This is a genomic window from Streptomyces sp. NPDC098781, from assembly GCF_044759995.1.
Lineage (GTDB): Bacteria > Actinomycetota > Actinomycetes > Streptomycetales > Streptomycetaceae > Streptomyces.
This window is the reverse complement of the sequence record NZ_JBIWAK010000004.1, coordinates 112,788-169,980: the sequence shown is the minus strand read 5'-3', so window position 1 is coordinate 169,980 and position 57,193 is coordinate 112,788. Positions and strand designations below refer to the sequence as shown.

55 protein-coding genes (2 of these 55 only partly in view) are annotated in these 57,193 nt (G+C 70.5%); 42 read left to right on the top strand and 13 right to left on the bottom strand.

Features of this window, described 5'->3' with window-relative positions; translation table 11 throughout:
- The 4 genes from leuC to ACIQWG_RS17675 all read left to right on the top strand — a co-directional run.
- On the top strand, positions 1–667 hold the 3' end of the coding sequence (gene leuC, locus ACIQWG_RS17690; RefSeq protein WP_404096241.1) for a 3-isopropylmalate dehydratase large subunit. 764 nt of this gene lie to the left of the window's left edge; only the last 667 of its 1,431 coding nucleotides appear in the window; its start codon lies off the left edge, out of view; its stop codon occupies positions 665–667.
- Positions 668–673: 6 nt separating this feature from the next.
- Positions 674–1,267 (top strand): 3-isopropylmalate dehydratase small subunit, encoded by a 594-nt coding sequence (leuD, locus tag ACIQWG_RS17685; RefSeq protein ID WP_404096238.1) that lies wholly within the window; start codon positions 674–676, stop codon positions 1,265–1,267.
- A 287-nt stretch (positions 1,268–1,554) separates the two neighbouring features.
- Positions 1,555–1,785, top strand: a complete 231-nt coding sequence (locus ACIQWG_RS17680; protein ID WP_393510159.1) for a hypothetical protein — start codon at positions 1,555–1,557, stop codon at positions 1,783–1,785.
- A 137-nt stretch (positions 1,786–1,922) separates the two neighbouring features.
- Positions 1,923–2,564 (top strand): HU family DNA-binding protein, encoded by a 642-nt coding sequence (locus ACIQWG_RS17675; RefSeq protein WP_404096235.1) that lies wholly within the window; start codon positions 1,923–1,925, stop codon positions 2,562–2,564.
- 75 nt (positions 2,565–2,639) lie between these two features.
- Here ACIQWG_RS17675 and ACIQWG_RS17670 read toward each other — a convergent pair whose 3' ends face one another.
- Together ACIQWG_RS17670 and cofC are read right to left on the bottom strand one after the other, a co-directional pair.
- Complete coding sequence (locus ACIQWG_RS17670; protein WP_404096233.1) at positions 2,640–2,843, bottom strand: hypothetical protein; 204 nt, start codon at positions 2,841–2,843, stop codon at positions 2,640–2,642.
- A 10-nt stretch (positions 2,844–2,853) separates the two neighbouring features.
- On the bottom strand, positions 2,854–3,549 hold the full coding sequence (gene cofC / locus ACIQWG_RS17665) for a 2-phospho-L-lactate guanylyltransferase (protein WP_404096230.1): 696 nt from the start codon (positions 3,547–3,549) through the stop codon (positions 2,854–2,856).
- A gap of 169 nt (positions 3,550–3,718) precedes the next feature.
- On the opposite strand from cofC, the gene ACIQWG_RS17660 reads away from it, so the two are divergent.
- From ACIQWG_RS17660 to ACIQWG_RS17650, 3 genes are all read left to right on the top strand, one after another.
- The gene (locus ACIQWG_RS17660) at positions 3,719–4,537 is read left to right on the top strand and encodes a lysophospholipid acyltransferase family protein (protein ID WP_404096227.1); all 819 of its coding nucleotides are present in this window, start codon (positions 3,719–3,721) and stop codon (positions 4,535–4,537) included.
- Positions 4,534–5,544, top strand: coding sequence for an NAD(P)H-dependent glycerol-3-phosphate dehydrogenase (locus ACIQWG_RS17655; protein ID WP_404096224.1), 1,011 nt, complete (start codon positions 4,534–4,536; stop codon positions 5,542–5,544). Before ACIQWG_RS17660 ends, ACIQWG_RS17655 begins: the two co-directional genes overlap by 4 nt.
- 69 nt (positions 5,545–5,613) lie before the next feature.
- Positions 5,614–6,771 (top strand): D-alanine--D-alanine ligase family protein, encoded by a 1,158-nt coding sequence (locus ACIQWG_RS17650; RefSeq protein WP_404096221.1) that lies wholly within the window; start codon positions 5,614–5,616, stop codon positions 6,769–6,771.
- A gap of 12 nt (positions 6,772–6,783) precedes the next feature.
- Here the strand turns inward: ACIQWG_RS17650 and ACIQWG_RS17645 are convergent, their stop codons facing one another.
- Entirely contained in the window at positions 6,784–7,293 is a 510-nt protein-coding gene (locus tag ACIQWG_RS17645) for a DUF3515 domain-containing protein (protein ID WP_404096219.1), read from the bottom strand.
- 20 nt (positions 7,294–7,313) lie between these two features.
- Positions 7,314–7,547, bottom strand: coding sequence for an Lrp/AsnC family transcriptional regulator (locus ACIQWG_RS17640; RefSeq protein ID WP_404096216.1), 234 nt, complete (start codon positions 7,545–7,547; stop codon positions 7,314–7,316).
- A gap of 206 nt (positions 7,548–7,753) precedes the next feature.
- On the opposite strand from ACIQWG_RS17640, the gene ACIQWG_RS17635 reads away from it, so the two are divergent.
- Positions 7,754–8,722: a thiamine-phosphate kinase gene (locus ACIQWG_RS17635; RefSeq protein WP_393510132.1), complete on the top strand. Its 969-nt coding sequence runs from the start codon at positions 7,754–7,756 to the stop codon at positions 8,720–8,722.
- Positions 8,719–9,510, top strand: a complete 792-nt coding sequence (gene thiD / locus ACIQWG_RS17630; protein ID WP_404096213.1) for a bifunctional hydroxymethylpyrimidine kinase/phosphomethylpyrimidine kinase — start codon at positions 8,719–8,721, stop codon at positions 9,508–9,510. Before ACIQWG_RS17635 ends, thiD begins: the two co-directional genes overlap by 4 nt.
- A 102-nt stretch (positions 9,511–9,612) precedes the next feature.
- On the opposite strand, the gene rpmB is transcribed toward thiD, so the two are convergent.
- Positions 9,613–9,798 (bottom strand): 50S ribosomal protein L28, encoded by a 186-nt coding sequence (gene rpmB / locus ACIQWG_RS17625; RefSeq protein ID WP_003993230.1) that lies wholly within the window; start codon positions 9,796–9,798, stop codon positions 9,613–9,615.
- 255 nt (positions 9,799–10,053) lie between these two features.
- On the opposite strand from rpmB, the gene ACIQWG_RS17620 reads away from it, so the two are divergent.
- On the top strand, positions 10,054–11,709 hold the full coding sequence (locus ACIQWG_RS17620; RefSeq protein ID WP_404096210.1) for a DAK2 domain-containing protein: 1,656 nt from the start codon (positions 10,054–10,056) through the stop codon (positions 11,707–11,709).
- A gap of 67 nt (positions 11,710–11,776) precedes the next feature.
- Here ACIQWG_RS17620 and ACIQWG_RS17615 read toward each other — a convergent pair whose 3' ends face one another.
- Together ACIQWG_RS17615 and ACIQWG_RS17610 are read right to left on the bottom strand one after the other, a co-directional pair.
- On the bottom strand, positions 11,777–14,710 hold the full coding sequence (locus ACIQWG_RS17615) for a tetratricopeptide repeat protein (protein ID WP_404096207.1): 2,934 nt from the start codon (positions 14,708–14,710) through the stop codon (positions 11,777–11,779).
- Positions 14,710–16,545, bottom strand: a complete 1,836-nt coding sequence (locus tag ACIQWG_RS17610) for an HSP90 family protein (RefSeq protein WP_404096204.1) — start codon at positions 16,543–16,545, stop codon at positions 14,710–14,712. Before ACIQWG_RS17610 ends, ACIQWG_RS17615 begins: the two co-directional genes overlap by 1 nt.
- A 189-nt stretch (positions 16,546–16,734) precedes the next feature.
- On the opposite strand from ACIQWG_RS17610, the gene recG reads away from it, so the two are divergent.
- The 8 genes from recG (at position 16,735) to mutM (ending at position 23,993) form a co-directional block, all read left to right on the top strand.
- Positions 16,735–18,948, top strand: coding sequence for an ATP-dependent DNA helicase RecG (recG, locus tag ACIQWG_RS17605; RefSeq protein WP_404096201.1), 2,214 nt, complete (start codon positions 16,735–16,737; stop codon positions 18,946–18,948).
- A 106-nt stretch (positions 18,949–19,054) separates the two neighbouring features.
- On the top strand, positions 19,055–19,660 hold the full coding sequence (gene rsmD, locus ACIQWG_RS17600) for a 16S rRNA (guanine(966)-N(2))-methyltransferase RsmD (RefSeq protein WP_404096198.1): 606 nt from the start codon (positions 19,055–19,057) through the stop codon (positions 19,658–19,660).
- A gap of 26 nt (positions 19,661–19,686) precedes the next feature.
- Entirely contained in the window at positions 19,687–20,166 is a 480-nt protein-coding gene (coaD, locus tag ACIQWG_RS17595) for a pantetheine-phosphate adenylyltransferase (protein ID WP_403454712.1), read from the top strand.
- 61 nt (positions 20,167–20,227) lie between these two features.
- Entirely contained in the window at positions 20,228–21,283 is a 1,056-nt protein-coding gene (locus ACIQWG_RS17590) for an ATP synthase F0 subunit B (RefSeq protein ID WP_404096195.1), read from the top strand.
- Positions 21,284–21,403: 120 nt separating this feature from the next.
- A complete protein-coding gene (locus ACIQWG_RS17585) occupies positions 21,404–22,066 on the top strand; it encodes a YceD family protein (protein WP_404097699.1) in 663 nt (220 codons plus the stop codon).
- A 2-nt stretch (positions 22,067–22,068) separates the two neighbouring features.
- Entirely contained in the window at positions 22,069–22,242 is a 174-nt protein-coding gene (gene rpmF / locus ACIQWG_RS17580) for a 50S ribosomal protein L32 (protein ID WP_003951102.1), read from the top strand.
- Between the two features lie 19 nt (positions 22,243–22,261).
- Entirely contained in the window at positions 22,262–23,050 is a 789-nt protein-coding gene (gene rnc, locus ACIQWG_RS17575; RefSeq protein WP_404096192.1) for a ribonuclease III, read from the top strand.
- Positions 23,051–23,132: 82 nt separating this feature from the next.
- Positions 23,133–23,993: a bifunctional DNA-formamidopyrimidine glycosylase/DNA-(apurinic or apyrimidinic site) lyase gene (mutM, locus tag ACIQWG_RS17570; RefSeq protein ID WP_404096190.1), complete on the top strand. Its 861-nt coding sequence runs from the start codon at positions 23,133–23,135 to the stop codon at positions 23,991–23,993.
- On the opposite strand, the gene ACIQWG_RS17565 is transcribed toward mutM, so the two are convergent.
- Positions 23,966–24,367, bottom strand: a complete 402-nt coding sequence (locus tag ACIQWG_RS17565; protein WP_404096188.1) for a winged helix-turn-helix transcriptional regulator — start codon at positions 24,365–24,367, stop codon at positions 23,966–23,968. The genes mutM and ACIQWG_RS17565 overlap by 28 nt on opposite strands.
- A gap of 107 nt (positions 24,368–24,474) precedes the next feature.
- Between ACIQWG_RS17565 and ACIQWG_RS17560 the strand changes: the two genes are divergently transcribed.
- The 4 genes from ACIQWG_RS17560 to ACIQWG_RS17545 all read left to right on the top strand — a co-directional run bounded on the left by ACIQWG_RS17560 (position 24,475) and on the right by ACIQWG_RS17545 (position 27,756).
- Positions 24,475–25,065, top strand: a complete 591-nt coding sequence (locus ACIQWG_RS17560) for a flavodoxin family protein (RefSeq protein WP_404096186.1) — start codon at positions 24,475–24,477, stop codon at positions 25,063–25,065.
- Positions 25,066–25,564: 499 nt separating this feature from the next.
- Positions 25,565–26,353 (top strand): zinc-binding alcohol dehydrogenase family protein, encoded by a 789-nt coding sequence (locus ACIQWG_RS17555; RefSeq protein ID WP_404096185.1) that lies wholly within the window; start codon positions 25,565–25,567, stop codon positions 26,351–26,353.
- A 177-nt stretch (positions 26,354–26,530) separates the two neighbouring features.
- Positions 26,531–26,974: a carboxypeptidase regulatory-like domain-containing protein gene (locus ACIQWG_RS17550; RefSeq protein WP_404096183.1), complete on the top strand. Its 444-nt coding sequence runs from the start codon at positions 26,531–26,533 to the stop codon at positions 26,972–26,974.
- 59 nt (positions 26,975–27,033) lie between these two features.
- Positions 27,034–27,756 carry an N-acetylmuramoyl-L-alanine amidase gene (locus ACIQWG_RS17545; RefSeq protein WP_404096180.1) on the top strand — a complete coding sequence of 241 codons (723 nt, stop codon included), beginning with the start codon at positions 27,034–27,036 and terminating at the stop codon, positions 27,754–27,756.
- 16 nt (positions 27,757–27,772) lie between these two features.
- Here ACIQWG_RS17545 and ACIQWG_RS17540 read toward each other — a convergent pair whose 3' ends face one another.
- Positions 27,773–28,933 (bottom strand): CAP domain-containing protein, encoded by a 1,161-nt coding sequence (locus ACIQWG_RS17540; RefSeq protein WP_404096177.1) that lies wholly within the window; start codon positions 28,931–28,933, stop codon positions 27,773–27,775.
- A gap of 152 nt (positions 28,934–29,085) precedes the next feature.
- Here ACIQWG_RS17540 and ACIQWG_RS17535 point away from each other — a divergent pair, with 152 nt between their 5' ends.
- From ACIQWG_RS17535 to ACIQWG_RS17520, 4 genes are all read left to right on the top strand, one after another.
- Entirely contained in the window at positions 29,086–29,367 is a 282-nt protein-coding gene (locus ACIQWG_RS17535) for an acylphosphatase (RefSeq protein WP_404096175.1), read from the top strand.
- Positions 29,368–29,748: 381 nt separating this feature from the next.
- Complete coding sequence (locus ACIQWG_RS17530; protein ID WP_030048901.1) at positions 29,749–29,952, top strand: hypothetical protein; 204 nt, start codon at positions 29,749–29,751, stop codon at positions 29,950–29,952.
- Positions 29,953–30,203: 251 nt separating this feature from the next.
- The gene (gene smc, locus ACIQWG_RS17525) at positions 30,204–33,821 is read left to right on the top strand and encodes a chromosome segregation protein SMC (protein ID WP_404096171.1); all 3,618 of its coding nucleotides are present in this window, start codon (positions 30,204–30,206) and stop codon (positions 33,819–33,821) included.
- A gap of 229 nt (positions 33,822–34,050) precedes the next feature.
- A complete protein-coding gene (locus ACIQWG_RS17520) occupies positions 34,051–35,466 on the top strand; it encodes a sugar porter family MFS transporter (RefSeq protein ID WP_404096168.1) in 1,416 nt (471 codons plus the stop codon).
- A gap of 125 nt (positions 35,467–35,591) precedes the next feature.
- Here ACIQWG_RS17520 and ACIQWG_RS17515 read toward each other — a convergent pair whose 3' ends face one another.
- Together ACIQWG_RS17515 and ACIQWG_RS17510 are read right to left on the bottom strand one after the other, a co-directional pair.
- The gene (locus ACIQWG_RS17515; RefSeq protein WP_404096165.1) at positions 35,592–35,969 is read right to left on the bottom strand and encodes a hypothetical protein; all 378 of its coding nucleotides are present in this window, start codon (positions 35,967–35,969) and stop codon (positions 35,592–35,594) included.
- A gap of 53 nt (positions 35,970–36,022) precedes the next feature.
- Positions 36,023–36,994 (bottom strand): LLM class flavin-dependent oxidoreductase, encoded by a 972-nt coding sequence (locus tag ACIQWG_RS17510; RefSeq protein ID WP_404096162.1) that lies wholly within the window; start codon positions 36,992–36,994, stop codon positions 36,023–36,025.
- A 104-nt stretch (positions 36,995–37,098) separates the two neighbouring features.
- Between ACIQWG_RS17510 and ftsY the strand changes: the two genes are divergently transcribed.
- Complete coding sequence (gene ftsY / locus ACIQWG_RS17505) at positions 37,099–38,310, top strand: signal recognition particle-docking protein FtsY (protein WP_404096159.1); 1,212 nt, start codon at positions 37,099–37,101, stop codon at positions 38,308–38,310.
- An 85-nt stretch (positions 38,311–38,395) separates the two neighbouring features.
- Here ftsY and ACIQWG_RS17500 read toward each other — a convergent pair whose 3' ends face one another.
- Positions 38,396–39,052 (bottom strand): bifunctional DNA primase/polymerase, encoded by a 657-nt coding sequence (locus ACIQWG_RS17500; protein ID WP_404096156.1) that lies wholly within the window; start codon positions 39,050–39,052, stop codon positions 38,396–38,398.
- Between the two features lie 459 nt (positions 39,053–39,511).
- Between ACIQWG_RS17500 and ACIQWG_RS17495 the strand changes: the two genes are divergently transcribed.
- From ACIQWG_RS17495 to ftsH, 6 genes are all read left to right on the top strand, one after another.
- Entirely contained in the window at positions 39,512–41,005 is a 1,494-nt protein-coding gene (locus ACIQWG_RS17495) for a hypothetical protein (RefSeq protein WP_404096153.1), read from the top strand.
- A gap of 335 nt (positions 41,006–41,340) precedes the next feature.
- On the top strand, positions 41,341–42,687 hold the full coding sequence (locus ACIQWG_RS17490) for an ammonium transporter (RefSeq protein WP_404096150.1): 1,347 nt from the start codon (positions 41,341–41,343) through the stop codon (positions 42,685–42,687).
- The gene (locus ACIQWG_RS17485; RefSeq protein WP_316757905.1) at positions 42,684–43,022 is read left to right on the top strand and encodes a P-II family nitrogen regulator; all 339 of its coding nucleotides are present in this window, start codon (positions 42,684–42,686) and stop codon (positions 43,020–43,022) included. Before ACIQWG_RS17490 ends, ACIQWG_RS17485 begins: the two co-directional genes overlap by 4 nt.
- Positions 43,023–43,050: 28 nt before the next feature.
- The gene (locus ACIQWG_RS17480; RefSeq protein ID WP_404096147.1) at positions 43,051–45,498 is read left to right on the top strand and encodes a [protein-PII] uridylyltransferase; all 2,448 of its coding nucleotides are present in this window, start codon (positions 43,051–43,053) and stop codon (positions 45,496–45,498) included.
- 84 nt (positions 45,499–45,582) lie between these two features.
- A complete protein-coding gene (ffh, locus tag ACIQWG_RS17475) occupies positions 45,583–47,136 on the top strand; it encodes a signal recognition particle protein (protein ID WP_404096145.1) in 1,554 nt (517 codons plus the stop codon).
- A gap of 90 nt (positions 47,137–47,226) precedes the next feature.
- Entirely contained in the window at positions 47,227–49,161 is a 1,935-nt protein-coding gene (gene ftsH / locus ACIQWG_RS17470; protein ID WP_404096143.1) for an ATP-dependent zinc metalloprotease FtsH, read from the top strand.
- A gap of 36 nt (positions 49,162–49,197) precedes the next feature.
- On the opposite strand, the gene ACIQWG_RS17465 is transcribed toward ftsH, so the two are convergent.
- Positions 49,198–50,043 (bottom strand): SAM-dependent methyltransferase, encoded by an 846-nt coding sequence (locus ACIQWG_RS17465; protein ID WP_404096141.1) that lies wholly within the window; start codon positions 50,041–50,043, stop codon positions 49,198–49,200.
- Between the two features lie 198 nt (positions 50,044–50,241).
- Here ACIQWG_RS17465 and proS point away from each other — a divergent pair, with 198 nt between their 5' ends.
- The 9 genes from proS to lepB (ACIQWG_RS17420) form a co-directional block, all read left to right on the top strand.
- Positions 50,242–51,657, top strand: a complete 1,416-nt coding sequence (proS, locus tag ACIQWG_RS17460) for a proline--tRNA ligase (RefSeq protein ID WP_404096139.1) — start codon at positions 50,242–50,244, stop codon at positions 51,655–51,657.
- Between the two features lie 263 nt (positions 51,658–51,920).
- On the top strand, positions 51,921–52,520 hold the full coding sequence (locus tag ACIQWG_RS17455) for a hypothetical protein (RefSeq protein WP_404096136.1): 600 nt from the start codon (positions 51,921–51,923) through the stop codon (positions 52,518–52,520).
- 346 nt (positions 52,521–52,866) lie between these two features.
- Positions 52,867–53,286, top strand: coding sequence for a 30S ribosomal protein S16 (gene rpsP / locus ACIQWG_RS17450; RefSeq protein WP_404096134.1), 420 nt, complete (start codon positions 52,867–52,869; stop codon positions 53,284–53,286).
- 2 nt (positions 53,287–53,288) lie between these two features.
- A complete protein-coding gene (locus ACIQWG_RS17445; protein WP_003973401.1) occupies positions 53,289–53,528 on the top strand; it encodes an RNA-binding protein in 240 nt (79 codons plus the stop codon).
- Between the two features lie 83 nt (positions 53,529–53,611).
- A complete protein-coding gene (rimM, locus tag ACIQWG_RS17440; protein WP_404096132.1) occupies positions 53,612–54,154 on the top strand; it encodes a ribosome maturation factor RimM in 543 nt (180 codons plus the stop codon).
- On the top strand, positions 54,154–54,987 hold the full coding sequence (gene trmD, locus ACIQWG_RS17435) for a tRNA (guanosine(37)-N1)-methyltransferase TrmD (protein WP_404096130.1): 834 nt from the start codon (positions 54,154–54,156) through the stop codon (positions 54,985–54,987). The genes rimM and trmD overlap by 1 nt, the downstream gene beginning before the upstream one ends.
- 133 nt (positions 54,988–55,120) lie before the next feature.
- The gene (gene rplS / locus ACIQWG_RS17430) at positions 55,121–55,471 is read left to right on the top strand and encodes a 50S ribosomal protein L19 (RefSeq protein WP_030048922.1); all 351 of its coding nucleotides are present in this window, start codon (positions 55,121–55,123) and stop codon (positions 55,469–55,471) included.
- A gap of 60 nt (positions 55,472–55,531) precedes the next feature.
- The gene (lepB, locus tag ACIQWG_RS17425; RefSeq protein WP_404096127.1) at positions 55,532–56,260 is read left to right on the top strand and encodes a signal peptidase I; all 729 of its coding nucleotides are present in this window, start codon (positions 55,532–55,534) and stop codon (positions 56,258–56,260) included.
- Positions 56,253–57,193: the 5' portion of a signal peptidase I gene (gene lepB, locus ACIQWG_RS17420; protein WP_404096124.1), read on the top strand. 151 nt of this gene lie beyond the right edge of the window; 941 of the gene's 1,092 nt are visible here — the first part of the coding sequence; its start codon is at positions 56,253–56,255; its stop codon lies beyond the right edge, outside the window. The genes lepB (ACIQWG_RS17425) and lepB (ACIQWG_RS17420) overlap by 8 nt, the downstream gene beginning before the upstream one ends.

Sequence of the window (57,193 nt, the reverse complement as noted above, 5' to 3'; positions counted from 1 at the left end):
GGACGCCGCCGTCGCGTACTGGAAGACGCTGAAGACGGACGAGGACGCCGAGTTCGACGCCGAGGTCGTCATCGAGGCCGCCGAGCTGTCGCCGTTCGTCACCTGGGGCACCAACCCCGGCCAGGGCGCACCGCTTTCGGCGTCCGTCCCCGATCCTGCTTCGTACGAAGACGCTTCGGAGCGCTTCGCCGCCGAAAAGGCCCTGGAGTACATGGGGTTGGAGGCCGGTCAGCCGCTGCGCGCCATCAAGGTGGACACCGTCTTCGTAGGCTCCTGCACCAACGGGCGGATCGAGGACCTGCGCGCCGCCGCCGAACTCGTGAAGGGCCGCAAAGTCGCCGACGGCGTACGGATGCTGGTCGTCCCCGGTTCCGCGCGGGTCGGTCTCCAGGCCGTCTCCGAGGGTCTGGACGTCGTCTTCAAGGAGGCCGGCGCCGAGTGGCGGCACGCCGGCTGCTCGATGTGTCTGGGCATGAACCCGGACCAGCTGGCCCCCGGTGAGCGCTCCGCGTCCACCTCCAACCGCAACTTCGAGGGCCGGCAGGGCAAGGGCGGTCGTACCCACCTGGTGTCCCCGCAGGTCGCGGCGGCCACCGCGGTCCTGGGCCACCTGGCCTCCCCGGCCGATCTGTCCGACGTCGAGACCCGTACGCCCGCTGGAGTCTGATCAGTCATGGAAGCATTCACCAAGCACACCGGCCGGGCCGTCCCGCTGCGCCGCTCCAACGTCGACACCGACCAGATCATCCCTGCTCACTGGCTCAAGAAGGTGACCAGGGACGGGTTCGAGGACGGGCTGTTCGAGGCCTGGCGCAAGGACGAGCAGTTCATCCTCAACCAGCCCGAGCGGCAGGGCGCCACGGTCCTGGTCGCCGGTCCCGACTTCGGCACCGGCTCCTCCCGTGAGCACGCCGTCTGGGCGCTTCAGAACTACGGCTTCAAGGCCGTCATCTCCTCGCGCTTCGCCGACATCTTCCGCGGCAACTCGCTCAAGAACGGCCTGCTCACGGTGGTTCTGGAGCAGAAGATCGTGGACGCGCTGTGGGAGCTCACCGAGCGGGACCCGCAGGCCGAGGTCACGGTCGACCTGGAGAACCGCGAGGTGCGTGCCGAGGGCATCACGGCCGCCTTCGAGCTGGACGAGAACTCCCGCTGGCGGCTGCTGAACGGCCTCGACGACATCTCGATCACCCTCCGGAACGAGGACGACATCGCCGCCTACGAGGCGAAGCGGCCGTCGTTCAAGCCGCGCACGCTCCAGGGCTGAGCCGAAAACCGCTCCAGCCGCCGGCCGGGTCCGCGCGCAAGGCGACTTTCGGACACCGCAACGCCCCTTCAGTACCCCCGATCAGCCCGATCGGGGGTACTGGCATGTCTGCACCCGAACGGCCCTGCGTCGCCGGCGGGCCCGCCCCAACTTCCCACGTTACGGGGGGTGTTGCCGGGGTACGCGAGTGGTGTGTCCGTGGCTTCCGCAAGTGCCCGGAAGGCCATTCGAGGCCGGAGTTGCACCCCTGGCAGGCGACAACTCGCCCCAGATGGCACAATCTGTGCATGGAACACGACGGCCAACTCGAGCTCTATGCGGCGGTCGCGGGCCAACTGAAGGAAGCGCACACAAGAGTGCGCGCACTGCAAGTCCCGGAGGGCGTACGGATGGCGCTGACCCGGAAGCTGCTGGTCATTACGGCCGCGGCCAAGCACGACGTCGCCGAAGCGACAAGGCGTCTGGAGCGGTTCATGGCGGATCTCGACGCGGGGCGATTCCCCGAAGAGGAACGCTGAACACCTTCGAGACGGTCGAGTCTGTTGCGGCACAAGGGTGATTAGCCCGTTTCGTGTTTGATTTGCGGTATATATCTGCCTAACGTGCGAAAAAGCTTGAACACTTTCGTTCTGGCGATGTCTCCGAAGGGGAAGACGTGAACAAGGCGCAGCTCGTAGAAGCGATTGCCGACAAGATGGGCGGCCGCCAGCAGGCCGCCGATGCTGTCGACCACGTACTGGACGCGATCGTCCGCGCGGTCGTCTCGGGTGAGCGGGTTTCCGTCACCGGCTTCGGTTCGTTCGAGAAGGTCGACCGCCCGGCTCGGTACGCCCGCAACCCCCAGACCGGCGAGCGGGTTCGGGTCAAGAAGACCTCAGTTCCGCGCTTCCGCGCCGGTCAGGGCTTCAAGGACCTGGTGAGCGGTTCGAAGAAGCTCCCGCGGGGCGGCGAGGTCGCCGTCAAGAAGGCGCCCAAGGGCAGCCTGACCGGTGGTGCCTCGGCGACGGTCAAGAAGGCCGCCGCGAAGAAGACCACCAAGGCCGCGGCGAAGAAGACCACCGCGAAGAAGACGACGGCCAAGAAGACCACGGCCGCCGCCAAGAAGACCACCGCGAAGAAGGCTCCGGCGAAGAAGACCACGACGGCGGCCAAGAAGGCCACCGCGGCGAAGAAGACCACCGCCAAGAAGGCGACGGCCAAGAAGGCCCCGGCGAAGAAGGCGACCGCCAAGAAGGCGCCCGCCAAGAAGTCGACGGCTCGCAAGTCCACCGCGAAGAGGGCTACGCGCAGCAGGTAGGACCGCACAGGGGCACTCACGCGCCGGGCCGGACTCCATGGGGAGCCCGGCCCGCGGCGTGTTCGGGGGTGCGGTTCAGAGGGTCTGGAGGGTCACCAGCGTGATGCGCAGGGTCCCGCCCTCGCCCTCGGTCTCGATACGGACCCGTTGGCCGGGGCGCAGCAGCCGCAGGCCTCCGGCGTCGAAGGCGGGGGCGTCGAAGTCGACGGGGGTGCCGTCGTCCAGGAGGACGCTGCCGGTGCGGGTTTCGGCGTCGTAGGTGTATGCGGTGGCCTGCATGACTGTCACCCTACGACGGGTTGCTGGTCGGGTGCGGCGCGGTGGGGGCCGGTCGCGCGGATTCCCGTGCCCCTTCGGGACGCCGCAGACGGGCCACCGCCGCCGCCGTTCTTCGGCCCACGCCCAGGGCGAGCGCGGCCCGCAGATCCTCGCCGGTGTCCACGTCCTGGCGTACCGAGTCCACTGCGTCGAGGTGAAGTTCCACCGCGCCCGAGGCGCGGTGGCGAGCCCGGGAATCCTCGCCGAACGCGGGCAGCAATTCATTTCCGGGGGCTGCGGTCAGCAGAGTCGTGCCGATTGTCGCCGCGTCCGCGAGAAAAGCCCGTGGGAATTCCGCCGCCGCATCCAGGACCTTGGCCAATTCCAGTGGCCGCAGGGCCGGGAGGTCCGCGTTCAGGGCCGCCACCGGGCCGTCGGGGCGGGACGCGCGTACGACCGTCGCCGCGTGTGCCAGCGCGGCGTTCAGGCCGCCGGCGGGCTCGTCGGGGACGACGTGCGCGCCAAGTGCGCCCAGCTCACGCCCGGCCAGCGCGTCGTCCGTGACGACTGCCACATCCTTCACGGCGGGGCAGGCCAGGGCCGCCGCCACGGTGTCCTGGGCGAACGCGAGCGCCAGGCCGGGGCGCAGCCCGTCGGCCGCGGTGTCGGAAAGCCTGCTCTTCGCCCGTGCCAAGGGCTTCAGGGGTACGACCAAGGTCCACTGCACCAGTGTTCCGTCCCTCTCTAGTCGCGGTCATTGTCACTCAGCCGTCACCGGGGCCATCTGGCGGTCGGGTCGGCGAGGCGTACGGTGTTCTCGACAGACCGGCGGCCTGGGGCGACACTTGTGCGGCCTCCAGGCCCGACGTCCTTGATCTCTAGAGGAAGGTGCACGCGTGCCCCGCCGCAGAATCGGCTTCTGGTACCGCTTCGCCGCGGTGATCTGCAAACCGCCGCTGGTGGTTCTGATCAAGCGGGACTGGCGTGGAATGGAGCACATTCCGGCCGAGGGCGGATTTATCACCGCGGTGAACCACAATTCGCACATCGATCCCTTCGCTTACGCGCACTTTCAGTACAACACCGGCCGCGTTCCGCGATTCCTCGCCAAGAGCGGGCTTTTCAAGAAGGGATTCGTCGGCGCCGCGATGCGGGGCACCGGGCAGATCCCGGTCTACCGGGAGACCACCGACGCGCTGAGCGCCTTCCGCGCCGCGATCGAGGCCGTGGAACGCGGCGAGTGCGTCGCGTTCTACCCCGAGGGCACCATCACCCGGGACCCGGATCAGTGGCCCATGACCGGCAAGACCGGTGCCGCCCGCGTAGCCCTCCAGACGAAGTGCCCGGTGATCCCCGTCGCGCAGTGGGGCGCCAACGAACTGCTGCCGCCGTACGCCAAGAAGCTCAACCTCCTTCCGCGCAAGACCCACCAGGTCCTGGCGGGCCCGCCCGTGGACCTGGCGCGCTTCTACGACAAGGAGATGTCCCCGGAGCTGCTGAAGGAGGCGACGGAGGTCATCATGGCCGCCATCACCCTCCAGCTGGAGCAGATCCGCGGCGAGAAGGCGCCCACGACGCCGTACGACCCCCGCCAGGAGCGCATCGAGCAGCGTCGCAGGACCGCCGCGCAGAACAACGGGCAGACACAGCCGAAGGCCGGGCACGAAACGGCCGAGCAGGAAAAGGCCGAGCAGGAAGAGGGGCAGGGCACGTGAGCAAGCCCGTCAAGGCGGCAGTCCTGAGTGCCGGTTCGTGGGGCACGGCGTTCGGCATCGTCCTCGCCGACGCCGGCTGCGAGGTCACCCTGTGGGCCCGCCGCCCCGAGGTCGCCGAGGCCATCAACTCGACCCGGACGAACCCCGACTACTTCCCCGGCGTGGAGCTCCCGCAGGGCATGCGGGCGACCACCGACCCCGCCGAGGCCATGGCCGGCGCCGACTTCACCGTGCTGTCCGTCCCCTCCCAGACCCTGCGCGCCAACCTCGCCGAGTGGACGCCGATGCTGGCGCCGGGCACGGTCCTGGTGTCGCTGATGAAGGGCGTCGAACTCGGCACCACCATGCGGATGAGCGAGGTCATCGAGGACGTCGCCAAGGTCGGCCACGACCGCATCGCCGTGGTCACCGGCCCCAACCTGGCCCGTGAGATCGCCTCCCGCATGCCGGCCGCCGCGGTCGTCGCCTGCACCGACGAGGCCGTCGCCCAGCGTCTCCAGGCCGCCTGCCACACGCCGTACTTCCGCCCGTACACCAATACGGACGTGGTGGGTTGCGAACTGGGCGGAGCCGTGAAGAACGTCATCGGCCTCGCCGTAGGCATCGCGGACGGCATGGGCCTCGGCGACAACGCCAAGGGCTCGCTGATCACCCGCGGCCTCGCCGAGACGACCCGGCTCGGGATCGCGCTGGGCGCCGACCCGCTGACGTTCTCCGGGCTGGCCGGCCTCGGCGACCTGGTGGCGACCTGCTCCTCGCCGCTGTCCCGGAACCACACCTTCGGCACCAACCTCGGCAGGGGCATGACCCTCCAGGAGACCATCGCCGTCACCAAGCAGACCGCCGAGGGCGTCAAGTCCTGCGAGTCGGTGGCGGATCTGGCCCGCCGGCACGGCGTGGAGATGCCGATCACCGAGACGGTCGTCGACATCGTCCACGAGGGCAAGCCGCCCGTGGTCGCGCTGAAGGAGCTGATGTCGCGCAGCGCCAAGCCGGAACGACGGTGAGCGACGCCGAGGGAACGCCACCCTCCGGACGCTGACTCGGACCCTACGGGCGGGTACGCTCATCGCGATATGAGCACCGAGAACCTCCCCCAGAGCCCAGACCAGCCGCAGCGCAAGCCGCGTGTGGCCGTCGTGTTCGGCGGCCGCAGCTCCGAGCACGGGATCTCCATGGTCACCGCCGGCGCCGTACTGCGCGCGATCGACCGGACGAAGTACGACGTCCTGCCGATCGGCATCACGCAGAGCGGCCGCTGGGTGCTCACCGCCGACGACCCGGAACGCATGGCGATCACCGACCGCCGTACGCCCAGCGTCGAGCAGCTGGCCGAGTCGAGCGAGGGCGGCGTGGTGCTCCCCGTCGACCCGGCGAACCGCGAAGTCGTCTACGCCGAGCCCGGATCGGTGCCCAAGGCGCTGGGCGAGATCGACGTCGTCTTCCCGGTGCTCCACGGCCCGTACGGCGAGGACGGCACCCTCCAGGGTCTGCTGGAGCTCTCCGGGGTGCCGTACGTGGGTTCCGGTGTGCTCGCCTCGGCCGTCGGCCAGGACAAGGAGTACATGAAGCGGGTGTTCACCTCCTTCGGGCTCAAGGTGGGCCCGTACGTGGTGATCCGGCCGCGCGAGTGGGAGCAGGACGAGCCCGCGGCCCGCAAGAAGATCATCGATCTCGCCGGCGACCACGGCTGGCCGCTCTTCGTGAAGCCCGCACGCGCGGGCTCGTCGATCGGCATCACCAAGGTCGAGGACCTGTCGGGCCTGGACGACGCGATCGCCGAGGCCCAGCGGCACGACCCGAAGATCCTCGTCGAGGCGGCCCTGCGCGGCCGGGAGATCGAGTGCGGGGTGCTGGAGTTCGAGGACGGCCCGCGCGCCTCCGTACCGGCCGAGATCCCGCCGCCGGACGCCCACGCGTACTACGACTTCGAGGCCAAGTACATCGACTCCACGCCCGGTCTCGTGCCGGCGCCCCTGACGCCCGAGGAGACGGCCGAGGTGCAGCGCCTGGCCGTCGACGCCTTCGAGGCGGCCTCCTGCGAGGGGCTGGTGCGGGCGGACTTCTTCCTCACCGAGGACGGGGAGTTCGTGATCAACGAGATCAACACGATGCCCGGTTTCACGCCGATCTCGATGTACCCGCAGATGTGGCAGGCGAGCGGGATCAGCTATCCGGACCTGGTGGACCGTTTGATCCGGGCCGCCTTGAGGCGTTCCACCGGGCTTCGGTAGGAACCGTACGGTTCAGTCGGCGATCCCCGCGGGGATCGCCTTCTTGACGGCCGACGCCAGATCGATCAGCACGCTCGAGCTGTCCCGCCCCTTCGGCACGCTGACCTCGACATACGCGCGGCGCAGCGCGGTGGTGAAGCGGTAACCCCCGTCGCCCTGTTCCTCCATCAGCCACCGGACGCCGTTCACCCCGCCGGCCACCGCGTCCTCGTCCCTGCCCTCGGCCACCTTGGGATCGCTCATCTTGGTCGGCCGTACGACACCGCACCGCAGTATGATCGCCGGGTCTCCCCAGCCCGCGGTCAGCGAGGACGCGGGCGAGGGGTCCCGACGGTCGGCACCGTCAACCTTGGCCGGCAGTGCCTCGTCCAGGTTCCGGCACAGCGCGGCGGTGGTCGCGCCGGGGCTGGGAACCGCCGCCGACGCGCTGCCGTCTGCTGATGAGCAGCCCGTCGCGGCGATCAGCAGGACGAGCACGGGCAGCCCGATGACAGAAATGTGCCGGTGACGGAAAGAGTTCACCGGCCAAGGGTAGACGGGGGCTACAGATGTACGACCGGGCAGGTCAGGGTGCGAGTGATGCCGTCCACCCCCTGGACCTTCGCGACCACCAGGCGACCCAGCTCGTCGACGGTGTCGGCCTGTGCGCGCACGATGACGTCGTAGGGTCCGGTGACGTCCTCGGCCTGGATGACTCCAGGGATCTTGCTGATCGTCTCGGCGACGGTCGACGCTTTGCCGACGTCCGTCTGGATCAGGATGTACGCCTGTACCACGGAACCTCCAGGGCGGCCACGAGGATCATGTGGGGAAAAGGAACGCCACGGTATCGCGTCGCCGCTCGTCACGGGGAGACCCTCGGTGGCCAGGGTCCCCGCGCCGTGGGGCCGGGACGCCGCAAGTTGACGTACACCTCGACGGTATCGGGGACAGTAGGGACGCGCGACCGGGTGCGGACAGGGACAGAAGGGGCGTAAGGGCAATGAAGGGCACTGTTGGTGAGCTCGGTGAGTTCGGGCTCATCAGGGAGCTCACCTCCCGTCTCACCACCACCCCGGCGGTCCGGGTCGGCCCCGGCGACGACGCCGCGGTGGTGGCCGCGCCCGACCGCAGGGTGGTCGCCAGCACCGACATCCTGCTGGAGGGACGGCACTTCCGCCGCGACTGGTCCACGGCCTACGACGTCGGCCGCAAGGCCGCCGCGCAGAACCTCGCGGACATCGCCGCCATGGGCGCGGTGCCGACCGCGCTGCTGCTCGGCCTCGTGGTGCCGGCCGAACTCCCGGTGACCTGGCCGAGCGAGCTGATGGACGGCCTGCGCGACGAGTGCCAGGTGGCCGGTGCCTCGGTGGTCGGCGGGGACGTCGTACGCGGTGACACGATCATGGTGTCGATCACCGCGCTCGGCGATCTGCGCAACCAGGAGCCCGTCACGCGGGCGGGCGCGCAGCCCGGCGATCTCGTCGCCGTGACCGGCTGGCTGGGCTGGTCGGCGGCCGGATACGCCGTGCTGGCCCGGGGTTTCCGCTCGCCGCGCGCCTTCGTGGAGGCACACCGGCGCCCCGAGCCGCCGTATCACGCGGGTCCGGCCGCCGCCGGGCTGGGCGCGACCGCGATGTGCGACGTGAGTGACGGTCTGATCGCCGACCTCGGGCACATCGCGGAGGCCAGCAAGGTCCGGATCGACATCCGCTCGGGCGCGATCGACATCCCGACCCAGATGAACGACATCGGACAGGCCGTCGGCGTCGACCCCATGCAGTGGGTGCTGACCGGGGGAGAGGACCACGCGATCGTGGCGACCTTCCCGCCGGACGTGAAGCTTCCGGCCCGCTGGAAGGTCATCGGCGAGGTCCTCAACCCCTCGGCGCTGCCGCAGGTCACGGTGGACGGGGCGCCCTGGACGAGGAAGGGCGGCTGGGACCACTTCGGAGGGGACATCGAGTCATGATCCCCAATGTCCTCACGGTGGCGGGCTCCGACTCCGGCGGCGGCGCGGGCATCCAGGCCGACCTGAAGACGATGCTCGCGCTCGGCGTGCACGGCATGAGCGTGATCACCGCGGTCACCGCGCAGAACTCCCTCGGCGTGCAGGGTGCTTGGGAACTGCCGGTGGAGGCGGTGCGGGCGCAGTACCGCAGCGTCGTGGACGACATCGGCGTCCAGGCGATCAAGACCGGCATGCTCGCCTCGGCCGAACTCGTCGAGGCGGTGGCCGAGTTGATCGGCGGCACGGACGCGCCCGCCGTGATCGATCCGGTCGGCGTCTCCAAGCACGGCGACTCGCTGCTGGCGTCCTCCGCGCTCGCGTCGGTGCGTACGAAGCTGCTGCCGGTGGCGACCGTGGCGACGCCGAACCTCGACGAGGTGGCGCAGCTGACCGGCGTGCGGGTCACGTCCGAGGAGCAGCTGCCCGAGGCCGCCGCGGCGGTGCTGGCCCACGGGCCGCGCTGGGTGCTGATCAAGGGCGGCCATCTGACCGGGGACGCCGTGGACCTGCTCACCGACGGCTCCACGGAGCACTGGCTGCGGGCTCCCCGGTACGACAACCGGCACACCCACGGCACGGGCTGCACGCTCGCCTCGGCGATCGCCTCAGGACTCGCGAAGGGCCTGTCCGTGCCGGCTGCGGTCACGGCGGCCAAGGAGTACGTCACCGGGGCGATCAAGGCCGGGTTCGCGCTCGGTGGGGGGATCGGGCCGGTGGATCACGGCTGGCGGTTCCGCGCGGGCTCGTAGCCGCTCGGGCCGCCGACCGGGCACAGCAAGAAGCCGGTCCACCCTAGGGTGGACCGGCTCAATGCAGCGAACCAGCAGTGGCCGCGCGCGAAGCTGTGGGCGTCAGCGCGAGACCTTGCCGGCCTTGATGCACGAGGTGCAGGCGTTCACGCGCTTCGGCGTCCCGCCGACCACGGTACGGACGCGCTGGATGTTGGGGTTCCAGCGACGGGACGTACGGCGGTGCGAGTGCGAGATGTTGTTGCCGAAGCCCGGCCCCTTGCCGCAGACGTCGCAGTTGGCAGCCACGGGTCACTCCAAAGACTTCAGATGCTCTTACGGATAATCCCGGCATGCCGGGATCGAGATCTACGATGAGAGATCTGAGTGGCGCTGCCAGGGGACGGCCCGATTTTCATCGGGCAACCGGAGCAGCATACAACGACTGCGCCAGTCCAACGAAACTACCATGGCTGCTCACGAGCCCGCTCCCGGCCCACTTCCGGTGCGCACCGGCCCTGGGTCTACGCTGCGTGCCACGGTCGGCAGCTCAAGGAGGCGCAGGTGGCGCAGGTGCCGCAGACGTTCTTCGATGCTCTCGCGGTGCGCACCTGGTGCGGTCTCGCGCTGGAGTCACTTGGACGGGCGCGCGAGGAGATCGACGCGATCAATGTCTACCCCGTGGCCGACGGGGACACCGGGACCAATCTGTACCTGACCGTGGAGTCGGCGGTCGCGGCCGTGGAGGCCGTGTTCACCGCCTACGAGGTGGGCAAGCCCACCCTGGCGGACGCCGCGCACGCGATGGCCCACGGCGCCCTGATCGGGGCCCGGGGCAACTCCGGGACGATCCTCGCCCAGCTGCTGCGCGGCATGGCCCAGGTGCTCGCCGCCGACAGTGAGACGGTTCACACCGACGGCTCAGGTCTGCGCCTCGCGCTGCGCCGGGCCGCCGACTCCGCGCGCCTGGCCGTGGCCCACCCCGTCGAGGGCACGGTCCTCACGGTCGCCTCGGCCGCCGCCGACGCGGCCGACGGGGCCGAGGGGGACTGCGGCGCGGTCGCGCGGGCCGCCTACGAGGGGGCACGCGCCGCCCTGGCCGCGACGCCGGGACAGCTGGCGGTCCTGGAGCGCGCCGGTGTGGTCGACGCCGGTGGGCGGGGGCTGGTCGCGGTGCTGGGCGCGCTGGTGGAGACGTTCACGGGCGAGACGGTCGCGGGGGTCTCCGCGGTGCACGCGCGCGTGCCCGGCGAAATCGCCGCGGTCGTCGACGAGTGTGCCGACGTCGTGGAGGCGGGCGGCCCCGCCTTCGAGGTGATCTACCTCCTGGAGGCCGAGGACGCGGCAGTGGCACGCCTGCGGGAACGGCTCGACGGTCTCGGGGACTCGCTCGTGGTCGTCGGCGGTGACGGACTGTGGCACGTGCATGTGCATGTCGACGACGCCGGAGCCGCCGTGGAGGCCGGCGTCGAGGCCGGGCGGCCGTACCGGATCCGGATCACCCACTTCGGGGCCGGTGACGCGCACACCACCGGCGAGCGGTCGCGCCGGGAACGGGTCCAGCGGGCCGTCGTCGCCGTCGTACCCGGTGAAGGCCTGGTCGGGCTGTACGGCGAGGCCGGCGCGACGACCGTCCTGGCGCGTCCCGGGGAGCCGCCCGCGAGCGGGGAGCTGGTGGAGGCCGTACGGCGGGCCCACGCGCGCGAGGTCGTGCTGCTGCCGAACGACGCCGAGCTGCGCCACACCGCCGCAGCGGCGGCCGAGCAGGCCCGTGCCGAGGGCATCCGGGTCGCGCTGATCCCCACCCGCTCCGCCGTCCAGGGCATCGCGGCACTCGCCGTGCACGAGCCGGAGCGCCGCTTCGACGAGGACGTCGTGTCGATGACCTCGGCGGCCGGCGCGACCCGCTACGCCGAGGTCGCCGTCGCCGAACGCCAGTCCTGGACCATGGCCGGCATCTGCCAGGCCGGTGACGTCCTCGGCCTCATCGACGGCGACGTGGCCGTGATCGGCACCGATGTCACCGCCACCGCCGAGACCGTCCTGGACCGCATGCTCTCGGCGGGCGGCGAACTGGTCACCCTCGTCCTCGGCGACGAGGCGCCCGAGTCCATCGCCGAGCACCTCGAAGCGCGCGTGCGCGAGTCGTATCTCGCCGTCGACACGGTGGTGTACCGCGGCGGACGGCAAGGGGCGCCGCTGCTCATCGGCGTGGAGTGAGTCCTACGGCGTCGATTGGGCCTACGGCGTCTAGTGAGTCCTGCGGGCCCAGGGTGGGGTGTGAGGCCTACGGCGTCTCCTGCTCCGCCGTCACCTGAAGCATCTGCTCCGCCTCCGCCCGCCGCTCCCGCGCCGTCTCGTCGTCCTCCCCGGCGCCGTCGTACGCCGACAGCACCGCACGCGCGCGTGCCGCCGCCTCGGCAGGGCGGCCCAGGTCGGCCTCCAGCCAGCCCGCGGCGAGTTCCGCGCCGGTGCGGCTGTGCAGGGCCCCGCCGCCCAGCGACGCGAACACCGCGACCGCCCGCGTCACCTGGACGAGGGCGTCCTCCAACGCACCGCGGATCGACTCGTCCTCGGCGTCCTCCGCGGCGGAACGGGCGAGGAGGTCGCCGAACTGCCGATGGGTGTGGCCGAGTTCGACGGTGAGCCGCTCACGGGCCTCCGCGTCGTCGGCCGTCTCCAGCGCGGCCCGGCACTCCTCGACCGCGCTCGCCATGAAGTCGGCCGCTGCCTCGTCCCGGTCCGCCACGCCCAGCGCCAGCCACGCACGGGCCCGCAGCGAGCGGACCAGGCCGTGCACATGGCCCAGGGAGCGCCACAGCGCGCTCGCGCGCGCGTACGCCTGGTCCGCCTCGGCGTGCAGGCCCGCGTGACCGAGCGACTCGGCGGCCAGGTGGGCGAGCGTGGCGTGGTCGTGCTGCTCGGGCCAGTGCCGGGCGATCTCGGCCGCCTGCAACCGGCGTTCGGCCGCGGCGCGGTGCTCGCCGAGCTCGTCCAGGCAGTCGCCGAGCCACCACTGCGTCTGGACGACGACGCCGTCGCCGTGCGTCTCGACGCTCAGGTCGGGCAGCGCCGACTCCAGCACCTCGGCCGCCTCGGCGAACCGCCCCTGCCGCAGCAGGAACCCGCCGAGCTGGTGCCGCGACCAGGCGCCCAGCGTGCGGCTCTCGCCCGCCTCGTCGGCCCAGTGCGCCGCCTGAAGGGCGTGCTCGGCGGCCTCCTCGGACAGCCCACGCCCACCGAGCACCTCGGCCAGCTGAAGGTGCAGTTGGGCCCGTCCCGTGGCCTCCAGGTGCGGCCCGCCGTGCTCCAGGGCCGCCCGCAGCGCCCGCTCGGCCTCCGCGGTGTCGCCGAGATGGTGCGCGAGCCCGGCCAGCCGGGCCTCGTACTCCACCGCGAACCACGGCAGCCCCGCACCGACGAACGCCGCCGCGGCCCGCGCGAACAGCTCCGCGGCCGTCTCCACGTCCCCGGCGACCGCCGCCAGCTCCGCGAGCATCGCCTGCGCCTCAGCGGCCCGCGAGGCCAGCCGTACGTCGTCCCCGGCCCGCCCCTCGACCAGCGCGAGCACCTCACGGGTGGCGGCCTCGGCGTCGGCCGCGACGGACGGCGGCACCGCGTCCTCGGCCTCGTGCACCCGCCGCATCAGGATCCGCGCCCGGCACATCAGGACGGCCGCCGTCTGCCGCACACCGGTGCCGTCCTCGGCATACAGCGCGAGCACCCGGTCGTACAGGGCGGCGACCGCGGTGAGGGCCTCGGAGACCTCGCCCGTGAGCGCGCGTACGTACGCCCCACGCGCGCGTGCCGCCAGCGCCTCCCCGGCGTCGCCCCCCTCCGCGTACAGCCGCGCCGCCTCCTCGAACAGGGGGACGCCCTCGGGGCCCAGGTCCATCGCCCGGTGGTCGGCGATCTCCGCGCGGTCCAGGGCGGCCAGCTCGACCCCCTCGGCGGCCCGGGAGACGGCGGCCCAGGCCTCGACGGCGTCGGGCTGAAGCGTGTCCGACAGCCGCCGTGCCTCGGCGACCAGCACGGACAGGTCGGGCTCGGCGTCGGCCGAGGCGGGCACGGTGGCCGGCGCGGGCATCGTCACCGGCGTCGGCCGTGCCGCCGTACGCACCCCCAGAGGCAGCCGTTCCACGAGCGGCGGCTGCTCCATACGCGCGCGTGCCCGCTCGCTGACGTGTGCCGTGCCGTTGCGGTCGTCGAAGCGCGCGGCCAGCGCGAGGGCCTCCGCGCGCGCGTGGGCGGCGAGTTCACCGGCGCTCCAGGTGCGGCCCGCCGGACCGGACACCCGCTGATCACCCAGCCCGAGCGTGCTCAGGCGATCCATGAGCAGGGCCACCACCGCCATGAACTCCAGCTTGCTGCGCGGATGCCCGTCGTCCGTGAAGTACGCCGGCCGCTCCGCGAGCAGCTCCAGGGCCCGTGCCTCGTTGCCGGTCAGCGTGCAGAACTCCACGTGGTCCGCGTACGCCCCGCGCATGCTCTCCATCGACCGCACCAGCCGGAAGCCCCGCAGATGGTTCGCGCGGGCCTCGTCCTCGCGGCCCAGCCGCAGCAGCGGCAGCAAGGAGGACGCGAGGACCGTGTGCGGCTCGTGGGCGCAGGTGAACTCGCCCTCCAGGACCGGCTCCCACAGCCGGATCGCCTCGGCGTCCCGGCCCAGCTCGGCCTGCCACCACCCCTGCCCGTGCAGCTCGCACGCGTGGCAGTCGGCCATCCCGTCCCGGTCCGCCGCCAGCCAGGCGCCGTACGCCCGCTCCGCCCGCGCCACGTCCCCGACATGCGCGGCCACACTGAACTCGGCGCTGCGCACCGCCCGTTCGGAGTGTCCGGCGAGCCGGTAGCGTTGCTCCATCTCGCCGAGCCACTTCTCGATCGAGGCCAGCGGGACGTGCGGCTGGTCGAGCATGCCGGACGACATCCACTTGAAGACCCAGTGCAGCGAATGCGTCTCGTACTCGTCGAAGTCCTCGGGCCGCTCGTCCCACATGCGCAGCAGACGCGCGAAGGGGACGAACATCTTGTCCTTCTCGGAGCTGTAGTTGTAGACCTTCAGCTGGTGCCCGAGCGCCTCGATCACCGCGAGCGGGATGTTCAGCCGCTCCGCCTCGGCGAGCAGCTGCTCCGCGCGCGCGTTGCGGGCCGGACCCTCCGGCTCCTCGCCGTTGTCCGCCATCGCCCGGCGCAGCGCGTCGAAGTCGGTGATCTCACTCATCAGCGGCCTCCCTCGCCGTTCGTGGCCCACTCCAGCAGACCGATGAAGGACCGGTTCAGCAGCGCCGAGTCGGCAGGCCTGAGCGGGCGCTGCGCCATCAGCAGGGCCTGCCCGTAGAGGGACTCGGTGGCGGTGCCGATCAGCTCCGGATCGCCCAGCGAACTGATCCTGCGGATCAGCGGGTTGAGGTGGTTGAGCACCAGACGCGCGCGCGGCGCGCTGCCGCGCAGCGAGCCCAGGATGCCCGCCCACAGGTCGTCGGCCTGCTCCTCGGCCTGCGCGCGCGCCTGCTCGTGCCGGGCCGCCCGGTCGTCGAGATGCAGCGCGGGCACCGACAGCGGATGGAAGGCGCGCAGGACGACATCACAGCCCAGCGGGTCGAGCTTCGCCCGCGCGGCCGCCAGGAAACCCGCCAGAGCCAGCTCCTCGGCCGGGTCGACCGAGTCCAGATGGGCGGTCACGGTGTCCGCGTCCAGCTCGGCGACGACCGTCCCCGGCCGCACCGACGGCAGCGCCTCGACCAGCTCGCTGTCGTACGTGTAACCGCCGTTGATCACCCCGACGCCCTGCGCGGACGCGATCGGGGCGACCTGCCGGTACTCCTCGACGGTCCGGGTGAAGTGCACCACCGGGTGCCGCTGCGCGAACTCCTCCAGGGACAGCCGTCCGTCGGTGGTCTCGAAGGGCAGCCACGGCAGCATCGTGCGCAGCATCTCCTTGTCGTGCCGCGCCAGGGACTTCACGCCCAGGTGGTGCACGGACAGGAACGCCGCCAGCCGTTCCGGATCACCGGCCGCGAGCCCCGTCAGCCAGGACCGGATCCGTTCGCCGAGCGCCTCCCGCACGGCCGCCAGCGTCTCGTCCTCGTACAGCGACTCGCGCGAGGCGGTGGGCCGCAGGCTGTCCGTGTCGAGCACACAGCGCACGAAGAACGCCCAGTCGGGCAGCAGCTGTTCGGCCCGCTCGGTCAGCAGCATGCCCTTGAGGTGGACGCGATGACCGGCCCGCTGGGCGGGACTGACCGCCGACGGAAGGACGTACGCCACGCCACGGATCCCGGCGAGCGGCACGTCCAGCTCGATCGAGTCCAGCGGGGTGAAGCCGAACAGGTCGTGACAGTGCCGGGCCAGCGCCACCCTGCGGTTGGCGGGGGAGGGGTACGGCCGGTCCCAGGGCGCCGGCAGGTCGGTGACCGCCTCGTCGCCGACGCGGACGTCGTACGGCAGCAGCGAGCCGAAGTCCCGCGCCAGCGCCAGCACCCGGTCCTGCGCGAGCCACTCCCCGGCCCCGGCCCGCGCCACCAGGTGCACGGTGGTGCCCGGTTCGGCGCGGGCGTCGTCCGGCAGGGTCCGCACGGTGTACGAACCGTCGTCCGTCGCCGTCCACTCCACCGGTGCCGCTCCCGGCGTACGCGCGCTGCGGCTGACCACCCGGATCCGTTCGGCCACCACGAAACAGGCCAGCAGACCGATGCCGAACTGCCCGAGGAAGTCCGACCGGGCTTCCTGAAGCCCTTCGGCCTGCTTGGAGCTGCGGCCGATGGTGGCCAGGAGGCTGTGCACGTCCGCCTCGGTCAGCCCGATCCCGGAGTCCTCGATCCGCAGGGCGCCCTCGCCGGCGTACAGCCGCACCTTGGCCGGCGCGTCCGGCTCCTCGGCGCGTCTGGCCGTGATGGCGTCGACCGCGTTCTGGAGCAGCTCGCGCAGGTAGACCTTGGGGCTGGAGTAGAGATGGTGGGACAGCAGGTCCACCAGACCACGCAGGTCGACCTGGAACGTATGAGGTGGCTGGGGCGGCTGAGATGCCTGGGATGACTGTGAGGTCTGGGAGTCCATCGTCACAGCGCCGTTGGGGGGACTGGCGACGGCGCGGGGTCGGGCGGTCCCGGTGAGGCGGTGACCGCGAAAGGATGGCCGGAGCGCGCCATCCTAGGGCCGAAACGAGCGGTCTGACCAGGGCTTTCCGGGACGTTTACCGGGACGGGCGCCGCGGGCTCTACGACGATGTCAGTGCCGTGGTGTGGAATGGATCTCGTGCCCGCACTGGAAGAACCACTGAAGAAGGTGCTCGGCCCCGCCACCGCGAAGGTGATGGCCGAGCACCTCGGCCTGCACACCGTCGGCGACCTGCTGCACCACTACCCGCGCAGATACGAGGAGCGGGGCCAGCTCACCCACCTCGCCGACCTCCCCATGGACGAGCACGTCACCGTGGTCGCCATGGTCGCCGACGCCCGCCTGCACAGCTTCGCCTCCGCCAAGGCGCCGCGCGGCAAGGGCCAGCGCCTCGAAGTCACGATCACCGACGGCAGCGGCCGCCTCCAACTGGTCTTCTTCGGCAACGGCGTTCACAAGCCCCACAAGGAGCTCCTGCCGGGCACACGCGCGATGTTCGCGGGCAAGGTCTCCGTCTTCAACCGCCGCCTCCAACTGGCGCACCCGGCGTACGAACTGCTGCGCGGCGACTCCGAGGAGGCGGTCGAGACCTGGGCGGGCGCCCTGATCCCGATCTACCCCGCCACGGCGAAACTGGAGTCCTGGAAGGTCGGCAAGGCGATCCAGACGGTCCTGCCCAGCGCCCAGGAAGCGCTCGACCCGCTCCCGGACACCCTCCGCGAGGGCCGCGGCCTGGTCCCCCTCCCCGAGGCCCTCCTCAAGATCCACCGCCCGCACACCAAGGCGGACATCGACGACGCCCGCTCCCGCCTCAAGTGGGACGAGGCCTTCGTCCTCCAGGTGGCCCTCGCCCGCCGCCGCTTCGCCGACGCCCAACTCCCCGCCCTCGCCCGCAAACCCAAGCCGGACGGCCTCCTCGCGGCCTTCGACGACCGCCTTCCCTTCACGCTCACCGAGGGCCAGCGGAAGGTCTCGAAGGAGATCTTCGACGATCTGGCCACCGAGCACCCGATGCACCGGCTGCTCCAGGGAGAAGTCGGATCGGGAAAGACGATGGTGGCGCTGCGCGCCATGCTCGCCGTCGTGGACGCCGGTGGTCAGGCCGCCATGCTCGCGCCCACCGAAGTGCTCGCCCAGCAGCATCACCGGTCGATCGTGGAGATGATGGGCGAGCTGGCCGAGGGCGGGATGCTGGGCGGGGCCGAGCAGGCCACGAAGGTGGTCCTGCTGACCGGGTCCATGGGAGCCGCCGCCCGCCGGCAGGCGCTGCTGGACCTGGTCACCGGCGAGGCCGGGATCGTCATCGGCACGCACGCGCTGATCGAGGACAAGGTGCAGTTCCACGACCTCGGCCTGGTCGTCGTCGACGAACAGCACCGCTTCGGCGTGGAACAGCGCGACGCCCTGCGCGGCAAGGGCAAGCAGCCGCCCCATCTGCTCGTGATGACCGCCACGCCCATCCCGCGCACGGTCGCGATGACCGTCTTCGGCGACCTGGAGACCTCCGTCCTCGACCAGCTCCCGGCCGGCCGCTCGCCCATCGCCTCCCATGTCGTCCCGGCAGCCGACAAACCCCACTTCCTGGCCCGCACCTGGGAGCGGGTGCGCGAGGAGGTCGGCAACGGCCATCAGGCCTACGTCGTCTGCCCCCGCATCGGCGACGAGGAGGACGACCCGAAGAAGGCCGGCAAGAAGACCCCGGAGTCCCCCGAGGACGCGGCCGAGAAGCGTCCGCCGCTGGCCGTCCTCGACGTGGCCGACCACCTCGCCAAGGGGCCGCTCCAGGGCCTGAGGGTCGAGGTGCTGCACGGTCGTATGCACCCCGACGACAAGGACGCCGTCATGCGCCGCTTCGCCGCCGGGGAGACGGACGTCCTGGTCGCCACGACGGTCATCGAGGTCGGTGTGAACGTCCCCAACGCCACCGCCATGGTGATCATGGACGCCGACCGCTTCGGCGTCTCCCAGCTCCACCAGCTGCGCGGACGCGTCGGACGCGGTTCGGCGGCGGGCCTGTGTCTCCTGGTCACCGAGATGCCGGAGGCGAGTCCGGCCCGCCAGCGTCTGAACTCGGTCGCCGCCACCCTCGACGGCTTCGAGCTCTCCCGCATCGACCTCGAACAGCGCCGCGAGGGCGACGTCCTGGGCCAGGCCCAGTCCGGCGCCCGGACCAGTCTGCGGATGCTGGCGGTCATCGAGGACGAGGAGATCATCGCGGAGGCCCGGCAGGAGGCGGCGGGTGTGGTGGCGGCCGACCCGGAGCTGGAGCGTCTGCCCGGCCTGCGGACCGCCCTGGACGCCCTCTTGGACAACGAGAGGGAGCAGTACCTGGAAAAGGGATGAGGGAGACTCCCCCAGAGGCGCGGGGCTGGATGGACCATGCGGCTACCGCCGTGGGGGCGCGACCAGCCACACTGAACCCAAAGCCGCTCACAACCAAGGACCCAAGATGACCCGCGTGATCGCCGGCGCAGCCGGCGGACGTCGCCTGACCGTCCCGCCGGGCACCGGCACCCGCCCCACCTCCGACCGCGCACGCGAAGGTCTCTTCTCCACCTGGCAGTCCCTCCTGGGCGGCCCCCTGGAGGGGGAGCGGGTCCTCGACCTCTACGCCGGTTCGGGCGCCGTCGGCCTGGAGGCCCTCTCCCGCGGCGCCGGCCACACCCTCCTGGTCGAGGCCGACGCGAGAGCGGCCCGCGTCGTCCGGGAGAACGTCAGGAACCTCGGCCTGCCCGGCGCCGAGGTGAGGGCGGGCAAAGCGGAACAGATCATCCAGACACCGGCACCGACCGAGCCGTACGACCTCGTCTTCCTCGACCCGCCCTACAGCGTCACAGATCACGATCTTCGCGAGATTCTGCTCACACTCCGCTCAGGGGGCTGGCTCGCGCCGGATGCCCTCGTCACCGTGGAGCGCAGCACCAGAGGCGGGGAGTTCCGATGGCCGGACGGCTTCGAAGCGATCCGGGCCCGTCGTTACGGCGAGGGAACGTTTTGGTACGGTCGCGCCGCCGCCATCGGCGACAACGCCTCTACGTGCGAAGACGCACGATGACCGGACCGGAGAGCGAGGGATCACAAGTGCGCCGCGCCGTCTGTCCCGGGTCGTTCGACCCGATCACCAACGGACACCTCGACATCATTTCCCGAGCCTCCAGGCTGTATGACGAGGTCTATGTCGCCGTCATGATCAACAAGGCCAAGAAGGGCCTGTTCGAGGTCGACGAGCGACTCGACCTGATCCGCGAGGTCACCGCCGAGTACGGGAACGTCCGCGTCGAGGCCTTCCACGGCCTCCTCGTCGACTTCTGCAAGCAGCGCGACATCCCGGCCATCGTCAAGGGCCTGCGTGCCGTCAGCGACTTCGACTACGAGCTCCAGATGGCGCAGATGAACAACGGTCTGTCCGGTGTGGAGACGCTCTTCGTGCCGACCAACCCGACCTACAGCTTCCTGTCCTCCTCGCTGGTGAAGGAGGTCGCCACATGGGGCGGCGACGTCTCCCACCTGGTGCCGCCGCTTGTCCTGGAAGCCCTCAACAAGCGTCTGCGCCAGGGCTGAACGGGCGGCTACAGTCGTCCCGTCCGTCTCCATCACAGCTGTAGAGAGTGGCGAGCACACGGTGGACGTACAGAAGAAGCTCGACGAGATCGTCGCGGCGGTCTCAGGTGCCCGGTCGATGCCCATGTCGGCCTCGTGCGTGGTCAACCGCGCCGAACTGCTCTCGTTGCTCGAAGAGGTCCGCGAGGCCCTGCCCGGCTCCCTCGCGCACGCCCAGGAGCTGATCGGCGGCCGCGAGCAGATGGTCGAGCAGGCCCGCCAGGAGGCCGAGCGGATCATCGGGCAGGCGCACGCCGAGCGCGGCTCGCTGATCTCCGACACCGAGGTCGCCCGCCGCTCCCAGGCCGAGGGAGACCGGATCGTCGCCGAGGCCCGCAAGGACGCCGAGGACATCCGCGCGGAGGCCGACGACTACGTCGACTCCAAGCTCGCCAACTTCGAGGTCGTCCTCACCAAGACCCTCGGCTCGGTCGGCCGGGGCCGCGAGAAGCTCCTCGGCACCGGTCCGGGCACCGACGAGAACGGCTACGAGGACGAGGACGCCCCCGAGCGCAGCCACGACCCCGAGACCCTGCGCCGCAACGCCGACGAATACGTCGACGTCAAGCTCGGCGCCTTCGAGGCGGTCCTGGCCAAGACCCTGGAGGCGGTCGGCCGCGGCCGGCAGAAGCTGCACGGCCGCATCGCCAGCGACGACCTCGGGGCGCTCGCCGACGACAACAGCACCGTCCGGCACTCCAGCGACGCCGACTACCTCGCCGACCTCGCCGCGCTCGCCGAGCAGGACGCCCCGGCGGCCCCCGCCGAGCCCCCCGCGGCCGTACCGGCCCAGCCGCAGTACGACCCGCAGCCCGTGCAGCCGGCGTACGGCTACCAGCAGACCGACGCCTACGCCGGCTACCAGCAGGCCTACGGCGGCCAGCAGGACCCGTACGGCTACCAGCAGGCCGATCCCTATGCCTACCAGGGCTACGACGCCCAGCAGGCGGCCTACGACCAGCAGCAGCCCCAGCAGGCCGCCCACCAGTCCTACGCCCTGGACGAGACCAGCCTCTTCGACACCGGCATGATCACTCCGGAGCAGCTGAGGGCGTACGAGCAGGGTCGCGGCCAGTAGGGAGCCACCGGATTGGGCCGTGAGCGAAAGGTCCAGTATCCTGGCTCTTCGGTCGCGCGTACGTCCGCGATCAAAGCTGCCCAGGGAAACCGAGGGGCAGTGACCCTCTGAGCTCAGCAGATCGAAAGCAGGAATGGCGTGACAGCCCGCCTCGACCACCGCAACCCTCTCGTGTTCGACACACACGAGCTGGGTCGGCGGCCCGGTGCGTTGCAGCGCCTGACCCGCGAGGTCAACGCTCCCAAGGATCTCGGTATCCAGGGAGTCGTCGGAGTGCCGGAAGGCGCCCCGGTCGAGCTCGAACTCCGGCTCGAGTCGGTCATGGAAGGGGTGCTTGTCACAGGCACCGCCCGTGCACAGGCCGAGGGGGAGTGCGTAAGGTGTCTGGAGCCGCTTCAGCTGGACGTCGAAGCGGACTTCCAGGAGATGTTCTCGTACCCTGACGCCGACGACCGGGGCCGCGTCCACGCGGAACCCGGCGACGACGCCGAGGACGACGAGGACAGGCTCTTTCTCGAGGACGGCCTGTTCGACCTCGAACCAGTGCTGCGCGATGCGGTGGTGCTCGCACTGCCGATGCAGCCGGTGTGCCAGGAAGACTGCCCTGGACTGTGTGCCGAGTGCGGTGCACGTCTCGCGGACGACCCGGACCACCACCATGACGCCGTCGACATCCGTTGGGCGGCACTGAAGGGACTCGCCGGTTCACTCGGAGACGGCGAGAAGGACGAGATGAGCGGCGCCGAAGCGGAAGCGGGCGTCGACGAGAAGCAGGAGAAGTAGCCGTGGCTGTTCCGAAGCGGAAGATGTCGCGCAGCAACACGCGCCACCGCCGGTCGCAGTGGAAGGCTGCGGTCCCCACCCTGGTTGCGTGCGAGCGCTGCCACGAGCCCAAGCAGCAGCACATCGCGTGCCCGTCTTGCGGCACTTACAACAAGCGCCAGGTCCTCGAGGTCTGAGCGGCTGGTGAGAGGCACTGTGTCCACGCCTAAGAAGAACGCTGCGGACAACACAGCCTCGTCCCACACGCTGTTGGAAGGGCGGCTCGGGTACAAGCTCGAGTCCGCCCTTCTGGTGCGTGCGCTGACCCACCGTTCCTACGCGTACGAGAACGGCGGTCTGCCGACCAACGAGCGCCTGGAGTTCCTCGGGGACTCCGTGCTGGGCCTCGTGGTCACGGACACGCTGTACCGAACCCACCCCGACCTGCCCGAAGGCCAGCTGGCCAAGTTGCGGGCCGCGGTGGTCAACTCGCGTGCGCTGGCGGAGGTCAGCCGTGGGCTCGACCTGGGCTCCTTCATCCGGCTGGGCCGCGGTGAAGAGGGCACGGGCGGCCGGGACAAGGCGTCCATCCTCGCCGACACCCTGGAAGCGGTGATCGGCGCGGTCTATCTCGACCAGGGACTGGAATCGGCGGCGGAGCTGGTGCACCGTCTGTTCGACCCCCTGATCGAGAAGTCCTCGAACCTCGGAGCCGGCCTGGACTGGAAGACCAGTCTCCAGGAGCTCACCGCGACCGAAGGACTCGGCGTGCCCGAGTACCTGGTCACGGAGACCGGCCCCGACCACGAGAAGACCTTCACTGCTGCCGCCCGCGTCGGAGGCGTCTCGTACGGCACCGGCACCGGCCGCAGCAAGAAGGAGGCGGAGCAGCAGGCAGCTGAGTCCGCGTGGCGGTCCATCAAGGACGCCGCGGACGAGCGCGCCCGCAAGTCGGCGGCCGATGCCGCTGAGCCCGACGCCGATGCGTCGTCGGCCTCCGCCTGACCGAACAGCGCGATCCGAGCGCCCGTCCCGGCCCTGGGGCGGGCGCTCGGTCCATACCCGCAAGGTGTGTACGGGGGATCCCATGCCCGAGTTGCCCGAGGTCGAGGTCGTCCGGCGCGGTCTGGAGCGGTGGGTCGCCCATCGCACGGTCACCGACGCCGAGGTCCTGCACCCGCGTGCGGTACGCCGTCACATCGCCGGCCCGGACGACTTCGCGCACCGCCTCAAGGGCCACCGGGTCGGCGTTCCGAGCCGCCGCGGCAAGTATCTGTGGCTGCCCCTGGAGGACACCGGCCAGTCGATCCTGGCCCACCTCGGCATGAGCGGCCAGCTGCTGGTGCAGCCGCACACCGCGCCGGACGAGAAGCACCTCAGGATCCGGGTGCGGTTCGCGGACGCGCTCGGCACCGAACTGCGCTTCGTCGACCAACGCACCTTCGGCGGGCTCTCGTTGCACGACAACACGCCCGACGGTCTGCCCGATGTCATCGCGCACATCGCCCGCGACCCACTGGACCCGCTCTTCGACGACGAGGCCTTCCACCAGGCGCTGCGCCGCAAGCGCACGACCGTCAAACGGGCCCTGCTGGACCAGTCGTTGATCAGCGGCGTCGGCAACATCTACGCGGACGAGGCCCTTTGGCGCGCCCGCCTCCACTACGACCGCCCGACCGGCACCTTCACCCGCCCGCGCAGCCTCGAACTCCTGGGCCACGTAAGGGACGTGATGAACGCAGCCCTCGCGGTCGGCGGCACGAGCTTCGACAGCCTCTATGTCAACGTCAACGGCGAGTCGGGCTACTTCGACCGCTCACTCGACGCGTACGGCCGTGAGGGGCTGCCCTGCAAGCGGTGCGGTACGCCGATGCGCAGGCGGCCCTGGATGAACCGGTCCAGCTACTTCTGCCCGAAGTGTCAGAGGGCGCCGCGCGTCTCGTCGTAGCGCTCACGTGCCTCGAGCACGTCGTCCATCTGCCCCTCCACGAAGTGGATGAGGTTCAGCAGCCGCTCGGCGATCCCGCGTCCCAGCGGCGTCAGCTCGTAGTCGACCCGCGGTGGGTTGGTCGGCTGGGCCTCGCGGTGCACCAGGCCGTCCCGCTCCAGGGCGTGCAGCGTCTGGGACAGCATCTTCTCGCTGACGCCGTCGACCCGGCGGCGCAGCTCATTGAAGCGCAGCGAGCCCTCGTACAGGGCGCCGAGCGTCAGCCCGCCCCAGCGGCCCGTGACGTGCTCCAGCGTGCCGCGCGAGGGACACGCCTTGGCGAAGACGTTGTACGGGAGGTCCTGCGCCGCCGTGCGCTCCTGCGTGGTGTCCATGACTAAAGCGTACTCGAACGCAGCGCTAACCGGCAGCTTGCACTTTCCAGAAGTTAGTGCTTCCCTTTCGTCATCGCCAGTGAGCTGCCCATTTCAGGAGTACCCACGTGACCACCCCTGTCGTATCCATCGCCTACCACTCCGGCTACGGCCACACCGCCGTCATCGCCGAGGCCGTCCGCTCCGGTGCCGTCGAGGCCGGTGCGGAGGTGCATCTGATCAAGGTGGACGAGATCACCGAGGAGCAGTGGGCGATCCTCGACGGCTCGGACGCCATCGTGTTCGGCTCGCCGACCTACATGGGCACCGCGTCCGGCGCCTTCCACGTCTTCGCGGAGGCCACCTCCAAGCGCTGGGCCGAGCATGCCTGGACCGACAAGCTGGCCGCCGGCTTCACCAACTCCGCCTCCAAGAGCGGCGACAAGCTGCACACCCTTCAGTTCTTCCAGATCCTTGCCGGTCAGCTCGGCATGCACTGGATCAACCTCGGCCTGCTGCCCGGCTGGAACAGCAGCGCCGGCTCCGAGAACGACCTCAACCGCCTCGGCTTCTTCACCGGAGCCGCCGCGCAGACCAACGCCGACGAGGGCCCGGAGGCCGTGCACAAGGCCGACGTCGCGACCGCCGAGCACCTCGGGCGCCGGGTGACCGAGACAGCGAGGGTGTTCGGTCGCGGCCGCGCCGCGGTCGCCGCGTAATCGTGTACGAGGGGCTCCCTGCCGGTCGCCGGGATCGGAAGGGAGCCCCTGGTCGTGCGCCTCGGGGAGCTGCGCCGGGCTCGCGGCCCCCGTAGGGGCGGCGATCCAGGCGCGCGATGCCGGTGGCCTGAATACCCTCGTACGAAAGAGCGCCGCAGCCGCCCCCTGGATGCGTGCACGCGCCCCTCGGCCGCAGCGCCGCCGGGCGCCAGTCGTGCTCGGAGCCTGGCGGCCCACCGAGATCCACTGCCCTTGCGGCGATCGTCCCGCCAAGATCCGCAGGTACGAACGGCACGACCATGCGAGCGATCCAGTACGACCGGTTCGGTGACTACGACGTGCTGAACCTGACCGACATCCCCAGGCCGGTGGCGCCCAGTGGCCAGGCGCTGGTGCGGATGACGGTCGCGGGTACCACCCGCTGGACAACACGGTGCGCTGGGGATAGCTGCCCCCCGGTGCGGTCAAGTCCTTCCCCGTCACGCCGGGAACCCTCGGTGTGGGCGTGGTCGAGGAGCCGGGGGAGTCGGGGCCGGCGCAGGGCAGCCGGGTCATGATCAGCGGTGGACGCTACGGCATCGGCGTCGACGGCACCTGGGCCGACTACCTCGTGGCCGACCCCGCCCATCTGCTCCCCCTGCCCGACGAAGTGGACGACACCGCCGCCGCGGCGCTGTTGGCCGGCGCCGGCTGCCTCACCGCGTACCTCGCACTCACCGAGCTGGCGGAATTTCGGTCGGGCGGAAGCGTGCTCGCCCCCGGAAGCGGTGGCGCGGTGGGACAGGGCGGTGTCGAGATCGCCCGGCATCTCGGAGCGTCCCTCGCCGTCACCACCGCCACCAGCCCGGCCAAGGCCGAACTGAGTCGGGCGGCGGGATACGAGGTCATCGACCTCACGAAGGAGTCACTGGGGGACGGTGTCGCACGGCTCACCGGAGGCAAGGGCGTCGACGTCGTCCTGGACGGTGTGGCCGGGCCGATCACCGGCCAGGCGCTGGGCGCACTCGCCAGAGGCGGAACCCTGATCAGCATCGGTTACTCGGCCGGCATGCAGGCCGACATCAACGTCACCGACCTGATCTGGAAGGCGGCCCACGTACACGGCTTCACCTTCCCCCTGTTCTCGCAGGAGCAGATCAACAGCGCCAACGCCAAACTGCTGGACCTGCTCGTCAGCAAGGACATCAAGCCCCTCGTCGACCGCGTCTTCCCCCTCGAGCAAGCCGCGGAGGCACAGCGTCACCTCATTGAGGGCAGCCCCTTCGGCCGCGTGCTCCTCAGCCTGTAGAGCATGGCGGACGATGGCCCCGAGGCGGCCAGAGGGGCTGACCGAATTGACACGTTTTGCACACAGGGCGAACCTGGAATCAGACGCCCTGAACGGCCCATCAGAAGTCTGTACTGCAACCAGACGTGCGTTCGTCGACTCCGGCCGCTCCCGAGAGGAGACTCGCATGCCGGGCATGTGCGAACCATCGCCGGGGACAAGCCGATCTCCATGATCAAGGTCAGCGTCTACCGCCCCGACTTCACGCTCATCGATCACGCCTTCACCGACGACGACGGTTCGTACGGCGTCGACGTGCCCGCCGGTGAGACGGTCACCGTCCGGTTCGACACCCACCATTCGCTCAACAACGCGGACAGGTGGCAGCCGTCGCTGGTCACCGAGGTGATCGCCGACGACGCCGTCCCGCTCGACCGCCATCTGGTCCCCGTGGGCCAGTTCGCGGATACGGCGCGCGGCATCGACGTGATCGCCGCCAACCTCCTGGCCTCGGCCGTGGAAGGGCCGGAGTACGCCGCCCACGCCACGACCCGGCTGTCCCAGATCAAGCAGAACACGCTGTTCCTCCAGCGCATCCAGGCATCCCTCCTGGAGCACTTCACGGAGCAGGCCGACGCCTGATGGGCCGTACCCGACCCGGCTCATGGCCATCGCGCCGCATCTCCTGAAAGGACGGCGTCATGCTCGAGAAGAACTTCGACCACGAGGACGTGAAGGCGGCCGTCGAAAGGCTCGACACCGGCGACGGACCCGGCACCGACAACCTTGCCGACCTTCCGGAGAGCGACTTCGTCGGTTTCGCCGAGGACGACGCGGAGGGCGACCTCCCAGCGGGAGCCACCATCCCTTACGACCGTCCAGTCGTGGACTTCATCGACCAGCTCAGCGCGACGGGCCACGTCACCCACACGTCGTACACGAAGACGTCGGTCACTCTGCACCACAACGCCGGCCGGCTCTCGCACCAGGGTGTGCTCGACGTCTGGAAGGTGCGTCCGGCATCAGCCCACTTCGACGTGGACGCCGACGGCGCCGTCGCTCAGTACGTCAAGGTGAACGAGTACGCCTGGGCCGTCGGCAACACGGTCGGCAACCAGAGCTCGATCAGCATCGAGATGGCGAACGAAACGCTCGACCCCAACTGGAGGGTCGGCCAGGCCACATGGAAGAACGCCGCCCGTCTCGCCGGCTGGCTCTTCGCGAAGGTGATCGGCGAACGCCCCAGTGGAAGCAACCTCTTCTACCACCACCACTGGTCCTCGACCCTCTGCGCCGGCCCGTCCATGGACCGGATCTACGACGAGGTCCTCGCCGCGGCACAGGTGGCGTACGACCACTTCGAGAACGCGGACCCCACCCCCCGGCCGGACACCGAGCCGGTACCGGTCGAGCGCCGGCGCTGAGCGCCGGCCGGCTGTCTCAGTAGCCGAAGTCCTGCGTCCACCAAGGCCCACCGGCCCCGAAGTGCACGCCGACGCCGAGGGTCTTGAAGTCGCAGTTCAGGATGTTGGCCTTGTGGCCCGGACTGTTCATCCAGGCCTCCATCACGGCGGCCGCGTCGGCCTGGCCGCGGGCTATGTTCTCGCCGCCGAGGTCGGTTATCCCGGTCTTCGCGGCACGGTCCCACGGGGAGGCGCCGTCGGGGTCGGTGTGGTCGAAGAAGCCGCGCTCGGCCATGTCCTCGCTGAAGTCCTGGGCGAGTTCGGTGAGCGAGGAGTTGGCGGCGACCGCGCTACAGCCCACCTGGGCGCGCTCCTCGTTCACCAGCCTGAGCACCTCGGCCGCGGCGGCGGCCTCCGCGGAGACCTGGACGGGGGCGCCGGCCTGCTCGTTGCCCCGGTCGGGCGCCGTCTCCTTCTGCTGCGGCGGGGCCTTGGTCGCCGTACGCGAAGGAGTCTCCTTCGGCTTCTTGCTGGGCGTGGCCGACGGCTTCTTCGACGGGGTCTTCGTCGGCGCGGCCGACGAGGTCGACGGAGCGGGCGAGCTCGGCGAGGCGGGCCGCTCGACGTCACGGCTGGTCGAGCCGCCGCTGTCGTCCCGGTCGGCGCTGCCGGAGGTGCCGCCCTGCTCGGCGGGGGAGTTGGTCGGGGTGTCGGCGGCCTGCACCCGGTCGGTGCCGCTTCCGCCGCCCAGCTTGTAGTTGTCCATGCCGGGCACCACACCCGTGGCGACCGCGACCGTGCCGAGCGCCACCGCGGCGGAGACGCCGAGCAGCCCGGTCTTCACCGGTGCCGCGGCCTTCTTCTTGCGGCGGCGGTGCGAGCCGCCGGGACGCCGGGCTCCGGAGTCGGGCGTGAAGCCCTCACTGCGGAAGGCCATGGCGTCGTCGTCCGGGAAGGTCGTGGTGTCGGTGATCCGGGTGTAGTCGTCGTCCTGGGCGAAGAGGTAGGCGTCACTCCTCGCGTAGGACTCGGCGTACGCCTCCGGGTTCAGATAGGGCGCGATGCCCCTCACCGGCCGGTCACTCGTGTACGAGTCCCGGGAGTCGTGGCCCTCCGTGAAGGAGCCGTCCGTATGTGTGACCCCCGTGGCGCGGCCGTTGGCGGCGCGTCCGGCGTCGGAGCGTCGGTGGCGTCCCATGTACTGGCCTTCCTCGTCCCTGCGGTCTCAACGTCCTCACCGAACTCACACGATCGGGTGAGTTTCATATGAGATTCATTGGGTGGGGACGGTACCGCATGGCGCCAGGGGAGGAAGTGCCCGGAGAGACATTGGCCCGTTAGGTTGCACTCATGAGCGAGGATGTACGGCTGGTCGCCTGGGTGCGAGGACGCGTCCAAGGTGTGGGTTTCCGCTGGTTCACGCGGGCCAAGGCCCTGGAGATCGGCGGCCTGAGTGGTTTTGCTCTCAATTTGGACGACGGCCGGGTCCAGGTGGTCGCGGAGGGCCCGCGGCGGGGATGTGAGGGACTTCTGGACTGGCTCCAGGGCGACGACACGCCCGGGCGGGTGGAAGGCGTCACCGAGATCTGGGACACACCTCGCGGGGGTTACGACGGATTCGCCATCCGCTGAGCCGGATCTGTAAAGCGGCCCTGGCGCAAGCGGAGGGACCTGCCACCGGCAACTGCCCCGAGCAGAAATGAGCAGGTGGTTGCCAAGAACGGCTCGCGGTGGCAGGCTCCCCACCTAAGGATGATCGTCACTCCCCGAGGGCCCCGCAGGAGTCGCAGCACCGCCGTTTTCGGCCGTGTGCCCCGGGTCTGCCCGCCAATACGGGGTGTGATCGTGTTGACCGTCAAACTTTTTGGTGAGACGCTGAAAGCCCCGCGCACCTTCGCTGTTTGGCGTGGCTGAACGGCAGTACAACTCCAGGCCTGCCAACCAACCGCGGGTGCGAATCCCTCACGACCCACACCGATTCGGTCGGTCACTCAGTGTGGAGGACCATCCATCATGGCAAAGGCGCTTCTCGGTTACGTCGGCGGCTCCGACCCGCGACTCCTCGCCGAGATGCGACGGCTCCAGCAGCGTGTCCAGGACCTGGAATCCGAGCTCGGACGGATCCAGGCCGAGAACGACGCGCTGACGGCTGCCGCTTCTCACGACAGGATCATGGAGAGCATCGACGCACACCAGGCGGAGCCTGCGCTCACCTGATCACTGCATCGCTCCACAACAGCAGGCAGTGGTTGGGCGGCCCGTATCCAACCGCTAAGTAGTTGTCAGACGACCGGCTCGCCGGCCGTCAGAAGTTGCAAGGGACGCTTCGGCGTCCCTTCTTTCTTTCCCCCGACTTAATGCCCCGCGCATCCTTTCACCCTCTTTAACGTCTGGTGTGCCCTGCACGTTCATCGGTGAAACCGTGCGTTCATGGAGTGACACTTCCCCGGAAGGTAGAGTCCACCGGCGTGCACCTCAAGGCCCTGACCCTCCGAGGGTTCAAGTCGTTCGCGTCGGCGACCACGCTCCGGTTCGAGCCGGGCATCACCTGTGTGGTCGGTCCGAACGGCTCGGGCAAGTCCAACGTCGTGGACGCGCTCAGCTGGGTCATGGGGGAGCAGGGCGCCAAGTCGCTGCGCGGCGGCAAGATGGAGGACGTCATCTTCGCCGGCACCACCGGCCGCCCGCCGCTGGGCCGCGCCGAGGTGTCGCTGACCATCGACAACTCCGACGGGGCACTGCCCATCGAGTACTCCGAGGTCACCATCACGCGGATCATGTTCCGCAACGGCGGCAGCGAGTACCAGATCAATGGCGACACGTGTCGCCTGCTCGACATCCAGGACCTGCTGTCCGACTCCGGCATCGGCCGCGAGATGCACGTGATCGTCGGCCAGGGCCAGCTCGACTCCGTCCTGCACGCCGACCCGATGGGCCGCCGCGCCTTCATCGAGGAGGCCGCGGGCGTCCTCAAGCACCGCAAGCGCAAGGAGAAGGCGCTGCGCAAGCTGGACGCGATGCAGGCCAATCTTGCGCGCGTGCAGGACCTGACGGACGAACTGCGCCGGCAGCTCAAGCCCCTGGGCCGCCAGGCCGCCGTAGCGCGCAGAGCCGCCGTCATCCAGGCCGACCTGCGCGACGCCCGGCTCCGCCTCCTCGCCGACGATCTCGTACGACTGCGGGAGGCGCTCCAGGTAGAGGTCGCCGACGAGGCCGCGCTCAAGGAGCGCAAGGAGGCCGCCGAGGAGGAGCTGCGGAAGGCCCTCCAGCGCGAGGCCCTCCTGGAGGACGAGGTCCGGCGGCTCACACCGCGCCTCCAGCGGGCCCAGCAGACCTGGTACGAGCTGTCCCAGCTGGCCGAGCGGGTGCGCGGCACGATCTCGCTGGCCGACGCGCGCGTGAAGAGCGCGACGTCCGCGCCGCCGGAGGAGCGCCGGGGCCGCGACCCCGAGGACATGGAACGCGAGGCCGCCCGCATCCGCGAGCAGGAGGCCGAGCTGGAAGCCGCCCTTGAGGCGGCCGAGCGGGCCCTTGAGGACACGGTCGCCCACCGGGCCGAACTGGAGCGGGAGCTCACCCTCGAAGAGCGCCGACTGAAGGACGTCGCCCGTGCCATCGCCGACCGGCGCGAGGGGCTCGCCCGGCTGAACGGCCAGGTCAACGCGGCCCGTTCGCGTGCCGCCGCCGCCCAGTCGGAGATAGAGCGACTGGCGGCCGCGCGGGACGAGGCCCAGGAGCGGGCCTTCGCCGCGCAGGAGGAGTACGAGGCACTGAAGGCCGAGGTCGACGGCCTGGACGCCGGCGATGTGGAACTCGGCGAGCAGCACGAGGCGGCGAAGCGGCGGCTCGCCGAGGCGGAGGCGGCCCTGACGGCGGCCCGCGAGGCGGCCACGGCGGCGGAACGGGGACGCGCGGCGACGCAGGCCCGGCATGAGGCGCTGGCGCTCGGCCTGCGGCGAAAGGACGGCAGCGGGGCGCTGCTCGGGGCGAAGGACCGGCTCACGGGAGTGCTGGGTCCGGCGGCGGAGCTGCTGACGGTCACGCCGGGCTACGAGGTCCCGCTGGCGGCGGCCTTCGGAGCGGCGGCGGATGCGATCGCGGTGACGTCGCCGTCGGCAGCGGCGGAGGCGATCCGGCTGCTGCGGAAGCAGGACGGCGGGCGGGCGGCCCTTCTGCTCGCCAGTGACGAAGTGTCCCCAAGGGGCGCGGGGCCGGTTCAATATGCGACTCCGCCGCGGGACGCGACCGGCCAGGACGGACTCGCGGACGCCCGACTCCGGGAATCGGCACCACCCGCGGCGAACTTCGTCCGCGGCCCCGCCGACCTCATGCCCGCCGTACACCGCCTCCTCCGCGACATCGTCGTCGTCAACACCCTGGAGGACGCCGAAGACCTGGTCTACGCCCACCCTCACCTGACGGCCGTGACCGCCGAAGGCGACCTCCTCGGCGCACACTTCGCGCACGGCGGGTCCGCCGGGGCGCCGAGCCTGCTCGAAGTCCAGGCCTCCGTGGACGAGGCCGCGGCCGAGCTGGAGGAGCTGGCCCTGCGATGCGAGGAGCTCGCCGAGGCACAGCAGGCGGCGACCGAGCTGCGCAAGGAGTGTGCCGCGCACGTCGAGGAGCTGGGGGAGCGGCGCCGGGCCGCCGACCGGGAGAAGTCGTCCGTGGCCCAGCAGCTCGGCCGGCTCGCGGGCCAGGCAAGGGGCGCGGCGGGCGAAGCGGAGCGTTCCGTCGCCGCCGCCTCGCGGGCGCAGGAAGCGCTCGACAAGGCCCTGATGGAGGTCGAGGAACTGGTGGAGCGGCTGGCCGTCGCCGAGGAGATGCCGGTCGAGGAGGAGCCCGACACCTCGGTACGGGACCGACTCGCCGCCGACGGTGCCAACGCGCGCCAGACCGAGATGGAGGCCCGCCTCCAGGTCCGTACGCACGAGGAGCGGGTCAAGGGACTGGCCGGACGCGCCGACTCCCTCGACCGCGCCGCCCGCGCGGAGCGCGACGCACGCGCGCGTGCCGAGCAGCGGCGGGCCCGGCTGCGACACGAGGCGGCCGTCGCGGAAGCCGTCGCCTCCGGTGCCCGGCAACTGCTCGCGCACGTCGAGGTGTCCGTGGCCCGCGCGGAGCAGGAGCGTGGCGCGGCCGAGGCCGCCAAGGCCCTGCGGGAACAGGAGCTGACCGCCGCTCGCAACGCCGGACGCGACCTGAAGGCCGAGCTCGACAAGCTGACCGACTCCGTGCACCGCGGCGAGGTGCTCGGCGCCGAGAAGCGGATGCGGATCGAGCAGCTGGAGACCAAGGCGCTGGAGGAACTGGGCGTCGAACCCGCCGGGCTCGTCAGCGAGTACGGCCCCCACCAGCTCGTACCGCCCTCCCTGGCCGCCGAGGGCGAGCAGCTTCCCGAGGACCCCGAGCACCCCCGCAACCAGCCCAAGCCCTTCGCGCGGGCGGAGCAGGAGAAGCGGCTCAAGGCCGCCGAGCGTGCCTATCAGCAGCTCGGCAAGGTCAACCCGCTCGCCCTGGAGGAGTTCGCGGCGCTGGAGGAACGGCACAAGTTCCTCAGCGAGCAGCTTGAGGACCTGAAGAAGACCCGGGCCGATCTGCTCCAGGTCGTCAAGGAGGTCGACGAACGCGTCGAGCAGGTCTTCACCGAGGCCTTCCGGGACACCGCCCGGGAGTTCGAGGGCGTCTTCAGCCGGCTGTTCCCCGGTGGTGAGGGGCGGCTGATCCTCACCGATCCCGACAACATGCTCACCACTGGCGTGGACGTCGAGGCACGTCCGCCGGGCAAGAAGGTCAAGCGGCTGTCGCTGCTCTCGGGTGGCGAGCGTTCCCTCACGGCCGTGGCGATGCTGGTGTCGATCTTCAAGGCCCGGCCGAGCCCGTTCTATGTCATGGACGAGGTCGAGGCCGCCCTGGACGACACCAACCTCCAGCGGCTGATCCGCATCATGCAGGAGCTCCAAGAGGCCTCGCAGCTGATCGTGATCACACACCAGAAGCGCACGATGGAGGTCGCCGACGCGCTGTACGGCGTCTCCATGCAGGGCGACGGTGTGTCGAAGGTCATCAGCCAGCGGCTGCGCTGACGCCGTCTGTCGGGGGTACCCGCTCTCCCCGTCCTCCCCTCAATACATTCACCTTCACTTCAAGAAGTGAACGCATGTCACCTACTCGCGTCTCAAAAGTCACAGCAGTCGCCCTATTGACTTCGAAACTTGAAGGCATAGTCTCAGCAACGTTGTTTTTACCTTCAGGTATCACCACTTGGAGCGGCTTACCCCACCCGGCAGCGTTGCCGGCGCCCGAGGAGTACACGTGACCAGCACAGCGCAGGCACCTACGTCAGGAGCCAAGGCTGCCCAGCCCGAACATCTCGGGCACGTCGTCTTCATCACCGCGGCGGCCGCCATGGGCGGCTTCCTCTTCGGCTACGACAGTTCCGTGATCAACGGAGCCAACGGTGGCATCCAGGCCCGGTTCGACCTCAGCTCCGGTGTCACCGGAACCGTCGCCGCCAGTGCCCTGCTCGGCAGCGCCCTCGGCGCCGCGATCGCCGGCCGCATAGCCGACCGCATCGGCCGGATCCGCGTCATGCAGATCGCGGCGGTGCTGTTCGCCGTGAGCGCCGTCGGTTCCGGACTGCCGTTCGCCGCGTGGGACCTCGCCGCCTGGCGTGTGCTCGGTGGTATCGCCATCGGTATGGCCTCGGTCATCGGCCCGGCCTACATCGCCGAGGTCGCCCCGCCCGCGTACCGTGGCCGGCTCGCCTCGTTCCAGCAGGCCGCCATCGTCATCGGCATCGCCGTGTCCCAGTTGGTCAACTGGGCGATCCTCAACATGGCCGACGGCGAGGAGCGCGGCACCATCGCGGGCCTGGAGGCCTGGCAGTGGATGCTCGGCGTGATGCTCGTGCCGGCCATCGTCTACGGGCTGCTCTCCTTCGTCATCCCCGAGTCCCCGCGCTACCTGATCAGCGTCGGCCGGATCAGCGACGCCAAGAAGGTCCTCGCCGACGTCGAGGGTGACGGGAACCTGGACGGCCGGGTCGCCGAGATCGAGCAGGCGATGAAGAGCGACCACAAGTCGACGTTCAAGGACCTGATGGGCGGCCGGTTCGGCCTGCTGCCGATCGTCTGGATCGGTATCGGTCTCTCCGTCTTCCAGCAGCTGGTCGGCATCAACGTCATCTTCTACTACTCGAACCTGCTGTGGCAGTCCGTGGGCGTCGACCCGTCGAGCTCGTTCTTCTACTCGTTCGAGACCTCGATCATCAACATCATCGGCACCGTGATCGCGATGATCTTCGTCGACCGCATCGGCCGCAAGCCGCTCGCCCTGATCGGCTCCATCGGTATGGGCATCTCGCTCGCGGCGGCCGCCTGGGCCTTCTCCTTCCAGAACGGCAACGACCCGTTGCCGACGGCGCAGGGTGTCGTCGCGCTGATCGCCGCCAACGCCTTCGTGCTCTTCTTCGCCCTGTCCTGGGGCGTGGTCGTCTGGGTCATGCTCGGCGAGGTCTTCCCGAACAAGATCCGCGCCGCCGCCCTGGGTGTGGCCGCCTCGGCCCAGTGGATCGCCAACTGGCTGATCACGATCACCTTCCCGGACCTGGCGGAGTGGAACCTGTCGCTCACCTACGTCGCGTACGCGGTGTTCGCCTTCCTCTCCATCCCGTTCATCCTCAAGTTCGTGCCCGAGACCAAGGGCAAGAAGCTGGAGGAGATGGGCTGAGCCCCAAGAAGGGCTCCCCGAACTCGGGGAGAAGGGCCAAGTCCCCGCTGCCCCTCTCCCCGTAACCCCGCCGCCGCCCCGGCTCGGCCACTGCCCGAGCCGGGGCGGCGGCGCCATGTCCGGGCTCACCAGATGAGGACGCCGCCGCCGATCTCCAGGGCCTTGTGGGCGCTCTCCTCGATGATCCGCAGCCGGTCCGCGATGCCTTCGCGGTGTTCCTCCACTGTCCGGGGGTGTTCCGTGCCGACGGCCAGCGCGTCCAGGTGGGTGCGCAACAGCGCGACCTCGCGCAGCAGCTCAGGCACCTCCCCGGCCTCGGCATACAGATCCCCTTCGGCCAGCACGGGCAGAAGGCGGGCGCCCAGCGAGCGTACGAACTGCGACCCCCACACCGTCTTGCGCCAAGACTCGAAGCCGCCGGACCGGTACACATCGTCCGGAACGTCCAGTATCCGTATCGTCCCGTCCGGTTCCCGGACGAACACCTCCACCAGCAGACTCATGGCCTCAGTCGATCACCGGCGGCCACGAGCGGTCCACGGATTATCGGCGCAGGTCAGCCGCTCAGCGCCGGAATCACCCGCTCCGCGAACAGCCGAAGACTCCGCCACCCCTCCTCCACCGGCATCCCGCCCGACAGCGGATGCAGCACGTAGTTGTCGAACCCCAGCGCCACGCACTCCTCGGGCGTCACGATCCGGTACACGCCCTCGGCCCGCAGTTCCGCCACGGTCGTGGCCCCCGACTTCACCGCCGAGCGGATGTCGCCCGACTGCCAGGAGGCGTATGTCCGTGCCTCGTGCAGGAAGTGACGGCCGTGCTCGGCCCAGGTCCTCTCGGGGTCCTCGGCGATGTGCAGCAGCGGTGTCTCGGCGGCCGGCATCATCGTCCAGCCCTCGGTGCCGTACTCCACCAGCCGCTCCTTGTAGTACGCCTCCAGCTCCGGCAGATGCGCGCTGGGGAAGAACGGCAGGCCGAGCCGGGCGGCCCGGCGGGCGGCGGCCTTCGAGGAGCCGCCGACCAGCAGCAGGGGGTGCGGGTCGGTGTACGGGCGCGGGGTGATCCGTACCGTACGGCCCCGGTACTCGAACTCCTCGCCGGTCCACGCCTTGAGCAGCGTCTCCAGCAGCTCGTCCTGGAGCCTGCCGCGCCGCTTCCACTCCACGTCGAACAGCTCGTACTCCTCGGGCCGGTAGCCGATCCCGGCGACCGTCACCAGCCGGCCGCCGCTCAGCAGGTCCAGTACGGCGATGTCCTCGGCGAGCCGCAGCGGGTCGTGCAGCGGGCCGATGATCGCCGAGACGGTGACCGCGAGGCGCTTGGTGGCGCCGAAGACCGCCGCCGCGAAGGCGAACGGTGACGGCAGCCAGTTGTTGTCGGCGCCGTGGTGCTCCTCGGTCTGCACGGTGGTGATGCCGTGCCGGTCGGCGTACGCGGCCATCTCCAGGGCCGCCCGGTAGCGGGCGGCGAGCGAGGCGGGGGTCGCGTCGGGCTCGACGAGGTTGAAGCGTACGACCGTGACGGGCATGGGGGTCCCCTTCGCCGGGCGGCTGTGAAGGCGGACGTTAGCTGACGGTGTGTCAGACATCCATAGGGGTGTCGCGGGACTCCATGGCCGATACTGGACGGGTTATGGACATCGTCATCCTTGCTGTAGTCATCGCCGTGGTGGTGCTCGCCGCGCTCGGCGGGCTCATCGTCGGCACGCGCCGTAAGAAGCAGCCGCCGCCGCCCCCGCCCGCCGCCCCCGACATCACCGCCCCTCCGGCCGAGCCGCACGTCGGCGAAGAGGCCGAGACCCCACACGACGAAGAGCGCCGGACCATTGAGGAGGTGGACCTTCCCGACGGCTCTACCGGCGTCGCCGTCGAGGAACCCCCCGTCGTCGAAGAGCTCCCGCCGACCGAGATCGAGGTCCCGGAGCCCACCGCCGGCCGCCTGATCCGTCTGCGCGCCCGGCTCTCCCGCTCCCAGAACGCGCTCGGCAAGGGGCTGCTCACGCTGCTGTCGCGCGAGCACCTCGACGAGGACACCTGGGAGGAGATCGAGGACACCCTGCTCACCGCCGACGTCGGCGTGCAGCCCACCCAGGAACTGGTCGACGGACTGCGCGAGCGGGTCAAGGTCCTCGGCACCCGCACCCCCGAGGAGCTGCGCGGCCTGCTGCGCGAAGAGCTGCTCAAGCTGGTCCGCACCGACCTGGACCGCACCGTGCGGACCGAGCCGGAGGCCAGCAAGCCCGGCATCGTGATGGTCGTCGGCGTCAACGGCACCGGCAAGACCACCACCACCGGCAAGCTCGCCCGCGTCCTCGTGGCCGACGGCCGCAGTGTGGTCCTCGGTGCCGCCGACACCTTCCGTGCCGCCGCCGCCGACCAGCTCCAGACCTGGGGCGAGCGCGTCGGCGCCTACACCGTGCGCGGGCCCGAGGGCGGCGACCCCGCCTCCGTCGCCTTCGACGCGGTGAAGGAGGGCAAGGAGATGGGCTCCGACGTGGTGCTCATCGACACCGCCGGACGCCTGCACACCAAGACCGGTCTCATGGACGAGCTCGGCAAGGTCAAGCGGGTCGTCGAGAAGCACGCGCCGCTGGACGAGGTGCTGCTGGTGCTGGACGCCACCACCGGGCAGAACGGCCTCGTGCAGGCCCGTGTCTTCGCCGAGGTCGTCGACATCACCGGCATCGTGCTCACCAAGCTGGACGGCACCGCCAAGGGCGGCATCGTCGTCGCGGTGCAGCGCGAGCTGGGTGTGCCGGTGAAGCTCGTCGGCCTGGGCGAGGGCGCCGACGATCTGGCGCCGTTCGAGCCGGAGGCGTTCGTTGACGCCCTTATCGGGGAGTGACCCGACTCACCGATTCTGGTACGTGCTCGAAGAAGCGCCCGCCTCCCAAGGTGCAGTTGGGGGACGGGCGCTTCGCTGTGTACGACTATGCGCGCGACCGATGAGCCACGTAGGCGAGCGTGCCCAGCAGTAACCGCGCGGCGGGCGGCTTCGTCGCCGTGTCCAGCGCCGGTGGCCGCAGCCAGCGCACCGGACCCCGGCCGCCCCGGTCGGACGGCGGGGCGGTGATGTGCGTGCCGGGGCCGAGGCCGCGCAGATCGAGGTGGGTCGGGTCGTCCCAGCCCATGCGGTACAGCAGCTCGGGGAGCTCGGCCGCGGCGCCGGGGGCGACGAAGAAGTGGGCGCGGCCCTCGGGGGTGGCGATGACCGGGCCGAGCGGCAGGCCCATCCGTTCGAGCCGGGTCAGCGCGCGACGGCCGGCGGGCTCGGCCACCTCGATCACGTCGAACGCGCGCCCGACCGGCAGCATCACCGAGGCGCCCGGGTACTCCGACCACGCCTTGGTCACCTCGTCGAGCGTGGCCCCGGCCGGGACCTCGGGCGCGAAGTCGAGGGGGTGTGCGCCGGGCGCGTCGCAGTCCGAGCGGCCGCACGAGCAGGCGCCCGCGGCGGCGCGCGCGCCGGGTACCGCGTCCCAGCCCCAGAGCCCGGTGAACTCGGCGACGGCGGTGCACTCCGAGGAGCGGCCGCGTCGCCGCGAGCCGGAGCGGATCTCCCGGATGCCGCCGATCGTGAAGCCCATGCCCCCTCCAACGGTCCTTGTGCGCCCGTGGTTACGACGTGAACGCGGAACGTGACTCTGTGTGTTCCCGGACAGGCCGGGTGCCCGTCGGCGCCGCTCGGTCCACTCGGCGCTCGGAAGTGCCCCGGGTTGTGGGCTCGGCGACACGCGCCCCTGAGTGCTTCGCTCCGCCCACTTCCGGCTGTCCTATGTCAAGTGAATCGCGGGAAGGCCACCGTGAGTTCATTCGAAGGGGTGGCGAATGGTGGCGATTCCTGGATCGCCATGGCTGGAGGCGTGATCGTAGGATTACTGTGAGTGCACACAGCTTCGGGGCACATGCGCTCGTGGGTATGCCGGGGGCAAGTCGGCTTTCCGTTCGAAGGGTGAGAACCGCCGGACGGGCAACCGTATTTACCGGCATTCTGATAGGGCTTGGCGCACTCGGTGACAAGTGGTCCAAGGGATGGGGGCGTTCCAGTGAGCGGCAACGGCGGAAGCGGTACGAGTGCCGGTAGCGCATCGCACGCTGACAAGCGCCCGAACGAGCTGCTCGCGTCCTGGTTCGTGCGCAGCGGCTGGTCGAAGGGCGAACTCGCCCGCCAAGTCAACCGCCGCGCACGCCAGTTGGGCGCCAACCACATCTCCACCGACACCTCCCGGGTACGCCGCTGGCTGGACGGCGAGAACCCGCGCGAGCCGATCCCGCGGATCCTGTCGGAGCTGTTCTCCGAGCGCTTCGGCTGCGTCGTCTCGGTCGAGGACCTCGGCCTGCGCGCCGCCCGCCAGTCACCCTCCGTGTCCGGCGTCGACCTGCCCTGGACGGGGCCGCAGACGGTGGCCCTGCTCAGCGAGTTCTCGCGCAGCGACCTGATGCTGGCGCGGCGCGGCTTCCTCGGGAGCTCGCTGGCCCTGTCCGCGGGCCCGGCCCTCATCGAGCCGATGCAGCGCTGGCTGGTCCCCGCGCCGCCCGTCCCGCACCAGGAGCCCCGGCCCGTGCCGTCCTCCCGCGCGCGCGGCCGGCTGTCCAAGCCCGAGCTGGACCTGCTGGAGTCCACCACCGTGATGTTCCGGCAGTGGGACGCCCAGTGCGGCGGCGGCCTGCGCCGCAAGGCGGTCGTGGGCCAGCTGCACGAGGTCACCGACCTGCTCCAGGAACCCCACCCGGAGGCCACCACCCGCAGGCTGTTCAAGGTCGCCGCCGAGCTGGCCGAGCTGGCCGGCTGGATGTCGTACGACGTCGGGCTCCAGCCCACCGCGCAGAAGTACTTCGTCCTCGCGCTGCACGCCGCCAAGGAGGCCGGCGACCGGCCGCTCGGCTCGTACGTCCTGTCCAGCATGAGCCGCCAGATGATCCACCTCGGCCGGCCCGAGGACGCCCTGGAGCTGGTCCACCTCGCGCAGTACGGCAGCCGGGACTGCGCGAGTCCCCGCACCCAGTCGATGCTGTATGCGATGGAGGCCCGCGCGTACGCCAACATGGGCCAGCCCGGCAAGTGCAAGCGTGCCGTCCGGATGGCCGAGGACACCTTCTCCGAGGCCGCCGACTGGGACGAGCCGGACCCCGACTGGATCCGCTTCTTCTCCGAGGCCGAGCTGTACGGCGAGAACTCCCACTCCTTCCGCGACCTCGCCTATGTCGCCGGCCGCAGCCCGACGTACGCCTCGCTGGCCGAACCCCTGATGCAGCAGGCCGTCGACCTGTTCGCCAAGGACGAGGAGCACCAGCGGTCGTACGCGCTGAACCTCATCGGTGTCGCCACGGTCCATCTGTTGCGCCGGGAGCCGGAGCAGAGCGCGATCTACGCCGAGCAGGCCATGGCGGTCGCCAAAAAGGTGCGCTCCGAGCGCGTCAACACTCGTATTCGAAAGACGGTCGACACGGCCGTGCGCGACTTCGGGGATCTCGCCGAGGTCGTGGACCTCACGGCCAAGCTCGCCGTGGAACTCCCGGAGACCGCGGAGGCGGTCTGACGACCGCGGGAGATCCCGCGAAACCCCAGAACCCCGGCCGCGGCCGGCCCTCCCGAACTGCCCGACTCGGCTCCCCCATGCCAGGTCATCGGAAGGCCGCCCGCGGCCGGTCTCTCTTCCTTCACTGAAGGTTGCGCCACGATAACGATCCGGCAGCCGCAGATCCGGCAGTTCATCGACGCGTAACACGCAGGGCGCCTTCGTCACGGCGGCGAAACAACGAGGGGCTTCCACCGAAACGGCGCTGCGCCAATCTCATGGCGCATAACCGGCCCACCCCTCATTCCGCTCAGGCTTCGCCCGCACGGGGCCGTACCAACGACGAGGAGACGCCGATGGCATCAGCCGCCATCACGCTTGCGGCGGACGCACCCACGCTGTCGTCCGCCAACACAGGCTTCATGCTCATCTGTTCCGCCCTGGTGATGCTCATGACCCCGGGCCTGGCCTTCTTCTACGGAGGCATGGTCCGCGTCAAGAGCACCCTGAACATGCTGATGATGAGCTTCATCAGCCTGGGGATCGTCACCATCCTGTGGGTGCTGTACGGCTTCTCCATGGCGTTCGGCACCGACTCCGGCAGCCTCATCGGCTGGAACTCGGACTGGGTGGGCCTCAGCGACATCGGCCTGACCGAACTGTGGGACGGCTACACCATCCCGATCTTCGTGTTCATGGTCTTCCAGCTGATGTTCGCGATCATCACGCCGGCCCTGATAAGCGGTGCGCTGGCCGACCGGGTGAAGTTCACCGCGTGGGCGCTGTTCGTCGCGCTGTGGGCCACGGTCGTCTACTTCCCGGTCGCGCACTGGGTCTGGGGCGCCGGTGGCTGGGCCTTCGAGCTGGGCGTGATCGACTTCGCCGGTGGTACGGCGGTGCACATCAACGCGGGTGCCGCGGCGCTCGGCGTGATCCTCGTCATCGGCAAGCGCGTCGGCTTCAAGAAGGACCCGATGCGCCCGCACAGCCTCCCGCTGGTCATGCTCGGTGCCGGTCTGCTGTGGTTCGGCTGGTTCGGCTTCAACGCCGGTTCGTGGCTCGGCAACGACGACGGTGTCGGCGCGCTGATGTTCGTCAACACGCAGGTCGCCACCGCCGCCGCCATGCTGGCCTGGCTCATCTACGAGAAGATCCGGCACGGCGCGTTCACCACGCTGGGCGCCGCCTCCGGCGCGGTCGCCGGTCTGGTCGCCATCACCCCCGCCGGTGGCGCGGTCTCCCCGGTCGGCGCGATCGCCGTCGGCGCCATCGCCGGTCTGCTGTGCGCCATGGCCGTCGGCCTGAAGTACAAGCTCGGCTACGACGACTCGCTCGACGTCGTCGGCGTCCACCTGGTCGGCGGTGTCATCGGCTCCCTGCTGATCGGTTTCTTCGCCAGCGGCAAGGGCCAGTCCGAGGTCAAGGGCCTCTTCTACGGCGGCGGCCTGGACCAGTTCTGGAAGCAGTGCGCCGGAGTCTTCGCGGTCCTGGCCTACTCGCTGGTCGTCTCCGCGCTCCTCGCCTTCATCCTCGACAAGACCATCGGGATGCGGGTCACCGAGGACGAGGAGGTCACCGGCATCGACCAGGCCGAGCACGCCGAGACCGCATACGACTTCAGCGGCGCCGGTGGCGGTGCCGCCCGGACCACCGCAGCACCGGCCCCGGTCGCCGCTACCGCGAGCAAGAAGGTGGACGCATGAAGCTCATCACCGCAGTCGTCAAGCCCCACCGGCTCGACGAGATCAAGGAAGCCCTCCAGGCCTTCGGCGTGCACGGCCTGACGGTCACCGAGGCCAGCGGCTACGGTCGTCAGCGGGGCCACACCGAGGTCTACCGCGGTGCCGAGTACACCGTCGACCTGGTCCCGAAGATCCGTATCGAGGTCCTGGCCGAGGACGACGACGCCGAGCAGCTGATCGACGTCATCGTCAAGGCCGCCCGCACCGGCAAGATCGGTGACGGCAAGGTCTGGTCCCTGCCGGTCGAGGCGGCCGTACGGGTGCGGACCGGCGAGCGCGGGCCCGACGCGCTCTGAGGCAAGGAAACAGAACAGGAGTCGCTGGGTGACGAGCACGGACGTTTCCAAGGATGCAGAGGACTCGGGACCCAGCGGCTACGCGGCGGCCCGGCTGCGTCTCCTCACCGAGGGGGCGCGGTCCGGGCCGCCGCGCCGTGCCGCCCTCGCGGAGCTGACCGACGAGTGGCTGACCGGGCTGTTCGCGGCCGGCGCCGAGGGACTGCGTGGGGTGTCCCTGGTCGCCGTCGGCGGGTACGGCCGGGGCGAGCTGTCCCCGCGCAGCGACCTGGATCTGCTCCTGCTGCACGACGGCGGCGACAGCAAGGCGGTGGCCGCGCTGGCCGACCGCATCTGGTACCCCGTCTGGGACCTCGGCCTCGCCCTCGACCACTCCGTGCGCACCCCGGCCGAGGCCCGCAAGACCGCGGGCGAGGATCTCAAGGTGCAGCTCGGGCTGCTGGACGCCCGGCACATCGCGGGCGACCTGGGCCTCACGGCCGGGCTGCGCACGGCGGTCCTGGCCGACTGGCGCAACCAGGCGCCCAAGCGGCTGCCCGAACTCCAGGAGCTGTCCGCCGAGCGCGCCGAACGTCAGGGCGAGTTGCAGTACCTGCTGGAACCCGATCTGAAGGAGGCGCGCGGCGGTCTGCGGGACGCCACCATCCTGCGTGCCGTAGCCGCGTCCTGGCTGGCCGACGCCCCGCGTGAGGGTCTCGACGACGCCCGGCGCCGGCTGCTCGATGCACGGGACGCACTGCACCTGACCACGGGGCGGGCGACCGACCGGCTCGCGCTCCAGGAGCAGGACCAGGTCGCCGCCGAGCTCGGTCTGCTGGACGCCGACACACTGCTGCGGCAGGTGTACGAGGCGGCGCGGGTCATCTCGTACGCCAGTGACGTCACCTGGCGTGAGGTGGGGCGCGTGCTGCGGGCGCGCGCCGTGCGGCCGAGGTTGCGCGCCATGCTGGGGGGCGGGAAGCCGACCGCCGAGCGCTCCCCGCTCGCCGAGGGCGTCGTGGAGCAGGACGGCGAGGTCGTGCTGGCGCGCGCCGCGCGCCCCGACCGCGACGCCGTGCTCCCGCTGCGCGCCGCGGCCGCCGCCGCACAGGCCGGACTCCCGCTCTCCCTGCACGCCGTACGGCGCATGGCGGCCGGTGCGCGTCCGCTGCCCACGCCCTGGCCCGCCGAGGCGCGCGAGCAGCTCGTCACCCTCTTGGGCTCCGGGCGGCCGACCGTAGAGGTGTGGGAGGCGCTGGAGGCCGAGGGGCTGATCACCCACTTCCTGCCCGACTGGGAGCGGGTGCGCTGCCGCCCGCAGCGCAACGCCGTGCACATCTGGACCGTCGACCGGCACCTCATCGAGACGGCCGTGCGCGCCTCCGAGTTCACCCGCCGCGTCCACCGCCCCGACCTGCTCCTGGTCGCCGCGCTGCTGCACGACATCGGCAAGGGCTGGCCCGGCGACCACTCGGTGGCCGGCGAGATCATCGTCAAGGACGTCGCCGCGCGTATCGGCTTCGACCGCGAGGACGTGGCCGTGCTCTCCACCCTCGTCCTCCATCACCTGCTGCTCGTCGAGACGGCCACCCGGCGCGACCTGGAGGACCCGGCCACCGTGCGCTCGGTCGCCGACGCGGTCGGCTCGCAGGGCACGCTGGAGCTGCTGCACGCGCTGACCGAGGCGGACGCGCTGGCCACGGGGCCCGCGGCGTGGTCGTCCTGGCGGGGTTCGCTCGTCGCCGACCTGGTGAAACGGGTCGGGGCCGTGCTCGCCGGGAGCGACCCGGAGGAGCCCGAGGCCGCCGCGCCCACCGCCGAGCAGGAGCGGCTCGCCATCGAGGCCGTCGCCACCGGCAGCCCCGTGCTGTCGCTGCGCGCCCAGACCGAGCCGCCGACGCAGGAGCAGCAGCCGGGTGATCCGGAGCCGCTCGGCGTGGAACTCCTCATCGCCGTACCGGACCAGCCGGGGGTGCTGCCCGCGGTGGCCGGCGTCCTGGCCATGCACCGGCTGACCGTCCGCACGGCCGAGCTGAGCGCCCTGGACCTGCCGGACGGCGTCGAGGGCTCGGTCCTGCTGCTGAACTGGCGGGTCGCCGCCGAGTACGGCTCCCTGCCGCAGGCCGCCCGGCTGCGCGCCGACCTCGTGCGAGCGCTGGACGGCTCCCTCGACATCGCCGGCCGTCTCGCCGAGCGGGACGCGGCCTATCCACGCCGCCGGGGTGTCGTGGCACCGCCGCCGAAGGTGTCGGTCCACCCGGCCGCCTCCCGGCTGGCCACGGTGATCGAGGTCCGGGCCCAGGACGCCCCAGGGCTGCTGTTCCGGATCGGCCGGGCGCTGGAGGACGCGAGTGTGCGCGTGCGCAGTGCCCATGTCAGCACCCTGGGCGCCAACGCCGTCGACGCGTTCTATGTCACAGGGCCCGAGGGGGCGCCGCTGCCCGGCGAGGAGGCGTCCTCGGTGGTCCGCAAGCTGGAGGAGACATTGCGGGGCTGAACCAGGGATCCCGGCAACCTGCGTCGCCGGGATACCCTGGAGGGCGATTCCCAGCTGCCACCGACCCCGAGGACCGCGAGCGCCGTGTTCGATACTCTCTCCGATCGCCTCTCAGCGACTTTCAAGAACCTGCGCGGCAAGGGACGGCTCTCCGAGGCGGACATCGACGCCACCGCGCGCGAGATCCGCATCGCCCTCCTCGAAGCGGATGTGGCGCTCCCCGTAGTCCGGTCGTTCATCAAGAACGTCAAGGAGCGCGCGCTCGGCGTCGAGGTCTCCAAGGCGCTGAACCCGGCCCAGCAGGTCCTGAAGATCGTCAACGACGAGCTCGTGACCATCCTGGGCGGCGAGACCCGTCGTCTGCGGTTCGCCAAGCAGCCGCCGACCGTGATCATGCTGGCCGGTCTCCAAGGTGCCGGTAAGACCACCCTCGCGGGCAAGCTCGGCCACTGGCTGAAGGAGCAGGGCCACTCGCCGCTGCTGGTCGCCGCCGACCTCCAGCGCCCCAACGCCGTGAACCAGCTGAGCGTCGTCGCCGAGCGCGCCGGCGTCGCGGTCTACGCGCCCGAGCCGGGCAACGGCGTCGGCGACCCGGTCAAGGTCGCCAAGGACTCCATCGAGCACGCCAAGGCCAAGGTCCACGACATCGTGATCGTGGACACCGCCGGCCGTCTGGGCATCGACCAGGAGATGATGCAGCAGGCCGCGGACATCCGGGACGCGGTCTCGCCGGACGAGATCCTCTTCGTCGTCGACGCGATGATCGGTCAGGACGCCGTCCAGACCGCCGAGGCCTTCCGCGACGGCGTCGGCTTCGACGGTGTGGTGCTCTCCAAGCTCGACGGTGACGCCCGCGGTGGTGCCGCCCTGTCGATCCGGCAGATCACCGGCAAGCCGATCATGTTCGCGTCGAACGGCGAGAAGCTCGACGACTTCGACGCCTTCCACCCGGACCGGATGGCCTCCCGCATCCTCGACATGGGTGACCTGCTCACCCTGATCGAGCAGGCGGAGAAGACCTTCGACCAGGCCGAAGCCCAGAAGATGGCCGAGAAGCTGGCCTCCAAGAAGGGCCAGGACTTCACCCTCGACGACTTCCTGGCCCAGATGGAGCAGGTCAGGAAGATGGGCTCCATCTCCAAGCTGCTCGGCATGCTCCCGGGCATGGGCCAGATCAAGGACCAGATCAACAACCTCGACGAGCGCGACGTCGACCGCACGGCCGCGATCATCAAGTCGATGACGCCGGGCGAGCGCCAGGAACCGACGATCATCAACGGCTCGCGGCGCGCCCGTATCGCGCGCGGTTCCGGTGTCGAGGTCAGCGCGGTCAAGAACCTCGTCGAGCGGTTCTTCGAGGCCCGCAAGATGATGTCCCGCATGGCCCAGGGCGGCGGCATGCCCGGGATGCCGGGTATGCCGGGCATGGGTGGCGGCCCCGGCCGTACCAAGAAGGCGCCGAAGAAGGCCAAGGGCAAGCAGCGCTCGGGCAACCCGATGAAGCGCAAGCAGCAGGAGCAGGAGGAGGCCGCCCGCCGGGCCGCCGCGGCGCAGGCCGGGGGCGCCCTCGGACTGCCGGGCCAGCAGGCCGGCCAGGACTTCGAGCTGCCCGACGAGTTCAAGAAGTTCATGGGCTGACCTCGCCCCGTACGTCACAGGGGGCGCCCCTCGCCGCGAGGGGCGCCCCCTGCGCATGCCAGGGTCCGCCATCTGCCGTAACGTCCAGATATGAGCGATGCCGCGCCGCCACGCAAGGCCCCTGACCAGCCGTGGCGCACGGAGGGCACCCCGGACGAGCCGCCCAGGAGGTCCGGCGGCCGACGGATGCGCGGCCGCTGGTGGAGCCTGCTGGTCACCGCGGTGGTCGTCTTCCTGCTGGCCTACATCGGACTGACCTACCTCGACGAGGGCGACGAGCCGACGATCTCCTACACGGAGTTCAGCCGGCAGGTCGACGACGGCAACGTCGACAAGATCTACTCCAAGGGCGACGCCATCCAGGGCGAACTCAAGAGCGCCCGGGACAACCCCGAGGGCGACGGCGACTACACCAAGTTCAAGACACAGCGCCCGGCCTTCGCCGACGACGACCTCTGGCAGGAGCTGAGCGGTCACGACGTCACCGTGACCGCTGAGCCGGTCGTGAAGCAGCGCGGCCTGCTCGTCAACCTGCTGATCTCGCTGGCACCGCTCGTGATCATCGTCGCGGTGTGGATCTTCGTCGCCCGGCGGTTCGCCGGCCGGGGCGGCGCGGGCGGCATGTTCGGGCGCAAGGCGCCGCCCAAGCCGGTCGAGCTGCTGCCGGGCAAGGACCGCACGACCTTCGCCGACGTGGCCGGCATCGACGAGGTCAAGGGTGAGCTGGACGACGTCGTCGACTTCCTGGAGCATCCCGACGCCTACCGCAGGATGGGCGCCAAGATGCCGCGCGGTGTGCTGCTCGCCGGCTCGCCCGGCACCGGCAAGACGCTGCTGGCGCGGGCGGTGGCGGGCGAGGCGGGCGTGCCGTTCTTCTCCGCCTCCGCCTCCGAGTTCATCGAGATGATCGTCGGCGTCGGCGCCTCCCGGGTGCGGGAGCTGTTCGCCGAGGCCCGCAAGGTGGCGCCGTCGATCATCTTCATCGACGAGATCGACACCATCGGCCGGGTACGCAGTGGCGGCGCCTCGGTGAGCGGCCACGACGAGCGCGAGCAGACCCTGAACCAGATCCTCACGGAGATGGACGGCTTCTCCGGCTCCGAGGGCGTCATCGTCATAGCGGCGACGAACCGCGCCGACATCCTGGACCCGGCGCTGACCCGGCCCGGCCGCTTCGACCGGGTGGTCAACGTCTCCCCGCCGGACCGCCGCGGACGCGAGGCGATCCTGGGCATCCACACCCGTGACATCCCGCTCGCCGAGGACGTGGACCTCGTCCAGCTGGCCCGCCAGACCCCCGGCATGACGGGCGCGGACCTGGCCAACCTCGCCAACGAGGGCGCCCTGCTCGCGGTCAAGCGGGGCCAGGAGCGGGTGAGTGCCGCGGATCTGTCCGAGGCGCTGGAGAAGGTGCAGCTGGGCGCCGAGCGCACCCTCGTGATGCCCGAGGAGGACCGCCGGCGCACCGCCTTCCACGAGAGCGGACACGCCCTCCTCGGCATGCTCCAGCCGGGCGCCGACCCGGTCCGCAAGATCACCATCGTGCCGCGCGGCCGGGCGCTCGGCGTGACGATGTCGACCCCCGAGGTGGAGCGGTACGCGCACTCGGAGGAGTATCTGCGCGGCCGGATCATCGGCGCTCTGGGCGGCATGGCGGCCGAGGACGTGGTCTACGGGGTCGTCACCACCGGCGCCGAGAACGACCTCGAACAGGTAACCAACATCGCCCGCGGCATGGTGGCCCGCTGGGGCATGAGCGAGCGCGTCGGCCGGCTGTCCGCCCTGCCCAGCGACGCCCAGCAGGCGTACGGACTCTCCGCCGCGCCCCGCACCCTCGATGTCATCGACGCCGAGATGCGCCGGATCGTCGACGACTGCTACGAGGAGGCATGCCGCAAACTCCGCGACCACCGCGACCAGTTGAACGCGCTCGCGGAGGCCCTGCTGGAGCACGAGACGCTGGAGGAGGCGGCCGCGTACCGGATCGCCGGCATCACACGGCTGAACAAGGACGCGGAGGCCTAGGCCCGGTCGTTCGGATCATGCCGGTGTCGACAGGCCCTAGGGAACCCGCGCGATCAGGTACCGGAACACGTTCGGCATCCACACCGTCCCGTCCGGCCGCTGATACGGATGCAGCGCCTCCGCCAACTCCTTGTCCACCTGGACCTGGTCGGTCGCGACGATCGCCGCGTCGAACAAGCCCGTCGACAGCAGGCCGCGTACGGCACTTTCGACGTCCGCGTAGCCGAACGGACAGGCCACCCGTCCGGAGCCGTCGGGCTTCAAGCCCGCGCGCTGGGCGACCTCCTCCAGGTCGTCGCGCCGGGCGGGGCGCCAACTGCCGCCGCCGCGCAGGGGATCGGAGAGCTTCGTGGCCACGCGCAGCACCGACGAGGTGGCGCAGCGCTCCGGCGGCCCCCAGCCGGCCAGCACCACGGCCGCGCCCCGCTCGGCGAGCGGCGTCGCGGCGGCGAGCGCTTCACCGAGCCCCTCGGAGTCACCGGCGAGGCACCCGATCGGCTCGAACGCGGTCACCACGGTGTAGGCGTCGGCCGCTTCCCCCGGCGTGTCGTCCAGGAGCCTGGTGCCGGCACGCGCGCGCGTGTCCTGCGCCTCGGGCAGCAGCCGCTGCCGGGCGAGGGCCAGCCGTTCGGCGCAGGAGGACTCGACACCGGTGACGGCCGCGCCTCTGGACCCGGCCATCAGGAGGGCGAGCCCGCTGCCGCAGCCCAGGCCCAGCAGTCTGGTGCCGGAGCCCACGTCCAGTCGCTCGTAGACGGCCTCGTAGAGCGGAACCAGCATCCGCTCCTGGATCTCGGACCAGTCACGCGCGCGTGCACACAGGTCCACGCGGGGCGTCGGTCCCGCGTGAGGTGGGTGCTGCCGCACGAGCGTAGGTGTCATGTAAAGCGCCCCAATCCGCCGAGAGTTGCCGCGGTGCCCGATCCCTTCGCCCCCGTGGCACGCGGTCGCGCTTCCCCCGTATGCCAGGAAACTCCGCACCCGACTCCGCGTCCAGGGGTCGCGGAGCCCTGCTTGCGGCCCGGGTGTGTCCCTGGCCGAAATTCACATTCCGGCAACATGGGCCCGTACCATCTGGCCATGGCAAAGGCATCTGTTCTTACGCCACAGGCATATGACTTCCCGCGCTGGTATCAGGACCTGATCACCAAGGCCGAGCTCGCGGACAACGGTCCGGTGCGCGGCACGATGGTGATCCGGCCGTACGGGTACGGGCTGTGGGAGCGGATGCAGGCCGAGATGGACGCGCGCATCAAGCGGGCCGGTGCCTCCAACGCGTACTTCCCGCTGTTCATCCCGCAGTCGTACCTGACGAGGGAGGCCGAGCACGTCGAGGGCTTCGCCCCCGAGCTGGCCGTCGTCACACACGGCGGCGGCAAGGAGCTGGAGGAGCCCGTCGTCGTCCGCCCCACCTCCGAGACGATCATCAACGCCTCCTTCGCCAAGTGGGTGCAGAGCTACCGCGACCTGCCGCTGCTGATCAACCAGTGGGCGAACGTGGTGCGTTGGGAGATGCGCCCGCGTGTCTTCCTGCGGACGACGGAGTTCCTGTGGCAGGAGGGCCACACCGCGCACGCCACCTACGAGGACGCCCGGGACTACGCCGCGTACATCCACAAGGACGTGTACGCCGACTTCATGGTCGATGTGCTCGGGATCGACGTGGTGCTGGGCCGCAAGACCGCGAGCGAGCGCTTCGCCGGGGCGATCAACACGCTCACCCTCGAAGCGATGATGGGCGACGGCAAGGCCCTCCAGATGGGCACCAGCCATGAGCTCGGGCAGAACTTCGCCAAGGCCTTCCACACCCGCTATCTGTCGAAGGAGGGCCGCGAGGAGTACGTCTGGCAGACCTCCTGGGGCTCCTCCACGCGCATGGTCGGCGGCCTGATCATGGCGCACGGCGACGACGACGGCCTGCGGGTGCCGCCGCGGCTCGCGCCGGTCCAGGCGGTGGTCCTGGCGATCAAGGGGGACGAGCCGGTTCTGGCCAAGGTCCGCGAGATCGGCGCCCGGCTGGACGCGGCGGGCGTCCGTGTCCAGGTCGACGACCGCACGGACACGCCGTTCGGGCGCCGGGCGGTCGACTGGGAACTCAAGGGCGTGCCCGTACGGATCGAGGTCGGGCCCCGTGACCTGGACAGCGGCACGGCGATGCTGGCGCGGCGGATCCCGGGCGGCAAGGAACCGGTCGCGCTCGACGCACTGACCGCGCTGCTCCCCGAGATCCTTGAGGAGGACCAGGCGCTGCTGCTGCGCCAGTCCCGCGAGCGCCGCGTATCGCGTACGTCCGACGTGTCGACGATCGAGGAAGCCGTCGACGCGGTCGCCGCCGGCGGCTGGGCGCGCCTGCCCTGGGCCACGCTCGGCGAAGAAGGCGAGGCCAGGCTGGCCGAGCACGCCGTGACCGTACGCTGTCTGGTCGCCGAGGACGGGTCGGTGCCGGACGCCGACGACGCACCCGGTAACGTCGCCGTCGTCGCGCGCGCTTACTGAGATGACGGGGCCGTGGGACACGAGAGCGGCCGAAACACCTCTTGCGCATCGGCGGGCCACAGTCGCACCGGCGCGTGGACGGGGCGTACGCGCCGGGGCGTACGTCAGGCTACGCACCACCTTGTAGCGACCTGTGAGGCTTCTCCGCAGATCGGCGCACCCGCCCTCGTCAGGGCGCATCATTCGGAACTGACGGGTACGTGCAAATTATTTGGGATGCCCCGGAATCGGAACACAGCGGCACTCCGGCTCGTTGTCATTACGTGAGCACGACACAGACACCACCTGTTCTCGCCGCAGAGCTGGCACAGGCGTGGGCCGACATTCAGCGGTACCACCCCGAGCTGCCAGATCTCGCCGCGCCAGAGTCCCTGATCGGGGAGTCGTCGTCCGCGTGCGGTCACGAGCTCTCCTTCGAGCGACTGCTTCACGAGGCAGTCCATGGCATCGCCGCCGCGCGCGGCGTCCGCGACACCTCCCGGGCCGGCCGCTACCACAACCGCAGATTCCTCGCGATCGCCGAGGAGCTGGGCCTCGACCACCCGGAGGAGCCGCACCCGAGCAGCGGCTTCTCCCTGGTCACGCTCAACCCCGAGGCGAAGCGGCGCTACCGCCCGACCATCGAACGCCTCCAGCGCGCACTGAAGGCCCACACCGCCGCGACCTCCGCCGAGAACACCAGCCGCACCTTCCGCGGTCCGGCGGCCCGGCACGGCTCGTCCGGCGGCGGAGTCCGCGTCAAGGCGGTCTGCGACTGCGGTCGCAACGTCCGGGTCGTCCCCTCGGTCCTGGCCCAGGCCCCGATCGTGTGCGGCGGCTGCGGCAAGCCGTTCCGGATTCCCGAGGTGGTCGGAGCGGCGTAACCGTGCCACGTCGGCACCGGCATCTCGTGGCTGCCGGTTCAGGACGTGGCATCGACGCCGGGATGCCGCTGCGCGGTCGCAGCGGCATCCCGACGCCGCCGGGCCGCGCGACCAGCCCTCCTGAGGCACCCCGACCGCCGGGTGCCTCTCAGTCATGCCCAGGAGCCGTCTCTGCCCCTCGGCTCAGAGGGACCCGCAGGTGTGGCACAATGGCTAGCTGTACTCGACAGCCGCACAGGAACCCTCTCGCCTCCGGCTGACGCGTCCATCGGGCACTCGGGTACCGCAACCCCACGCGGCATTCTCGCCGTGCCCAACCACGTCAAAACCAGGAGAACCCACTCCCGTGGCAGTCAAGATCAAGCTGAAGCGTCTGGGCAAGATCCGTTCGCCTCACTACCGCATCGTCGTCGCCGACTCCCGCACCCGCCGTGACGGCCGTGCGATCGAGGAGATCGGCAAGTACCACCCGACCTACAACCCGTCGGTCATGGAGGTGGACGCCGAGCGTGTGGCGTACTGGCTGGGTGTCGGCGCGCAGCCGACCGAGCCCGTCCTCGCCATTCTGAAGAAGACCGGCGACTGGCAGAAGTTCAAGGGCGAGCCCGCCCCGGCTCCGCTGCTGGTTGCCGAGCCGAAGAAGGCGCGCCCGTCGTTCGAGGCCCTTGGTGGCGACGACGAGGGCAAGGGTGAGGCGATCACCCAGAAGAAGAAGGCGGAGAAGAAGGACGAGGCTGCCGCCGAGTCCGAGTCGGCCGAGGCCTGAGCATGCTCGAGGAGGCTCTCGAGCACCTCGTGAAGGGCATCGTCGACAACCCTGACGATGTGCAGGTCGCATCCCGCAACCTGCGCCGCGGGCGCGTGCTGGAGGTCCGGGTCCACCCCGACGACCTCGGCAAGGTGATCGGTCGCAACGGCCGTACCGCACGCGCTCTGCGCACCGTCGTGGGCGCCATCGGCGGCCGCGGTGTCCGCGTCGACCTCGTCGACGTGGACCACGTCCGCTGACGCCGAACGCAGCACCGGCTCGGGCCGGGGAGGGCCACTGGGCCGTCCCCGGCCCGTAGTCGTACGACAGGAGATTTGGACTCGTGCAGCTGGTAGTCGCACGGATCGGCCGTGCCCATGGCATCAAGGGCGAGGTCACCGTCGAGGTCCGTACCGACGAGCCGGAGCGCAGGCTCGCGCCCGGCGCCGTACTCGCCACCGATCCCGCCACCGCGGGCCCGCTCACCATCGAGACCGGACGCGTCCACAGCGGCCGTCTCCTGCTGCGCTTCGCGGGCGTCGCCGACCGCACCGCCGCCGAGGCGCTGCGCAACACCCTGCTGATCGCCGAGATCGATCCGGAAGAGCTGCCCGAGGAAGAGGACGAGTACTACGACCACCAGCTGATCGATCTGGACGTGGTCACCGGGGACGGCGTCGAGATCGGCCGGATCACCGAGATCTCCCATCTGCCCTCGCAGGACCTGTTCATCGTGGAGCGCCCCGACGGCAGCGAGGTCCTGATCCCGTTCGTCGAGGAGATCGTCGCGGAGATCGATCTGGAGGAGCAGCGAGCCGTGATCACGCCGCCGCCCGGCCTGATCGACGACCGCGCGGAGATCGCCTCCGATCGGGACGAGTCCTGATGCGCCTCGACGTCGTCACGATCTTCCCCGAGTACCTGGAGCCCCTGAACGTCTCCCTGGTCGGCAAGGCACGCGCGCGTGGGCAGCTGAACGTCCACGTGCACGACCTGCGCGGCTGGACGTACGACCGTCACAACACCGTCGACGACACCCCGTACGGCGGCGGCCCGGGCATGGTCATGAAGACCGACCCCTGGGGTGACGCGCTGGACTCCGTCCTGGCCGACGGCTACGAGACCGGCTCACGCGCGCCCTCGCTGATCGTCCCCACCCCGAGCGGCCGCCCCTTCACCCAGGAGCTCGCCGTCGAACTCTCCGAGCGGCCTTGGCTGATCTTCACGCCGGCCCGCTACGAGGGCATCGACCGCCGCGTCATCGACGAGTACGCGACGCGCATGCCGGTCCATGAGGTGTCCATCGGCGACTACGTCCTCGCCGGCGGTGAGGCGGCCGTACTGGTCATCACCGAGGCCGTGGCCCGTCTGCTGCCCGGCGTCCTGGGCAACGCCGAGTCCCACCGGGACGACTCCTTCGCGCCCGGCGCGATGGCGAGCCTCCTGGAGGGCCCCGTCTACACCAAGCCGCCCGAGTGGCGCGGCCGGGACATCCCCGACGTGCTGCTCAGCGGCCACCACGGCAAGATCGCCCGCTGGCGGCGGGACGAGGCCCTCAGGCGTACGACGGCCAACCGGCCCGACCTCATCGAGCGTTGCGACCCCAAGGCCTTCGACAAGAAGGACCGCGAGATGCTCTCCATCCTGGGCTGGACGCCCGACCCGGAGGGGGAGCGGTTCGGCCGATTTTGGCGCAGGACCGAGGCCGTGGAAGAATAGGCCGCTGTTGTGCGCCGTCCGGCATGCGCCCCTGCCACAGGGGGACACGACGCCCGCCCCGACGCGAACAGCACCTCACGAAGAACCTATCTCCCGCCTATGACCTGTGGCATGGGCGAAGAAAGCAGACGAAATGTCTCACCTGCTCGACTCCGTCGACGCCGCGTCGCTGCGCAGCGACGTCCCGGCCTTCCGCCCGGGCGACACCGTCAACGTCCACGTCCGCGTCATCGAGGGCAACCGCTCCCGTGTGCAGCAGTTCAAGGGCGTTGTGATCCGCCGCCAGGGCGCCGGCGTGCGCGAGACCTTCACGGTCCGCAAGGTCTCCTTCTCCGTCGGCGTCGAGCGCACCTTCCCGGTGCACACCCCGATCGTCGAGAAGATCGAGCTCGTCACCCGCGGTGACGTGCGTCGCGCCAAGCTGTACTACCTGCGTGACCTGCGCGGCAAGGCGGCGAAGATCAAGGAGAAGCGCGAGAACTGAGCGCTTTCGGGGGCTCGCCCCCACGGGGTCCCAAGCGGGGCCGGATAGCATCTGGCCCCGATGGACACCGAAGCACAGCCGACGCAGCGCGACCGCTCCTCCCGACCTTCCGACTCCGAGACGATCTCGGACCCGGAGGGACGGGAGGGACGGTCGCGCTTCGCGTTGGCGGCCCGGCTCACCGAGCGGGTCGCCGCGTGGCTGCCGGGCGGGCGGATCAGCCTGACCCTGCTGGTCCTGCTGGTGTTCCTGCTGCTGCTCAACACGTTCGTGGTACGGCCGTTCGAGATTCCCAGCGGATCCATGGAGTCCGGATTGAGGATCGGGGACCGCGTTCTCGTAAATAAGTTGGCGTACCGTTTCGGTGCCGATCCGCGGCGCGGGGATGTTGTCGTGTTCGATGGAACCGGGTATTTCGGGGAAGCCGACTACATCAAACGCGTTGTGGGTGTGGGGGGAGACCAGGTGGTCTGCTGTGACAAGCAGGGGAGGATCCAGGTGAACGGCCGGTCGGTCGACGAGTCGACGTTCCTGTACCCCGGCGACAGCCCGTCCACCGTGCGCTTCGACGTCGTCGTGCCCGACGGCACCCTGTTCGTCCTTGGCGACCACCGCAGCGCCTCCAGCGACTCCCGCGACCATCTGGGCTCGCCCGGCGGCGGCATGATCCCGGTCGGCGACGTCGTCGGCCGCGCCGACTGGATCGTCTGGCCGTCCGCCCACTGGACCCGTCTGCACCGAGCCGACGCCTACGCGCGCGTGCCGTCGACGGAGGGCGCGCATGGGTAACCGTGGCAAGCCCCGCGGTGTGCCCAGCAGCCCCGCCGACAATCTGCTGCCCACCGGTGTACGGCGTTCCGCCAGTCCCGCGGGCGGCCGTACGCGCGCGGAGCGCCGCAAGCTCCAGCGCAAGGTCAAACGACGCCGCAGGCGCTCCGCGATCAAGGAGATACCCCTCCTCGTCGGCGTCGCGGTCCTCATAGCGCTCGTCCTGAAGACCTTCCTCGTCCAGGCCTTCGTGATCCCCTCCGGCTCCATGGAGGCGACGATCCAGATCGGCGACCGCGTCCTGGTCGACAAGCTCACCCCCTGGTTCGGCTCCAAGCCGCAGCGCGGTGACGTCGTCGTCTTCAAGGACCCCGGCGGCTGGCTCCAGGACGAGCAGACGACGGTGAAGAAGGAGGACCCCGTCGTCGTCAAGCAGGTCAAGGAGGCGCTCACCTTCATCGGCCTGCTGCCGTCCGACGACGAGAAGGACCTCATCAAGCGGGTCGTCGGCGTCGGCGGCGACCGCGTCAAGTGCTGTGACACGCAAGGACGGGTCACCGTCAACGGGGTTCCCCTGAACGAGGACTATCTGTACCCCGGCAACGCCCCCTCCGAGGCGCGGTTCGACATCACCGTGCCGCAGGGCCGGCTGTGGGTGATGGGCGACCACCGGGCCAACTCCGCGGACTCCCGCGCGCACCAGGACCAGGACTACGGCGGCACGGTCTCCGAGGACGAGGTGGTCGGACGGGCGATGTGGATCGCCTGGCCGTTCGGTCACTGGACGACCCTGGAGGAGCCGAACACGTACGCTTCGGTGTCCGACTCGGCGACGGGGTCGACCGCGACTCCCCAGCTGTCGCATAGGGTTGCTTCCGACGATTCGAACGGAACGATCCAGCTCCCGACCCCTGCGGAACTCCCGCTCGTTATGGGAGTGGTGGGCCTGCGCCG

Coding starts and splice junctions, on each gene's coding strand:
- lepB (WP_404096127.1), top strand. CDS start 55,532: ATGGACACCGAAGCACAGCCGACGCAGCGCGACCGCTCCTCCCGACCT.
- recG (WP_404096201.1), top strand. CDS start 16,735: ATGGATCTCGTGCCCGCACTGGAAGAACCACTGAAGAAGGTGCTCGGC.
- trmD (WP_404096130.1), top strand. CDS start 54,154: ATGCGCCTCGACGTCGTCACGATCTTCCCCGAGTACCTGGAGCCCCTG.
- ACIQWG_RS17545 (WP_404096180.1), top strand. CDS start 27,034: ATGCTCGAGAAGAACTTCGACCACGAGGACGTGAAGGCGGCCGTCGAA.
- mutM (WP_404096190.1), top strand. CDS start 23,133: ATGCCCGAGTTGCCCGAGGTCGAGGTCGTCCGGCGCGGTCTGGAGCGG.
- rplS (WP_030048922.1), top strand. CDS start 55,121: ATGTCTCACCTGCTCGACTCCGTCGACGCCGCGTCGCTGCGCAGCGAC.
- ACIQWG_RS17485 (WP_316757905.1), top strand. CDS start 42,684: ATGAAGCTCATCACCGCAGTCGTCAAGCCCCACCGGCTCGACGAGATC.
- ACIQWG_RS17635 (WP_393510132.1), top strand. CDS start 7,754: ATGAAGGGCACTGTTGGTGAGCTCGGTGAGTTCGGGCTCATCAGGGAG.
- ftsY (WP_404096159.1), top strand. CDS start 37,099: ATGGACATCGTCATCCTTGCTGTAGTCATCGCCGTGGTGGTGCTCGCC.
- ACIQWG_RS17500 (WP_404096156.1), bottom strand. CDS start 39,052: ATGGGCTTCACGATCGGCGGCATCCGGGAGATCCGCTCCGGCTCGCGG.
- ACIQWG_RS17515 (WP_404096165.1), bottom strand. CDS start 35,969: ATGAGTCTGCTGGTGGAGGTGTTCGTCCGGGAACCGGACGGGACGATA.
- ACIQWG_RS17535 (WP_404096175.1), top strand. CDS start 29,086: ATGAGCGAGGATGTACGGCTGGTCGCCTGGGTGCGAGGACGCGTCCAA.
- ACIQWG_RS17490 (WP_404096150.1), top strand. CDS start 41,341: ATGGCATCAGCCGCCATCACGCTTGCGGCGGACGCACCCACGCTGTCG.
- ACIQWG_RS17680 (WP_393510159.1), top strand. CDS start 1,555: ATGGAACACGACGGCCAACTCGAGCTCTATGCGGCGGTCGCGGGCCAA.
- leuD (WP_404096238.1), top strand. CDS start 674: ATGGAAGCATTCACCAAGCACACCGGCCGGGCCGTCCCGCTGCGCCGC.
- ACIQWG_RS17445 (WP_003973401.1), top strand. CDS start 53,289: ATGCTCGAGGAGGCTCTCGAGCACCTCGTGAAGGGCATCGTCGACAAC.
- ACIQWG_RS17615 (WP_404096207.1), bottom strand. CDS start 14,710: ATGAGTGAGATCACCGACTTCGACGCGCTGCGCCGGGCGATGGCGGAC.
- ACIQWG_RS17670 (WP_404096233.1), bottom strand. CDS start 2,843: ATGCAGGCCACCGCATACACCTACGACGCCGAAACCCGCACCGGCAGC.
- proS (WP_404096139.1), top strand. CDS start 50,242: ATGGCAAAGGCATCTGTTCTTACGCCACAGGCATATGACTTCCCGCGC.
- ACIQWG_RS17510 (WP_404096162.1), bottom strand. CDS start 36,994: ATGCCCGTCACGGTCGTACGCTTCAACCTCGTCGAGCCCGACGCGACC.
- thiD (WP_404096213.1), top strand. CDS start 8,719: ATGATCCCCAATGTCCTCACGGTGGCGGGCTCCGACTCCGGCGGCGGC.
- ACIQWG_RS17530 (WP_030048901.1), top strand. CDS start 29,749: ATGGCAAAGGCGCTTCTCGGTTACGTCGGCGGCTCCGACCCGCGACTC.
- ACIQWG_RS17540 (WP_404096177.1), bottom strand. CDS start 28,933: ATGGGACGCCACCGACGCTCCGACGCCGGACGCGCCGCCAACGGCCGC.
- rsmD (WP_404096198.1), top strand. CDS start 19,055: ATGACCCGCGTGATCGCCGGCGCAGCCGGCGGACGTCGCCTGACCGTC.
- ftsH (WP_404096143.1), top strand. CDS start 47,227: ATGAGCGATGCCGCGCCGCCACGCAAGGCCCCTGACCAGCCGTGGCGC.
- ACIQWG_RS17565 (WP_404096188.1), bottom strand. CDS start 24,367: ATGGACACCACGCAGGAGCGCACGGCGGCGCAGGACCTCCCGTACAAC.
- ACIQWG_RS17650 (WP_404096221.1), top strand. CDS start 5,614: ATGAGCACCGAGAACCTCCCCCAGAGCCCAGACCAGCCGCAGCGCAAG.
- ACIQWG_RS17610 (WP_404096204.1), bottom strand. CDS start 16,545: ATGGACTCCCAGACCTCACAGTCATCCCAGGCATCTCAGCCGCCCCAG.
- ACIQWG_RS17465 (WP_404096141.1), bottom strand. CDS start 50,043: ATGACACCTACGCTCGTGCGGCAGCACCCACCTCACGCGGGACCGACG.